Origin of the sequence: Dyella mobilis, assembly GCF_016904945.1 — a bacterium.
Taxonomy (GTDB): Bacteria; Pseudomonadota; Gammaproteobacteria; order Xanthomonadales; family Rhodanobacteraceae; genus Dyella_B; species Dyella_B mobilis.
On record NZ_JADIKF010000039.1, the window covers coordinates 564761 to 620950 of the forward strand.

Annotated in this window: 52 protein-coding genes (2 of these 52 only partly in view); 20 read left to right on the forward strand and 32 right to left on the reverse strand. The window is 62.5% G+C overall.

The window, feature by feature from the left end:
- Together minC and ISS99_RS13560 are read right to left on the reverse strand one after the other, a co-directional pair.
- Window positions 1-525, reverse strand: the 5' portion of a protein-coding gene (gene minC / locus ISS99_RS13555) for a septum site-determining protein MinC (protein ID WP_204632128.1). The gene continues 258 nt to the left of window position 1, outside the view; only the first 525 of its 783 coding nucleotides appear in the window; its start codon is at window positions 523-525; the stop codon falls past the left edge of the window.
- The gene (locus ISS99_RS13560; RefSeq protein ID WP_204632129.1) at window positions 522-1142 is read right to left on the reverse strand and encodes a GNAT family N-acetyltransferase; all 621 of its coding nucleotides are present in this window, start codon (window positions 1140-1142) and stop codon (window positions 522-524) included. The genes minC and ISS99_RS13560 overlap by 4 nt, the downstream gene beginning before the upstream one ends.
- A gap of 240 nt (window positions 1143-1382) precedes the next feature.
- On the opposite strand from ISS99_RS13560, the gene ISS99_RS13565 reads away from it, so the two are divergent.
- The 7 genes from ISS99_RS13565 (at window position 1383) to ISS99_RS13595 (ending at window position 9792) form a co-directional block, all read left to right on the forward strand.
- Window positions 1383-2627, forward strand: coding sequence for a sensor histidine kinase (locus tag ISS99_RS13565; protein WP_239537926.1), 1245 nt, complete (start codon window positions 1383-1385; stop codon window positions 2625-2627).
- A 94-nt stretch (window positions 2628-2721) separates the two neighbouring features.
- Window positions 2722-3363: a response regulator gene (locus ISS99_RS13570; protein ID WP_204632131.1), complete on the forward strand. Its 642-nt coding sequence runs from the start codon at window positions 2722-2724 to the stop codon at window positions 3361-3363.
- A gap of 226 nt (window positions 3364-3589) precedes the next feature.
- Window positions 3590-4978, forward strand: a complete 1389-nt coding sequence (locus ISS99_RS13575; RefSeq protein ID WP_204632132.1) for an SRPBCC family protein — start codon at window positions 3590-3592, stop codon at window positions 4976-4978.
- Window positions 4979-5192: 214 nt separating this feature from the next.
- A complete protein-coding gene (locus ISS99_RS13580) occupies window positions 5193-6131 on the forward strand; it encodes an ABC transporter ATP-binding protein (protein WP_204632133.1) in 939 nt (312 codons plus the stop codon).
- Window positions 6128-6862 (forward strand): ABC transporter permease subunit, encoded by a 735-nt coding sequence (locus ISS99_RS13585; protein ID WP_204632134.1) that lies wholly within the window; start codon window positions 6128-6130, stop codon window positions 6860-6862. Before ISS99_RS13580 ends, ISS99_RS13585 begins: the two co-directional genes overlap by 4 nt.
- Before the next feature lie 3 nt (window positions 6863-6865).
- A complete protein-coding gene (locus ISS99_RS13590) occupies window positions 6866-8785 on the forward strand; it encodes a GldG family protein (protein WP_204632135.1) in 1920 nt (639 codons plus the stop codon).
- A gap of 131 nt (window positions 8786-8916) precedes the next feature.
- Window positions 8917-9792: a cytochrome c oxidase assembly protein gene (locus tag ISS99_RS13595; RefSeq protein ID WP_204632136.1), complete on the forward strand. Its 876-nt coding sequence runs from the start codon at window positions 8917-8919 to the stop codon at window positions 9790-9792.
- Here ISS99_RS13595 and ISS99_RS13600 read toward each other — a convergent pair.
- From ISS99_RS13600 to ISS99_RS13610, 3 genes are read right to left on the reverse strand one after another with little or no spacing between them, the layout of a single operon-like run.
- The gene (locus ISS99_RS13600; RefSeq protein WP_275578168.1) at window positions 9789-10562 is read right to left on the reverse strand and encodes a metallophosphoesterase; all 774 of its coding nucleotides are present in this window, start codon (window positions 10560-10562) and stop codon (window positions 9789-9791) included. The two genes, ISS99_RS13595 and ISS99_RS13600, sit on opposite strands and share 4 nt — an antisense overlap.
- A 14-nt stretch (window positions 10563-10576) precedes the next feature.
- Complete coding sequence (locus tag ISS99_RS13605; protein WP_204632138.1) at window positions 10577-11032, reverse strand: copper chaperone PCu(A)C; 456 nt, start codon at window positions 11030-11032, stop codon at window positions 10577-10579.
- Window positions 11029-11646, reverse strand: coding sequence for an SCO family protein (locus ISS99_RS13610; RefSeq protein WP_204632139.1), 618 nt, complete (start codon window positions 11644-11646; stop codon window positions 11029-11031). The genes ISS99_RS13605 and ISS99_RS13610 overlap by 4 nt, the downstream gene beginning before the upstream one ends.
- A 79-nt stretch (window positions 11647-11725) precedes the next feature.
- Here ISS99_RS13610 and ISS99_RS13615 point away from each other — a divergent pair, with 79 nt between their 5' ends.
- On the forward strand, window positions 11726-12103 hold the full coding sequence (locus tag ISS99_RS13615; RefSeq protein WP_204632140.1) for a DUF423 domain-containing protein: 378 nt from the start codon (window positions 11726-11728) through the stop codon (window positions 12101-12103).
- Between the two features lie 32 nt (window positions 12104-12135).
- Here ISS99_RS13615 and ISS99_RS13620 read toward each other — a convergent pair whose 3' ends face one another.
- Both ISS99_RS13620 and ISS99_RS13625 read right to left on the reverse strand, forming a co-directional pair.
- Window positions 12136-12327: a type II toxin-antitoxin system antitoxin gene (locus tag ISS99_RS13620; RefSeq protein WP_204632141.1), complete on the reverse strand. Its 192-nt coding sequence runs from the start codon at window positions 12325-12327 to the stop codon at window positions 12136-12138.
- A 7-nt stretch (window positions 12328-12334) separates the two neighbouring features.
- Complete coding sequence (locus ISS99_RS13625; RefSeq protein WP_204632142.1) at window positions 12335-13201, reverse strand: SPFH domain-containing protein; 867 nt, start codon at window positions 13199-13201, stop codon at window positions 12335-12337.
- A 459-nt stretch (window positions 13202-13660) separates the two neighbouring features.
- On the opposite strand from ISS99_RS13625, the gene purT reads away from it, so the two are divergent.
- The gene (purT, locus tag ISS99_RS13630) at window positions 13661-14842 is read left to right on the forward strand and encodes a formate-dependent phosphoribosylglycinamide formyltransferase (RefSeq protein ID WP_204632143.1); all 1182 of its coding nucleotides are present in this window, start codon (window positions 13661-13663) and stop codon (window positions 14840-14842) included.
- A gap of 70 nt (window positions 14843-14912) precedes the next feature.
- On the forward strand, window positions 14913-16427 hold the full coding sequence (locus ISS99_RS13635) for an FMN-binding glutamate synthase family protein (protein ID WP_204632144.1): 1515 nt from the start codon (window positions 14913-14915) through the stop codon (window positions 16425-16427).
- Between the two features lie 189 nt (window positions 16428-16616).
- Here the strand turns inward: ISS99_RS13635 and ISS99_RS13640 are convergent, their stop codons facing one another.
- From ISS99_RS13640 to ISS99_RS13655, 4 genes are read right to left on the reverse strand one after another with little or no spacing between them, the layout of a single operon-like run.
- Window positions 16617-17330 carry an arginyltransferase gene (locus tag ISS99_RS13640; RefSeq protein WP_204632145.1) on the reverse strand — a complete coding sequence of 238 codons (714 nt, stop codon included), beginning with the start codon at window positions 17328-17330 and terminating at the stop codon, window positions 16617-16619.
- A gap of 43 nt (window positions 17331-17373) precedes the next feature.
- Window positions 17374-17772 carry a hypothetical protein gene (locus tag ISS99_RS13645; RefSeq protein WP_204632146.1) on the reverse strand — a complete coding sequence of 133 codons (399 nt, stop codon included), beginning with the start codon at window positions 17770-17772 and terminating at the stop codon, window positions 17374-17376.
- Between the two features lie 52 nt (window positions 17773-17824).
- On the reverse strand, window positions 17825-18694 hold the full coding sequence (gene tesB, locus ISS99_RS13650) for an acyl-CoA thioesterase II (protein WP_204632147.1): 870 nt from the start codon (window positions 18692-18694) through the stop codon (window positions 17825-17827).
- Window positions 18695-18741: 47 nt separating this feature from the next.
- The gene (locus ISS99_RS13655; RefSeq protein ID WP_204632148.1) at window positions 18742-19308 is read right to left on the reverse strand and encodes an N-acetylmuramoyl-L-alanine amidase; all 567 of its coding nucleotides are present in this window, start codon (window positions 19306-19308) and stop codon (window positions 18742-18744) included.
- A 113-nt stretch (window positions 19309-19421) separates the two neighbouring features.
- Here ISS99_RS13655 and ISS99_RS13660 point away from each other — a divergent pair, with 113 nt between their 5' ends.
- The 3 genes from ISS99_RS13660 (at window position 19422) to ISS99_RS13670 (ending at window position 22589) form a co-directional block, all read left to right on the forward strand.
- Window positions 19422-19949, forward strand: a complete 528-nt coding sequence (locus ISS99_RS13660) for an alpha/beta hydrolase (protein WP_204632149.1) — start codon at window positions 19422-19424, stop codon at window positions 19947-19949.
- Complete coding sequence (rlmKL, locus tag ISS99_RS13665; protein ID WP_204632150.1) at window positions 19946-22132, forward strand: bifunctional 23S rRNA (guanine(2069)-N(7))-methyltransferase RlmK/23S rRNA (guanine(2445)-N(2))-methyltransferase RlmL; 2187 nt, start codon at window positions 19946-19948, stop codon at window positions 22130-22132. The genes ISS99_RS13660 and rlmKL overlap by 4 nt, the downstream gene beginning before the upstream one ends.
- A 64-nt stretch (window positions 22133-22196) precedes the next feature.
- Window positions 22197-22589, forward strand: a complete 393-nt coding sequence (locus tag ISS99_RS13670; RefSeq protein ID WP_204632151.1) for a hypothetical protein — start codon at window positions 22197-22199, stop codon at window positions 22587-22589.
- Between the two features lie 77 nt (window positions 22590-22666).
- Here ISS99_RS13670 and ISS99_RS13675 read toward each other — a convergent pair whose 3' ends face one another.
- Entirely contained in the window at window positions 22667-23113 is a 447-nt protein-coding gene (locus tag ISS99_RS13675; protein WP_204632152.1) for a DUF6491 family protein, read from the reverse strand.
- Window positions 23114-23297: 184 nt separating this feature from the next.
- On the opposite strand from ISS99_RS13675, the gene egtB reads away from it, so the two are divergent.
- Window positions 23298-24554 (forward strand): ergothioneine biosynthesis protein EgtB, encoded by a 1257-nt coding sequence (gene egtB / locus ISS99_RS13680; protein ID WP_204632153.1) that lies wholly within the window; start codon window positions 23298-23300, stop codon window positions 24552-24554.
- On the forward strand, window positions 24551-25522 hold the full coding sequence (gene egtD / locus ISS99_RS13685; protein ID WP_204632154.1) for an L-histidine N(alpha)-methyltransferase: 972 nt from the start codon (window positions 24551-24553) through the stop codon (window positions 25520-25522). The genes egtB and egtD overlap by 4 nt, the downstream gene beginning before the upstream one ends.
- A gap of 74 nt (window positions 25523-25596) precedes the next feature.
- Here the strand turns inward: egtD and mfd are convergent, their stop codons facing one another.
- A complete protein-coding gene (gene mfd / locus ISS99_RS13690; protein ID WP_204632155.1) occupies window positions 25597-29046 on the reverse strand; it encodes a transcription-repair coupling factor in 3450 nt (1149 codons plus the stop codon).
- A gap of 207 nt (window positions 29047-29253) precedes the next feature.
- On the opposite strand from mfd, the gene ISS99_RS13695 reads away from it, so the two are divergent.
- Window positions 29254-29940, forward strand: a complete 687-nt coding sequence (locus ISS99_RS13695) for a class I SAM-dependent methyltransferase (RefSeq protein ID WP_204632156.1) — start codon at window positions 29254-29256, stop codon at window positions 29938-29940.
- Here the strand turns inward: ISS99_RS13695 and ISS99_RS13700 are convergent.
- From ISS99_RS13700 to ISS99_RS13720, 5 genes are all read right to left on the reverse strand, one after another.
- The gene (locus tag ISS99_RS13700) at window positions 29924-30529 is read right to left on the reverse strand and encodes a GNAT family N-acetyltransferase (RefSeq protein WP_204632157.1); all 606 of its coding nucleotides are present in this window, start codon (window positions 30527-30529) and stop codon (window positions 29924-29926) included. The genes ISS99_RS13695 and ISS99_RS13700 overlap by 17 nt on opposite strands.
- Window positions 30530-30694: 165 nt before the next feature.
- On the reverse strand, window positions 30695-31603 hold the full coding sequence (locus tag ISS99_RS13705; RefSeq protein WP_204632675.1) for a cation diffusion facilitator family transporter: 909 nt from the start codon (window positions 31601-31603) through the stop codon (window positions 30695-30697).
- A gap of 55 nt (window positions 31604-31658) precedes the next feature.
- Entirely contained in the window at window positions 31659-32174 is a 516-nt protein-coding gene (locus ISS99_RS13710; RefSeq protein WP_204632158.1) for a Slp family lipoprotein, read from the reverse strand.
- A 42-nt stretch (window positions 32175-32216) separates the two neighbouring features.
- Window positions 32217-33158, reverse strand: coding sequence for a 23S rRNA (adenine(2030)-N(6))-methyltransferase RlmJ (locus tag ISS99_RS13715; protein WP_204632159.1), 942 nt, complete (start codon window positions 33156-33158; stop codon window positions 32217-32219).
- A gap of 63 nt (window positions 33159-33221) precedes the next feature.
- Window positions 33222-33863, reverse strand: a complete 642-nt coding sequence (locus ISS99_RS13720) for an NAD(P)-dependent oxidoreductase (RefSeq protein WP_204632160.1) — start codon at window positions 33861-33863, stop codon at window positions 33222-33224.
- Window positions 33864-33974: 111 nt separating this feature from the next.
- On the opposite strand from ISS99_RS13720, the gene ISS99_RS13725 reads away from it, so the two are divergent.
- A complete protein-coding gene (locus ISS99_RS13725; RefSeq protein WP_204632161.1) occupies window positions 33975-34871 on the forward strand; it encodes a LysR family transcriptional regulator in 897 nt (298 codons plus the stop codon).
- A gap of 4 nt (window positions 34872-34875) precedes the next feature.
- On the opposite strand, the gene ISS99_RS13730 is transcribed toward ISS99_RS13725, so the two are convergent.
- Complete coding sequence (locus ISS99_RS13730; RefSeq protein WP_204632162.1) at window positions 34876-35802, reverse strand: DMT family transporter; 927 nt, start codon at window positions 35800-35802, stop codon at window positions 34876-34878.
- A gap of 125 nt (window positions 35803-35927) precedes the next feature.
- Between ISS99_RS13730 and ISS99_RS13735 the strand changes: the two genes are divergently transcribed.
- The gene (locus ISS99_RS13735; protein WP_425490464.1) at window positions 35928-37823 is read left to right on the forward strand and encodes an ABC transporter ATP-binding protein; all 1896 of its coding nucleotides are present in this window, start codon (window positions 35928-35930) and stop codon (window positions 37821-37823) included.
- Between the two features lie 7 nt (window positions 37824-37830).
- On the opposite strand, the gene ISS99_RS13740 is transcribed toward ISS99_RS13735, so the two are convergent.
- Complete coding sequence (locus ISS99_RS13740) at window positions 37831-39948, reverse strand: AsmA family protein (protein WP_204632164.1); 2118 nt, start codon at window positions 39946-39948, stop codon at window positions 37831-37833.
- Window positions 39949-40328: 380 nt separating this feature from the next.
- The gene (locus ISS99_RS13745; RefSeq protein ID WP_204632165.1) at window positions 40329-41264 is read right to left on the reverse strand and encodes a peptidylprolyl isomerase; all 936 of its coding nucleotides are present in this window, start codon (window positions 41262-41264) and stop codon (window positions 40329-40331) included.
- Window positions 41265-41657: 393 nt separating this feature from the next.
- Between ISS99_RS13745 and ISS99_RS13750 the strand changes: the two genes are divergently transcribed.
- Window positions 41658-44096 (forward strand): TonB-dependent receptor, encoded by a 2439-nt coding sequence (locus tag ISS99_RS13750; protein ID WP_204632166.1) that lies wholly within the window; start codon window positions 41658-41660, stop codon window positions 44094-44096.
- Window positions 44097-44289: 193 nt separating this feature from the next.
- Here the strand turns inward: ISS99_RS13750 and ISS99_RS13755 are convergent, their stop codons facing one another.
- Complete coding sequence (locus ISS99_RS13755; protein WP_204632167.1) at window positions 44290-44688, reverse strand: carboxypeptidase-like regulatory domain-containing protein; 399 nt, start codon at window positions 44686-44688, stop codon at window positions 44290-44292.
- Between the two features lie 394 nt (window positions 44689-45082).
- Window positions 45083-46243 carry a YXWGXW repeat-containing protein gene (locus ISS99_RS13760; RefSeq protein ID WP_204632168.1) on the reverse strand — a complete coding sequence of 387 codons (1161 nt, stop codon included), beginning with the start codon at window positions 46241-46243 and terminating at the stop codon, window positions 45083-45085.
- Window positions 46244-46799: 556 nt separating this feature from the next.
- Between ISS99_RS13760 and ISS99_RS13765 the strand changes: the two genes are divergently transcribed.
- The gene (locus tag ISS99_RS13765) at window positions 46800-50144 is read left to right on the forward strand and encodes an autotransporter outer membrane beta-barrel domain-containing protein (RefSeq protein ID WP_204632169.1); all 3345 of its coding nucleotides are present in this window, start codon (window positions 46800-46802) and stop codon (window positions 50142-50144) included.
- A gap of 65 nt (window positions 50145-50209) precedes the next feature.
- On the opposite strand, the gene ISS99_RS13770 is transcribed toward ISS99_RS13765, so the two are convergent.
- From ISS99_RS13770 to ISS99_RS13810, 9 genes are all read right to left on the reverse strand, one after another.
- Complete coding sequence (locus ISS99_RS13770; protein WP_204632170.1) at window positions 50210-50776, reverse strand: hypothetical protein; 567 nt, start codon at window positions 50774-50776, stop codon at window positions 50210-50212.
- 26 nt (window positions 50777-50802) lie between these two features.
- Window positions 50803-51144 (reverse strand): hypothetical protein, encoded by a 342-nt coding sequence (locus ISS99_RS13775; RefSeq protein ID WP_204632171.1) that lies wholly within the window; start codon window positions 51142-51144, stop codon window positions 50803-50805.
- Complete coding sequence (locus ISS99_RS13780; RefSeq protein ID WP_204632172.1) at window positions 51141-51815, reverse strand: sigma-70 family RNA polymerase sigma factor; 675 nt, start codon at window positions 51813-51815, stop codon at window positions 51141-51143. Before ISS99_RS13780 ends, ISS99_RS13775 begins: the two co-directional genes overlap by 4 nt.
- A gap of 178 nt (window positions 51816-51993) precedes the next feature.
- Window positions 51994-52866: an alpha/beta fold hydrolase gene (locus ISS99_RS13785; RefSeq protein ID WP_284343730.1), complete on the reverse strand. Its 873-nt coding sequence runs from the start codon at window positions 52864-52866 to the stop codon at window positions 51994-51996.
- Entirely contained in the window at window positions 52863-53006 is a 144-nt protein-coding gene (locus ISS99_RS13790) for a hypothetical protein (RefSeq protein WP_204632174.1), read from the reverse strand. The genes ISS99_RS13785 and ISS99_RS13790 overlap by 4 nt, the downstream gene beginning before the upstream one ends.
- Before the next feature lie 85 nt (window positions 53007-53091).
- A complete protein-coding gene (locus tag ISS99_RS13795; RefSeq protein ID WP_239537928.1) occupies window positions 53092-53958 on the reverse strand; it encodes a helix-turn-helix transcriptional regulator in 867 nt (288 codons plus the stop codon).
- Window positions 53959-54014: 56 nt separating this feature from the next.
- Window positions 54015-55007 carry a diguanylate cyclase domain-containing protein gene (locus ISS99_RS13800; protein ID WP_204632175.1) on the reverse strand — a complete coding sequence of 331 codons (993 nt, stop codon included), beginning with the start codon at window positions 55005-55007 and terminating at the stop codon, window positions 54015-54017.
- On the reverse strand, window positions 55004-55573 hold the full coding sequence (locus ISS99_RS13805) for a chemotaxis protein CheB (RefSeq protein ID WP_204632176.1): 570 nt from the start codon (window positions 55571-55573) through the stop codon (window positions 55004-55006). The genes ISS99_RS13800 and ISS99_RS13805 overlap by 4 nt, the downstream gene beginning before the upstream one ends.
- Window positions 55570-56190: the 3' portion of a CheR family methyltransferase gene (locus ISS99_RS13810; protein ID WP_204632177.1), read on the reverse strand. 225 nt of this gene lie beyond the right edge of the window; 621 of the gene's 846 nt are visible here — the last part of the coding sequence; its start codon lies beyond the right edge, outside the window; the stop codon is at window positions 55570-55572. The genes ISS99_RS13805 and ISS99_RS13810 overlap by 4 nt, the downstream gene beginning before the upstream one ends.

Here is a 56190-nt window from a genome sequence, read left to right on the forward strand (position 1 = left end):
CACCAGATCCCGATCGCGGGCATAGACCTGCTGACCCGAACGCACCGCACCTTCGTGATGCTGGGCGCCAAGCATGCTGCCTGGGGCCGGTGCAGCCAGGACAGGTTCGCGCACAGGGGCAAGGGCCGGCGCCGGTGCCGATACCGGGCCGGGCGCTGGCGGGGCAATGCTGCCGCCATCGGCAGGCTCATAGGCGGCGCGGAACTTGGCGATCAGCGGCAGCCCCATGCGTTGGGCCAATGCTTCGGTTGCGCTGGTGCCATAGGCGAGCCCCACGGGCAGCATGCCGGCGCTGCGCACGGCTTCGAGCAGTGCGTCGACCGTGCCGTCGTCAGGGAGATTGAGCAGGTGGCTCAGATCCAGCACCACCGCGGCACGCGAAAACAACTGCGGCGCAGCGCGCACGCGCCGTTCCAGTTCCTCGCACAAGGCGGCCGCATCGGGCCTTTTTATACGTACACAGGCAATACCGACCTGGCCGAAGCGCAGGTCACAAGCTTCAGTTGTATCCATCTTTGCATTCATGAGCGCCGCTCTCCGGCGAGGCGGCGCGTGGGGGAGTCGTTGTTATGGTGGGGAATGCGGCTGGCCAGCCAGGGAAGGTCGGGCAGTCCGCCGTTTTCCAGATAGGTGTCGCGTACGAACGCGTAGCTGGGCAAATCCTTGGCGAGCAGGCTCACTTGCGGTCCACGTTCGCCCATGCGCTGCTGGCCCACTTCCTGGAAGCCGTAGGTGCCGTGGAACAGCACCACGACGTCGTCCGTCGGTTCGAGGAACACCTCGCACGTAAGCAAGGGCACGCGCACCTCGGCGAAGCTGTTCACGTCGCAATAGAAGATGCGGCCCAGGCCGTGCCGGCGATAGGCATTGGCGATCACGATGCGGTCGATATAGACGAACGACGGGTAGTGTTCGTTGAACCAGCGGTAGTTGGGACTGGCGTAATCGCGGCCGTTGCGCAGGGCGATCAGGAATCCGGCGAGCTGACCGTCGATCTCGGCCACGCGAAAATAGTCGGCGTGCTCGTAGAAGTAGCGCAACTGTGCAGCGTCCAGGACGAGAATGGAGCGACCGGCGGTGTTGTTGAGCGCCAGTACGGCATCCAGGTCGTGCTCGCGCACGTCGCGGATGGCAAGGGCCATTCGTTGCTCCGCTAGATATAAGGTGTTGGTGAAGACCGACTGACGGCCCAGCTCGGCGCGCATTATGGCATGGGCCATCAGGCCGCACATCCCGTACTGCGGCATGTAAAAGCTTTGTAAAGCCGCGAGTTGTGTGCGGGCCCTGGGCCCCGAAAGCATGCGGCAGGCCGTTTGTCGATACCTGCGAGGGGTGACTTCCCGCGCATTGCAGGGTATCGATGCGGTCCTATGATGCAGGGCATGGCGATGACCAATTTCAATCACATTCGCGTTTTGCGCATCACGGGGCTGGTCGCGTACCTGTGCTGCGGCGCGCCGCTGTTCACCAACTGGGCGACCGAGCGGCTGGATCTGTTGAACCGGCCCAACTTCGCGTTGCTGCTCTGGACACTGTTTTACGTGTTGTTCGGCATCATTTACTTGTTGATCACCAACAACCTGGGGGCCCGCACGAGCATGACGGCCCGCATGAACATGGCCGTCCGGGTGTTCGGTCTGTTGCCGCTGACGGTGACGGCACTCATGGTGGGCTGGTACAGCCACAGCGGCCTTTCCGCCACGTTGCTGCTGGTCGTAGCGGTGGTGCTGCCTTGGCTGGTGCCGCTTTGGGTCGGCGTGGCGTGGCTGGTGTTCCAGACCTTGTGCCTCGCGGCGCTGTTTTCCACCTTTGCCGAATTCAAGCAGAGCCCTCTCACGCTCGGTTTGCTGCAGGCGATCCTCTATACGGCGTTCTCCATGCCGGGCTTCGTGGCATCGATGGTCGCCAGCCAGCAGGCGGAGGAGCGCGAAGTGCAGCGCCGTCTCAACTCGGAACTGCGGGCTACCCGCGCCCTGCTGGCCGAATCGACGCGCATTGCCGAACGCATGCGCATCGCGCGCGAACTGCACGATCTGATCGGGCATCACCTCACCGCGCTGAGCCTGAATCTGGAGGTGGCCAGCCACCTCAGCAATGAAGCAGCCTGCGAGCACGTGCGCAAGGCGCAGAACACCGCCCGCCTGCTCTTGGCCGACGTGCGCGAGGCGGTCAGCGAATTGCGCCAGGACGACGCCATCGACCTAACTCAGGCGCTGCAGAGCCTGGTCGACGGGGTGCCCAGTTTGCGCGTGCACGTGAGCACGCCGCCACGGTTCAGTGTGGAGGATCCGCGCCGCGCCCAGGTCTTGCTGCGCTGCGTGCAGGAAATCATCACCAATACGGCCAAGCACGCCGGCGCCCACAATCTCTGGCTGACTTTTACCTACGACGGCGAGAACTTGCTGAGCCTGAATGCGCGCGACGACGGCCGCGGTGCGGCGCAAGTGCTGCCGGGCAACGGCTTGTCGGGCATGCGCGAGCGCCTGGTTGAATTTGGCGGCGACGTATCCATGGAGAGCGGGGTGGGGCAGGGTTTTGCCTTGCACGTCCGTCTTCCATTGGGTGAACCGTCCGTGCTGGCCCATACGCCGTCACGTTTCGAGCCGCCGGCGTTGAGCTTGACGTGATGCCCTGTGAGAATGCCGGATTGCCGGTTCAGTTATCTTGGTTGGTTGTACGCATGCGGCCCATGAGGGGCCATCAAAGTTGCGAGGATTCACGATGATTTCCGTTTGTCTCGTCGACGACCAGAACCTTGTCCGCCAAGGGGTGCGTTCCCTGCTCGATCTGGCCGAAGACATCCGTGTCGTGGCCGAATGTGCCGACGGTGTGCAAGCCGTCCAGGACATTCCGCGGGTCAAGCCGGATGTGGTGCTGCTGGACCTGCGCATGCCGAACATGAGCGGTCTGGAAGTGCTGCAAGCCCTGTCGGCGCGCAATGAACTGCCGCCCACCATCATTCTCACCACCTTCGACGACGACCAGCTCGTGTTGCAAGGGTTGAAGGCCGGGGCTCGCGGCTACCTGCTCAAGGATGTGTCGCTGGAACAACTGGTGGAGGCCGTACGCACCGTGGCGGGCGGCGGGTCGCTGGTGGCGCCGATGGTCACCCAGCGCCTGCTGGCGGGGGTGGGGCGCATCCACAACCAGTTCACCAGCCTGGAGCAGCCCGACCCGCTGACCGAGCGCGAGACCGAGATCCTGCGCCTGCTGTCCGGGGGGTATAGCAATAAGGAAATTGCCAATTCTCTCAAAGTGGCCGAGGGGACCGTGAAAAACCACGTCTCGAACATTCTCTCCAAGCTCGGCGTACGCGATCGCACCCGCGCCGTCTTGAAGGCGTTGGAACTGGGGATCGTTTGATCGTCCGGGAATGTCCCTGGGACTGTCGGAAAATGCTGCGTAGCAGCGCAGCTGCGGGCCTTCCTGGCCCGTAGCGTTCCTGCGCGCGAGCAAGTACCATCGGCAGCTTAGGCGCCGGCCGAACCCCCGTCCCGATGCGGTTTCCCACGAGGGAAAGCCATCCCTGGCGGTCCGGTTCAGTCCTGCGCTTTCCACTGCAAGAAGAGACGTCTCGGAGAAACCTGGAATGACGCGTGTTCTGGAATTCATCGTTGCCCTGATCATCGTCGCCGTCGTTGGCGTCGTGGTAGGCATCACCATGCCCGGTAGCGGCCACGTTGAGCGGTCGTTGGTGGTCAGCAAAGACCTGCGCCAGGTCTATGACGTAGTGAACAATTTACGTACCTTCCCCGATTACGGCGTGCTGCGCGCTTACGATCCGAAGACCCAGTACACCCTCTCCGGCAGCGCCTATGGCCCCGGTTCGGAGCTGAGCTGGACCAGCCAGGATGAAAAAGTCGGCGACGGCAAGCTGACCATCGCCAGCGCCCAGCCCGAGTTCGACAAGATCGATCCCACGGTCAACAGTGCCGAGATCGTGTGGAACATCGACAATGCCTGGCGCGGTGGCGACAAGCATTTCACCCTGGACCTGCTGCGCCAGGGCAACACCGGGAAGCTGACCAAGATCACCTGGTCGTACGACGTGACCTACGGTTTCAATCTGTTGAACCGTTATTCCAACATGTACATCCACGGTCAGCCGGATGCGTTCGTTCAGTACAGCCTGAACAACTTGCAGAACGTGCTGGCGGGCGTACCGAACATCGACTACAGCGCGCTTGATCCGTACATCGTGCAGACCAAGCAGACGCCCGTGCTGATCGTTTCCACCTCGATGAAGCGCAAGGACGGCCTGGATGGCCTGAACCAGGCCACCGATGCTGCGATCAAGCAGATCGAGGATGCCGCCAAGAAGCTTGGCGTGCACACCAACGGCCCGCGCATCATCTTCACCACCAACTACGGTGACGAAACCTACACCTTCGACGTGGCCGAGCCGATCGATTCGGCCAGCTTGAACGTGGCGGGCCAGAGCTATCAGCTCACCGCACCGACCCCGCCGTCGCTGGCCGACCAGAATGCCCCGGCTTCCAGCAGCACGGCTGCGGCACCGGCCAATCCGGACAACGCCCAGCCGGGCAGCAAGGATCGCTACGGTCGCCTGGTCATCGACAACAACGTGCGTGCCACGCTGGCTTTCGGCGGCGCCGCGCTTGAGGCTCCGTGGAACGGCACCGCTGCCGGCGTTCCGCAGACCCGCGACATGCTGAAGGCTTACGCCCAGACGCACGGCTACAAGTTCGACGAAGTGACCAACCGTCTGTACGACATCCTCAGCCAGCCGGAAGTGAAGGATGCCGGTGGCAACGTCGCCACTTACGCCCAGTACGCGGTCTATCTGCCGATCACCGATTCTGCCGACGGCGGTACGCTGCCGCAGCAGACGCCGGAACAGCAGGCCGGTATCAAGCAGCCTGGCGTCATCAACGCCAATGGCCAGCCGGCTTCCAGCAGCACGGCACCGGCTCCGGCCAGCACCGCAGCTGCGCCCGCTGCACCCGCCGGCAAGTAATCGCCAGCAGGTTCCGCTCTTGAAAGGCCCTCCCTTCACGGGGAGGGCTTTTTGCTTTTGTGGCGGCCTGTTGCTGGAGCGAGCGAAGAGGCGCGAGAAGTGAGCGAAAAGCAGGAACTTGGGAGCGATCGGCACTCTCTCACTTCTCATTCCTCTCCACTCACTTCTTGCCGTTCTGCGGTACATTGCAGGGCAGTCTCAGTTGCGACCGCACATGATCGAAACCGACAAGCTCACCAAGCGTTACGGCCATTTGACCGCAGTGGATGCCCTGAGCATCTACGCCGAGCCTGGGCAGGTACTCGGTTTGCTGGGGCCTAACGGCGCAGGCAAGACCACCGCCATGCGCATGATTGCCGGTTTCCTGGCGCCCAGTACGGGCACTGCCCGCGTGTGCGGCTACGACGTGCGCAAGCAGCCGCTCAAAGCCAAGCGAGCGATGGGCTATCTGCCCGAAGGTGCACCGAGCTACGGCGAAATGACGGTGCGCGAATTCCTGATCTTCATCATGCGCATGCGTGGCCTGCGTTCGGAGGTCGGCCGGCGCCGTTTCGACGAAGTGGTCGGGCGGCTGCAACTGGAGGATGCGCTGAATGTCAGCGTCGACACGCTGTCCAAAGGGCTGCGTCGACGAGTCGGTCTGGCCCAGGCCATCTTGCACGATCCGCCGGTGCTGATGCTCGATGAGCCTACCGACGGCCTCGATCCCAATCAAAAACATACCGTGCGCCAATTGATCGACGCAATGGCGCGCGAGCGCACCATTCTGATTTCCACGCACCTGCTCGAAGAGGTGCATGCGCTGTGCAATCGGGTGGTGATCATCGCGGGCGGAAAACTGCGCGCCGATGCCACGCCGGCGGAGCTGGAAGCACGCTCGCGCTACCACGGTGCCGTATCGTTCAGTGCCGCGGGCAGCGGATTGTCACAGGAGATGCTGGGACGCTTGCCGCAAGTCGCCGGCATCGAGGTGGACCCGCTCGATGGCCGTGTCACGGTGTTTCCCAAGCCCGGCGCCCGGATTCTCGAAGCTGTTGAATCCTTGTTGCGCCAACAGGGGCTGGAAGTATCCGAAATTCAACTCGAGCGCGGGCGTCTGGACGAGGTATTTCGCCAGATTACGCTAGGTGCGGAAACGGGAGCACAGCCATGAGTCCCACCATGGCGGTGATGCGCCGCGAACTGCGCAGCTATTTCGTCACACCGGTGGCGTATGTGTTCCTGGTGATCTTCCTGGTGCTCGCCGGCATTCTCACGTTCTACGCCGACGACTTCTACGACCGCCGCATCGCCGACCTGCAACCGTTCTTCGTCATGCATCCATGGCTGTACCTGATCCTGGTGCCGGCGGTGTCCATGCGCACGTGGGCCGAGGAGGCCAAGTCGGGGACATTGGAATTGCTGCAGACGCTGCCGTTGACGCTGTGGCAGGCGATGCTCGGCAAATTCCTGGCCGCGTGGCTGTTTGTCGGATTGGCGCTGTTGCTGACCTTTCCCATCTGGATCACGGTCAATTACCTGGGCTCGCCGGACAACGGCATCATCATCGCCGGATACATCGGCAGTTGGTTGATGGCCGGCGCTTTCCTGGCCATTGGCGCGTGCCTGTCCACCGTAACCAGCAGCCAGGTGGTGGCCTTCATCCTGACCGCGCTGGTGTGCGTGTTGCTGATTCTCGTCGGCCAGGCCGAGGTCATGGATTTTTTCCAGGGCGTGCTTCCGCGCAAGCTGGTCAATGGCGTGGCGCACCTCTCCATGCTGCGGCACTACGAAGCCATCGCGCGGGGCGTGCTGGATGTACGCGACATCATCTATTTCGTGCTCACCATTGCGGCGTGGTTGACGGCCGGGGTGCTGGTGCTCGACATGAAGCGGAGTCATTGAGCGATGGCCCGTTTCGTTTTGCGCAGGCGAACCATTCTGGTCAGCGCGCTGGTCGCGCTGGCCGTGGCTTACTGCAGCCTCACGCTGGTAACCAGTCGCTGGCTGGCTCCCGAGCGTTTCGATCTCACCGCCGACCATCTTTACACCTTGTCGCCGGGAACCAGGCAAATCGTCGACGGTATTCATCGGCCGCTTTGGCTCACCTTGTATTTCTCCCAGCATGCGACCAAGGACATGCCGCAGCTGCGAAGCTACGAACAGCGCGTGGCCGAGATGTTGCAGGAAATGGTGGCGCGTTCGCATGGGCGCATTCGCCTGCAGATCGTCGATCCGGTGCCTTATTCCGACGACGAGGCCAGTGCCGAGGGCAACGGCCTCACCACCATCAACGGCGGTAGCAACGGCGAGCGGATCTTCTTCGGACTGGTGGGTTCCACCCGGCCGTCTGCAACGGATGTCGCCTCCGATTTCGGTGCCGATGCGCCGGAGGATAAAGGCTCCAATACCGTCGATCGCACTCTGCCGATTGCGTTCTTCGATCCGCAGCGCGAAACCTTTCTGGAATACGACATCGCCAAGCTCCTGTACCAGCTCAGCGAGCCGCAGAAGCCGCGCATCGGCCTGATCACCGACCTGCCGGTGATGGGCGACCCGGTGCGCGGCACGCCGCCATGGGCAGTCATGCGTCAATTGCAGCAGCTGTTCGACGTGGAGACTCTGGACGAAAGCAAACTGAAGACGATCGACCAGAAGATCCAGGTGCTGTTGCTGATTCATCCCAAGAACCTGTCGACGGAAGCGCAATATGCGCTCGATCAATATGTGCTTGGAGGCGGGCACCTGGTGGTGTTTGTCGATCCCTACGCGGAATCCGATCCGGTCCCGTTGTCCGAAGATTCGCTCGCAGGCACGAACAATCGCAGCTCCAATCTGCCGCGCCTGTTTGCCGACTGGGGGGTTGCCTACAGCCCGGATCAAGTCGTGCTCGATCGCGGGCGGGCCCTTCCGATCGAGTTGGCGGGTGCAAACCTGGCGCATCCGGCCATGCTTGGCCTGGGCACGCAGGAGCTCAACCGCGATGACGTGGTGACGGCGAGCCTGCAGCGCGTCAATGTTTCCAGCGCCGGACACTTCGATCTGTTGCCGGACGCCAGTACGCGGCTGATCCCGCTGATGCAGAGCAGTGCCGATGCCGAAGTCGTGCCGACTCAGCGGGTCATCGATGCAAGCAGCAATCCATCCACTTTGTTGCAGGGATATCAGCCGCAGAACCAGAACTATGTGATTGCGGCACGGCTGCGCGGGCCCTTTGTCAGCGCTTTTCCGGAATTCGCCAAAGTGCCCGGGCATCTCGCCGAGTCTCCGCCAAACAGCGAGGTCATCCTGGTGGCCGATACCGATCTGCTGACCGATCGCCTGTGGGTGGAAACGCAAAATTTCCTGGGTCAGCCTTTGCAAAATGCCTTCGCCAATAACGGCGATTTCATCAGCAATCTAGTCGACAACCTCAGTGGCTCGACGGCCCTGCTTTCCATTCGCGGCCGCTCCAGTTCGCTGCGCCCGTTCACCCGTGTCGAAGCCTTGCAGCGCGTCGCCGACCGCAAATTTCTGCAGAAGAAACAGGAGCTGCTCAACGAGTTGGCCGAGACCAAGCAGCGCCTGAACGAATTGCAGCCGGCGAAGGGGGAGCGCGACACCGCTACCAGCGCCGAGCAGAAACAGGAGATCGAGCAGTTCCTGCAACGGCAGCTGGCGATCAGCAAAGAACTGCGCGACGTGCAGCATCAGCTCAATGGCGAAATCGATGCGCTCGGGACCCGCCTGAAAGTGCTCAATATCGTCGTGCTGCCCTTGCTCATTATCGTCGCGGGGCTGCTGTATGGCTGGCGGCGCACGCGGCGCAACCGGCGCAAGCGTTCCTGAGAGCCTTGTCTGGCGCAGATCGCTGGCAGGCTCCGAGTAGTGTCAATATGCCGCAATGATGCGGCACGGGCTTGGGCAGTTCCTGATTTAAGCTGAAGTGCCTTGGCCGTTGAGGGGAGTGGGTCGCGCCGATGTTCGACGTGTTGTTGAAATGGATCGTCCCGTGGGAGTTTTCCTGGGTATTCCTGGCGAGCTTCCTGGGTGCGTGCGTACTGTATTGGCGGGGTTGCGGCAAGCTGAAAGTCAGTATGGGGCGCCGCATGGCGTTCTGGATCGGCATGGCCATTACCTACCTGAGCCTGCAAACGTATTTCGACTTCTACGCGGAGCATGAGTTTTTCATGCATCGCATCCAGCAACTGTTGCTGCACCATTTGGCGCCGATGGTGATCGTTGCGTCTTACCCAGGATCGGTGCTGCGCGCAGGTTTGCCGCTTCGCTGGCGCGTGCGCCTGCTTCGTCCTGCCGAACGCAGCTGGCCTTGGCGATTGATCAGAGCCGTACTGCTGAACCCTGCGGTGGCAACGGTTTTGTTCGTCGTGTTTATCTTGATCTGGTTGCTGCCGTCGATGCAGACCATGGCCATGCTCGATTGGCGCATCTACCGTTTCATGAACTGGTCGATGATCGTCAGCGGCTTCGTCTATTGGTGGCTGGTGCTCGATCATCGCCCGCGCCCGCCGGGCCGCATGATTCCAGGGTTGCGCGTGCTGTCGCCGGGGATCACCATGACGCCGCAAATTCTGGCTGGCGCCATCATCACCTTCTCCAAGGCCGACCTTTATCCGATCTTTGAAATCTGCGGACGCGCCTTCCAGTTCAACGTATTCACCGGACAGCTCATCGGCGGCATCATCATCTGGGTGCCGGCCGCGACAATCGAGACGATTGGTGGCTTGCTGGCCATGCGCCAATGGCTGCGCCTGTCGCGCAGCGGCCGAATCCGCCGGCAGTCGCGCGCGGCGCGACCGCTGGCCAAAACGGTCGCGGCGACTCCGCCGGGTTAACCATCCTCGGTATAGAGGTGCACCAGCTGGCGCGCCGTGTGGTGAGCTTCGGATGGATAGCCAAAGGCGTTGTTGACGTAGGTGACGCCGTCGATGGCGACGTGGCGATTGACGTGGCTGTGCCCGTAAACGTGCATGCTTGCGCCAAGCTCGCGTAGCTGTTCATCCAGCAGGGTCGTGCCGAGTATTGGATAGAGTTGCCGATGCTTTTCCGGAATGCGCTCGGGCATCACGTCGATACGAGGCAGGAAGTGCGAGAACGTGATGATTTTGCTCGCTCGTTCCAGTTCCGGGCATGAGCGCGTGGGATTGCGTTCGACGAACCAGCGCGTCACGGCTGCATCGTCCCAGCCCTCCGGCCAGCGGCAGGCGCGATAATCGGTCCATGCGTTCTTGAGGTAATCGCCGGGGATGCCAAAGGAATAATCGTACCAACCCAGCAAGGGCACGATGGCCAGGCCGCCATGGCGAAACGGAGTCAGGTGAATTCCCCGCGACGATGCGATGTCGCGCACGGCATGGAATTTCTCGAACGAGTCGCCCAATCCTTCGCGATGTACCCACAGGTCGTGATTGCCGGGAACATAGAGCACCACGGCGAAGCGCCGTTTCAATGCTTCCAGTCCATCGGTCAACAAGGAAAGCCTGTCCGAAATGTCACCGGCCAGTATCAGTGCATCTCCTTGATAGTCCTGCAGCGACAACTGCTCCACCCACGCGCGGTTGGGAGCGTAATCCAGGTGCAAGTCGGAAACCGCGAAGATGCGCATCGAGATAGGAAAGGCTAGTTCGGATCGGCCGTATTGGCTGGGCGCACCGCGAATTGCACGGGAAGGTGGCTGCGGTCGGCGAAGTCCAACGTGATTTCCACCTTGTCGCCGGGCTTGAGTACGCGATCGGGTTGCTCGAGCATCAGGTGATAGCCGGCCGGCGCAAGCATCGCTTTGCCTGTGGCGGAGATCGCCAGCTGGTTCACCGCGTGCATGCCGTTCATGCCGCCACTTTCCACGTCGCTTTCGTGCAGCATCACCGAAGCGTAGACGGCGCTATGTGCGGAGACGAGCGTTGCGGCGGATGAACCTGCATTTTGCAAGGTGACGTAGCCGGCAGCAGGGAGCTTTGCCGGCAACAGGCGGATCCATGCATGACTGGCGGTAACGTGATCGGCCTGGGCGGCATGAACCGCCCCCGCGGGAATGAGCCCGATCGCGAACGATGCAAGCAAGGATTGCCACTTCATGGTGCATGTCCCGGGCTCAGCAACAAATGCAGATCATGTACCAGCTTGTCTTGCGGATCGGTGGGCGTGGCCAACAGCCGCGCCTTGCCGGTATTGTCAAAGACATAGATGCCGGAACTGTGGCTGACATCGTAGCTGCCGTCTGCCTTGCCCGGTTCGCGCGTGAATGCGGCGCGATAACGCTTGGTCAAGGCTTCGATATCCGATGGGGAACCGGTCAGGCCGACGGCGCGGGGATCGAATGCAGCCACGTAATCGTGCAGGACGGCAGGCGTATCGCGAGTTGGGTCGACACTGACGAACAGGATGCGCACTCCGTCCGCCAGCGGCCCCAGTTTTTGCAACACCACGTGCAATTGCGCGAGTGTCAGCGGGCAGACGTCGGGGCAATGGGTGTAGCCGAAATAGAGCAGGGCGACCTTGCCGCGGTAGTCTGCGGCGGTAACAGTTTTGCCTTGATCGTCGGTCAGGCGGAAGGACAGGTCCGGCATGTGGCCGGAAATATCCGTCAACTGCCAAGGCGTCGATTCGCTTTGGTGGCAGGCGCTCAGCCAGCTGCTGGCCACGATCAGCATCGACAGGGCGGCCAGGCGGGCCAGATGCGACAGCTTCATGCAAAAATCCCGAGGTGAACCCGTGCAGCATACGCCACGCGCTACCCGAAGCGCGCCTTCGTCAAAGGAAACGATCTCTATGCGACAAATTGCCCGCACACGCGATGGCTTGCTGGTCGGCCTGGGAGGCGCCAGTGCCGTACTGCTAGGCGCTTTCGGTGCGCACGCCTTGCGCAACGTATTGGATGCCGCACACCGCGAGTTGTGGCATACGGCCGTGCAGTATCACTTCTGGCACGCGCTTGCGCTTGCACTTGCGGTGGGCTTTGGGCAAGGCCGGGCCGGGCGCATGGCAAAGTGGACGTTTGCACTCGGTGTGGTTTTGTTTTGCGGCAGCCTCTACGGCCTTGCACTTGGCGCGCCACGCTGGCTCGGTGCGGTAACGCCCTTGGGCGGCGTGGCATTTATCGTGGGCTGGGTGGCGCTTGGCCTGGCGTTGCGATCGCGTAGCGGTTGATATCTGCCACGTTCCGTGACACGTGGCGGATATCAGATGTCTTCGTCGTCAGTGATCGGCTTGGGCTTGCCGGGTTTCAGCCGCCCGTTTTTGTGTAGCGCCTCGCGCAGGACATATTCGATTTGCGCGTTGACGCTCCGCAAATCGTCGTCGGCCCAGCGCTGCATGGCCTCCAGCACGGTTGCGCTGATGCGCAGCGGATAGGCTTTTTTTTCGGCCGCCACGTCGGAGTCAGCTATACAGCGTGCCGGTATTGAGTACCGGCTGCGTGCCGCGTTCGCCGCACAACACCACCAGCAGGTTGCTGACCATGGCCGCCTTGCGTTCTTCGTCCAACTCGATCACGCCCTGTGTGCGCAGTTTGTCCAGCGCCATGCCCACCATGCCCACGGCGCCTTCGACGATTCGCTCGCGCGCGGCCACGATGGCGCTGGCTTGCTGGCGTTGCAGCATGGCCTGGGCGATCTCTTGTGCATAGGCCAGGTGGCTGATGCGGGCTTCGGTCACCTGCACGCCGGCCTTGCCCAGGCGCGCCTGGATTTCATTGCGCAGGTGATCGTTGATTTCTTCGCCGTGGCTGCGCAACGACGGCTTGGCGTCGTCGTGCGCATCGTAAGGATAGCTTTGGGCCATCTGGCGCAACGCCGACTCGCTCTGGATGTGCACGAAATTTTCGTAATCGTCGACGCAGAACACTGCTTCGGCGGTATCCATCACTTGCCACACGATAACGGCGGCAATCTCGATGGGATTGCCGTCGCTGTCGTTGACTTTCAGCTTGCCGCTTTCGAAGTTGCGCACGCGCAGCGAGACGCGGCGACGGCTATAGAACGGATTGGTCCAGCGCAGGCCCTCGTGGCGGATCGTGCCGGCGTATTTGCCGAACAATTGCAGAACCAGCCCTTCGTTCGGCGCAACCTGGAAGAACCCCTTGGCCAGCCAGGCGGTAAATACGTGGATGAGCACGCCCCCCGCCGCCACGAAGAATGTTCCGGTGGCGGCACCCATCAGCTCGCCAACCAGGCCCAGCAGCGTGAGCAGCAGGCAGACGAGGATGAATGGAATACCGGCGATTGAAAATCCAGTGCGTTCGTTCATGACGGAATCCTCCCGAGGTGCGCGAATTAGATATCAAAGTGATATCTAATTCAAGTGCCCGGGCGGGCGGGAGTGGGGCGGCGATTCCGGGCGGCTCCACGTTCCACGTGTGGCGAGGGCGAGGGGGTGATCAGCCCCGCCGCGGATCATCGCGATTGACGACGGCTATTCGTTTGACCCCAGCCTCCTCTGCCGACGAGTCGGTGAACCGGGCGGCTTGCCACGATCGATTTCTACATTGCCATCCGGACCGTTTGCGCGTCGAGCCAGGCACGGCAACTGCCCACGCGGCATCGCGCGCAAAGCACAGCACCAGCAATAGCGGAGCGATTCATCTGCACCCGAATCTCTCCATCGGCGAGCTGGCGACAGGGTTGGCGAATACCTGCTTGGACTGTCGCCAATCTGCGGCGCGGCAACTTCCAGGCGTTAGAATGACGCTTTTGTTGGAGACAAATAATGAGGCCGTTCGGCACGCCGCATTCCGACCACGCCCTGAAAGTTCTGTTGCTTGGAGCGGGCGAACTCGGCAAGGAAGTCGCGATCGAATTGCAGCGCTATGCCGTCGAAGTAGTGGCCGTGGACCGCTATGGCGACGCGCCTGCCATGCAGGTCGCACATCGCAGTCACGTCATCGACATGCTGGATGGCGCTGCGCTGCGAGCCTTGATCGAACGGGAAAACCCCGACCTTGTCGTGCCGGAAATCGAAGCCATCCATACCCCGACGCTGATGGAGCTGGAACAGTCCGGGGTACGCGTCATTCCTACCGCGCGGGCTGCCTGGCTGACCATGGACCGGGAGGGCATTCGCCGGCTCGCCGCCGAAGAGCTCGGCTTGCCTACCTCGCCTTACCGCTTCTGCGATAGCGAGCAGGATTATCGGGAGGCGGTAGCCGCCATCGGCTATCCCTTCGTGATCAAGCCGGTGATGAGTTCGTCCGGCAAGGGACAGAGCGTCGTGCGCGATGCCTCGGGCCTGGAGGCGGCATGGGAATACGCCCAGTCGGGCGGGCGTGCTGGCAAGGGGCGGGTGATTGTCGAAGGCTTCGTGCCGTTCGATTACGAGATCACGCTGCTCACCGTCAGGCACAAAGACGGCACCGCTTTTTGCGCGCCGATCGGGCATCGCCAGGAAGATGGCGATTACCGCGAATCCTGGCAACCGCAGCCGATGAGTACCGCGGCGCTGGCAGAAGCGCAGCGACAGGCCGAGGCGATTACCCGGGCACTGGGTGGCTGGGGCGTGTTTGGCGTGGAGTTTTTCGTGAAGGGCGACGGGGTGATTTTTTCCGAAGTCAGCCCGCGTCCGCACGATACCGGACTGGTGACTTTGATTTCGCAGGAGCTATCGGAGTTTGCCTTGCACGTTCGCGCCATTCTGGGTTTGCCGATTCCGGTGATTCATCAGAACGGCCCGTCGGCATCGTGTGCCGTATTGGTGGAAGGCGAAGGACGGGCACCGCGCTATCACGGCATTGCCGATGCGCTGGCCGAACCGGATACGCAACTGCGCATCTTCGGCAAGCCGGAAGTGAAAGGGCGCCGTCGCATGGCGGTAACCTTGGCGCGCGATACGGATATCGAGGCGGCAAAGGCCAAGGCGATTCGCGCCGCCAACGCCATTCGCACGGAAATATAAGATCGACTGACGTCAACCCGCCTCCTTACCCTGACAGGATCAGGGGGCAACGCGCAAACGGAGAGAAAGGATGGAATCGACGGGCTTTTCGCACTGGCTGGTGGTGTTGGTGGAAACCTTCGCCCTGTTGTTCGTGATGCTGTTGGCGATCGCCATCCTGGTCGTCCTGGTCATGTGGGTGGTGGATCGCAACCAGACGCACAACTCGGTGCTGCGCAATTTCCCGGTGATCGGGCATTTCCGCTACTGGTTTCTGCACCTGGGCGAATTCTTTCGCCAGTACTTGTATTCCAGCGACCGTGAAGAACTGCCATTCAACCGTGCGCAACGGATGTGGGTCTATCGCGCGGCGAAGAACTCGGAAAACACCAACGCCTTTGGCTCCACCCGCGATCTGCGCGGCGAGGGTGTGCCGTTCTTCGTCAATGCGGCGTTTCCTTCGCTGGGCGACCATCACGTCACGCCCAAGCCGGTGCGCATCGGTCCGTATGCGCGCGAGCCGTACGATCACGCCGCGTTCTTCAATATTTCCGCGATGAGTTTCGGTGCGCTGTCGGCACCGGCGGTGCGGGCACTGTCGATCGGCGCAGCCAAGGCCGGCATCTGGATGGACACGGGAGAGGGCGGCTTGGCGCCGTATCACCTCGAAGGCGGTTGCGACATCGTGTTCGAAATCGGTACCGCCAAATACGGGGTGCGCACCCCGGACGGCAAGCTGGACGACGACAAATTGCTGGCGATCTGCGCGCACAAGCAGGTAAAGATGGTGAGCATCAAGCTCGGCCAAGGCGCCAAGCCGGGCATGGGCGGCTTGTTGCCCGCCGCCAAGGTAACGCCGGAGATTGCCGAGATCCGCGGCATTCCGGTGGGGCAGGATTCGCAAAGCCCGAACCGTCACCTGGATATCGCCAACGTATCGCAGCTGATGGATGCCATTGCGCACATCCGTCGCCTCACGGGAAAGCCGACCGGATTCAAGGCCGTGTTCGGCGACCTGCAGTGGATCGAGCAGCTGTGCGACGAAGTCGACAAGCGCGGTATCGAAAGCGCGCCGGATTTCATCATTGTCGACGGTTCGGAAGGCGGCACCGGTGCGGCGCCGCAAACGCTGATGGAAGGTGTCGGCCTGCCTTTGCACGAAGCACTGCCTGCACTGGTCAATACGCTGATCGAAAAGGGCATGCGCGATCGGATCAAAGTGATCTGTTCGGGTAAGCGCATTACCGCTTATGACGTGGCGTGGGCTTTGTCCATGGGCGCTGATTTCGTCAATTCCGCACGCGGTTTCATGTTGGCGCTAGGCTGCATCCAGTCATTGCAGTGCAATCGCAATACCTGCCCAACCGGCATCACCACGCAAAATCCGCGCTTGCAACGCGGCCTGGTGGTAACCGACAAGAGCGAACGAGTGGCGCATTACGCCAAGAACGTGATGCACGAAGTAGGCATCATTGCGCACAGCTGCGGCGTGGACGATCCGCGCGAACTCGATCGCACGCATTGTCGCGTGGTGGGCGACGACGGCATTTCGGTGCCGTTGATCAAGCTGTTTCCGTATCCGTCGGCGACTGAGCAGAAAGCGTGACTTTTTGGCGGTTTTTCCAAGTCCTGGCGAGCTTGGATGCCGTGAGCCGTTGACGGCTTTGGGCAGACCGGCGACTCCGTGGGGTGATCCGGAGTCGCCGTTGCTTTTGATCCCGAACAGAAGCCCTGCCGTCACCGAAGGCGTCGGCCGCACGGGCTTTGCCACCTCTGGACTGATCGCGTTTCAACCTCAATGATTGCCGGGCAGATTCACCCAGCCGTCGATCGTGCGTATCTGCAGCGGCTTGAAACGCCGCTTGTAGTCCATCTTCGGGTGGTCTTCGATCCAGAAACCCAGATAGACCCACGGAATGCCGCGCCGCCGTGCCAGTTCCACTTGCTGCAGGATGGCGAAGGTACCCAGGCTGCGATCTTTTTCATCGGGGTCGTAAAACGTATAGACCGCCGAAATGCCGGTCGCGCAGATATCGGTGACGGCCACCGCCAGCAGCCGGTCGCCCCGGTGCAGTTCCAGGAATACGGTCGGACTCCACGGTGCGGTGAGAAAGCGCCGGAAGTCGCTGGCCTCGGCATCGTCCATGCCGCCGCCGGGATGACGGGTGCGCAGGTAGCGCGAATAAAGCGCGTGGCGCTCGCTGTTGTAGCCGGCCATGCGTTCGCTGATGGTCAAGTCCGCGTTGCGTTTCAGGCAACGGCGCTGCGCTCGGTCCGGTTTGAAGTTCGCCACGTCGATGCGGCAGGGCGTGCAGGCGTGGCAACTGGGGCAATGCGGGAAATACAGATGGCCGCCCGCGCGACGGAAGCCGTGATCCAGCGCCGCGCCATACAAACGGTCCAACTGCGGGGCGGCCGGGTCGATCACCAGGTTCTGTGCCGTGCGCCCGGCAAAGTAGCCGCAGGCGTGCGGCAGGGTTTGGAACAGGCGGACGTGATCGGAGCGCATGGGATGATTCTATGACCGCCGCGGGTCGCCGTGGCAAGCGCTTTTAAACGATGTGCAGGTAATGCAGCGCCAGCACCATGAATACGCCCAGGATGGCCAGCAGCACGATCCGTCTTACCCGGGCCACGGTGTGCGTGCGGCGGGTGTAGACGGACTGGGCAGGGTTGCGCATGGCCGCCAGTTCCTCGCCGTGGCGCACCATCGGTTCGATACCGAGCTGGCGCAATAATTCGCGCCCCCTGGTGTAATCGTCTGCGTGGCTGATCCAGACCTGCGGCCAGCCGTCGCGATTCTCGTTGCGCTGCGAATAGCTGAAACGCTGGTAGCTGGGGCGGTTCCAGTTGGACCGGTTGGTAATCGTGGTCTCGACCCCGTTTTCGGCCATGTAGGCCGCGACGCGATCGATGTTTTCCTGACGGGGTGAGGTATAGAGCAAGCGCATGACGCAAGTTTAGCAGGCGGCAGCGGGGTCGCCTGCCAGGTAGCGGGGCGGTTTAGCCTTCTGCGCGCAGCCGGATCAGGCCTTCCTGCGCGGTCGAGGCAACCAGCTGGCCGTCACGGCTGAAAATCTGTCCGCGTGCCAGCCCTCGTGCACCCTGGGCAGTGGGGCTGTCGAACGAATAAAGCAGCCACTCGTCGACCCGGAATGGGCGATGGAACCACAGCGCGTGGTCCAGGCTTGCCATCTGGATATTGTGGGTGAGATAGGAAATGCCGTGCGGCAGGGTGGCCGTGCCGATCAGATGGAAGTCTGAGGCGTAGGCCAGCAGGGCGCGGTGCAATACGTCCGAATCGCCCACCGGCGCGGTAATGCGAAACCAGATGTGCTGGATCGGCGGGCGCTTGGGTGGATGGATCTCGTCGCGCGGCCAGACCTGGCGGAACTCGAACGGGCCGTCGGTGCCCAGCCAGCGTTGCAACTTGACCGGCAGGCGGGCCAGTTCTTCCCGCGGTACCCGATGCATCGGCTCCAGGTCTTCCGGCGCGGGCACTTCCGGCATGGAGGACTGGTGCTCCACGCCCTTTTCGGGAACCTGGAACGAAATGGCGCCGTTGAGGATCGGCTGGCCGTGCTGGATCGCCACCACCCGGCGGGCGGAGAACGAACCGCCGTCGCGGGCCCGCTCGACGTTGTAGACGATGGGGGCGTCGATATCGCCGGCGCGCAGGAAATAGGCGTGCAGCGAATGCGCCTCGCGCGAAGGGTCCACCGTCTGCTGGGCCGCCGACAGCGCCTGCCCCAATACCTGCCCGCCAAAAACGAAACGCGTGCCGATGTCCCGGCTCTGGCCGCGGAAGAGGTTGTCTTCCAGCCTTTCGAGCTGCAGCAGCTCGACCAGTTCTTTGACGTGCGCGTCACGCATGCGGCCAACCCCTGAACGTAATGAAGGGGAATTATAGCGGGCGGCGCTCAGTGCTCCGCGTCGATCCGCTTCAGCCCGCTTCCGGCCATCACCTCGGCCCATGGAAACATCGGGCCGGGATCGAGCTTGCGCCTTACCTCCCCGGTCGGGTCGTCGCTGGCGGGAACGAGGGCCGTATCCAGGTCTTCGTGACCGGCGATCTGGTGCAGGTGGGGGAATTCCATGCGCAGTTGCGCCAGCAGGGTGCGCAGCGATGCCATCTGCTTGGCCGTGTAGGGCTGGGTCATGGTCTGCCGACGCGAGTCGAACCAGAGCGGATAACGCCCTTCGTTGACCAGTTCGATGCCGATCGACTGCGGGTTGTAGCCGCGTACGTGGTGGGCTACGCGGGTGCCCGGCACGTAGCGGTAAACCGATCCGTCCCGGTCGATGTAATAGTGCCCGCTGTTGCCCGTGCCGCTGTCGTACAGCACTTTCTCCCCGTACTCGCGCGTGGTGGCCAGGTCGGGCAGTTCAGTGCAATGGATCACTACCAGTGTCACGGCATCGACGGGGCGTTCGGGCAGCTTGGTGACGTAAGGCAGGGGTTGGTCGTGGATGGTCAGCATCGACATGCAGCCAGTGTTGCACAACTGCAATCCGTGCACGTTCCTGGCGGCAGTATGAGCCTGTCCCTACGTCAACAGGGCTATCATTCGCGATCTGTTGCAGGCCTTCGGAGACGCTCATGCCCGGACACGTCATACTTTCTCACGGCTCGGATGCCGGTCCGGATGCCACCAAGGTCAGCGCGCTGGCGAAAATCGCCGAGTCCTTGGGCTGGACCACCGAGCGCCCCGATTACCGCGCCGACGACGCGCAGGGTCATGCCGGCTCGGTGGAGCCGCGCATTGCGCGGCTGCATGCGCGGATTGTCGCCAGCAACGTGCCGCCGGTCCTGGTCGGGTCGAGCATGGGGGCCTTTGTCTCCGCCCTGGCCTCGTTGGAACAACCGGTTGCCGGGCTGTTCCTGATGGCCACGCCGCCCCTGATTCCCGACTGCGACCTGGCGCTGGACATACGGGAGGACGTACCGGCGCTGCTGATCCACGGCTGGCAGGACGACATCTGTCCGCTGGACGAGGTATACGAATTCGCCCGCCGCCGCTCCCTGCCGCTGCTGGTGCTCGACGACGATCATCGCCTTGGCGCACACCTGGATGAACTCGGCCGGCAATTCGGCTTTTTCCTGGAACAACTGGCGAAGCACGCTTGAAACCATTCTTTGCAACCTGCCCCAAAGGGCTCGAATACCTGCTGCGTGACGAACTGATCGCCCTGGGCGGCAGCGAGGTGCACGAGGCACTGGCCGGCGTGCGTTTTTCGGGCACCCTGGAAACGGCCTATCGCGCCTGTCTGTGGTCGCGCCTGGCCAGCCGCATCCTGCTGCCGATTGCCGAATTCGAAGCTGCATCGGATGACGCCCTCTATGCTGGCGTGCAGACCATCGACTGGTCGCAGCACCTGGCCCCGCACGCGACCTTGGCGGTGGATGCCAACACGGCGCAGAGCAAAATGGCGCACAGCCAGTTCCTGGCGCAACGCGTGAAGGACGCGGTGGTCGACCAGTTCCGGCAACGCGGCCAGGATCGTCCTGGCGTGGATACCGAAGAGCCCGATGTGCGCATCAACCTGCGTCTGCGGCGCGATCGCGCCACGGTGTCGATCGATCTGGCCGGCGCTCCCCTGCATCGCCGCGGTTGGCGGGAACAGCAAGGCGAGGCGCCGCTCAAAGAAAACCTCGCAGCAGCGATGTTGCTGCGCGCGGGTTGGCCGGCGATCTACGAGCAGGGCGGGGCGTTGCTCGATCCGATGTGCGGCTCGGGCACGTTGTTGATCGAGGGGGCCTTGATGGTGGCCGACGTGGCGCCGGGCCTGCGTCGCTCCTACTACGGTTTTCTGGGTTGGAAGCAACACGACATCGCTTTGTGGCGCGGTTTGCTCGAGGACGCGCGCCAGCGTGCCGAAGCCGGTCTGCCGGCCTTGCGCGCCTGTTTCTTCGGTTCCGATGCCGACCCCCGCATGGTGCAGACAGCCAAGCGCAATGCGCAGGAAGCGGGCGTCGCCGGCTTCTTTACCCTGGACCGCCACGATGCACTGCACGTGGCGCCGCCTCCTGGCGTGGCGCGTGGCCTGGTGATTACCAATCCGCCTTATGGCGAGCGGCTGGGCGAGCGCGAAAGCATGCCCAAGCTTTATCGCATGCTGGGGGAAATGCTGCGCGAACGTTTCATTGGCTGGCGTGCGGCGATTCTTGCCGGTGACGCGGAGCTTGGGCGCGCGACCACGCTGCGTCCCGAAAAAAAGTACGCGCTTTACAACGGTGCGCTGGAAACCGTGCTGCTGGTATGCGAGCTGCATCCGCGCGACGACACCCCGCGCGAAAAGCCGCCGCTATCGCCCGGCGCGCAGATGCTCAAGAACCGCCTGGAGAAAAACGTCCACCACCTGCGCAGGCGTCTGGAGCGCGAGGGCATTCGCGCCTGGCGCGCTTACGACCAGGATCTGCCTGAATACGCCGCTGCGGTTGACGTCTATGCCGACACCACCGGCGCCGCGCACCTGCACATCCAGGAATATCGCGCGCCGGCCAGCGTCCCTGCTGATGTGGCGCGCACGCGCGTGCGTGAAATTGCACGCGTTGCCGGCGAGGTGTTCGACGCGCCGCGCGTCCGCATCGCGCTGAAAACGCGCGAGCGCGGCAAGGGCGGTTCCAAGTACGGCCAGTTCGATCAGCGCGGCGAATTCATCGAGGTGGAAGAGGGCGGCTTGAAGTTCCTGGTCAATCTTTATGATTACCTGGACACCGGGCTGTTCCTCGACCACCGCCTGGTGCGCGCCAAGTTGCGCGAGCTTGCGGCCGGGCGGCGTTTTCTCAATCTGTTCGCCTATACCGCAACGGCCAGCGTTTATGCGGCGGCCGGCGGTGCGCGCGATACCACCAGCGTCGACCTGTCCGGCACGTACCTGGAATGGGCTTCGCGCAATCTCGCCCTGAACGGGTTCTCCGGTGCGAAGCATCGCCTGGTGCAATCGGATGCCGGCAGCTTCCTGCGGCAGTCGCACGATCGCTATGGTTTGATTTACGTCGATCCGCCGACGTTTTCCAATTCCAAACGCGCCGACGATTTCGACGTGCAGCGCGACCACGTCAAGTTGCTGCTGGCTTGCGCCGAGCGTCTCACCGCCGACGGGATCATCGTGTTTTCCAATAACTTCCGCCGCTTCGAGCTGGACCGTGCGGCCTTGGAAGAACGGTTCAACATCGAGAACTGGGGGGCTGGCAGCATTCCCTTCGATTTCTCGCGCCGGGCGAATATCCACGATTGCTGGCTGTTGCGTTCAAAGACGGCTGAGGGCCAGGTAAATCCCTGGGAAAACGCCCACATAAAAAAATGAAACCCTTCAGTACAGATTAAGCGCGCCGGACAGACCATAGCTCCCATCTTGACGGAGGTGTGTCATGTTCAAACGTAGTGTCGGCAAGTTCGTTGCGATCGGCCTGGCTCTTGCCACGGCTGCGGCTTTGCCGGTCGGTGCATCGGCCCATGGTTGGGGCGGTGGCTGGCACGGTGGTGGTTACTACCATGGTGGTGGTTACTACCATGGCGGTTGCTGCTACCGCGGCGGTTACTGGAGCGGTGGTCGCTGGATCGCAGGTGCCATCGTGGGTGGTGCCGTAGCGGGTCTGGTTGCGGGCGCGGTAGCCGGTCCGCCGGTGTATTACGCACCGCCGCCGACCGTGGTCTACACCCCGGGTACGGTGGTCTATCAGACCGTGCCGCCGCCGGTGGTGACCACAACGGTGGTAACGTCCGATCCGTACCAGACGCGCTACATCGGTCCGGGGTACTAAGCGGATAGAAGCCGTTCAACAAAGAAGAGCCCGGTGCAAACCGGGCTCTTTTGTTTTGTCTTGCTTGCCGCGGAAGTTCAGGGCGATTTGCTTTGCTGCTGCGTGCGGGTACTGCTGTATTTGGCTTTGCTGCGAAGACCGTTGAACGTGTTCTGGTCGATCAGGCTGAGCGATTGAATCGCGCAAGGCGGCTGATTGTGCGCAGTGACCATTTCGCCGACCGAGCCGCAGATGCGATCCGGGTTGGTGGCGAGATCCGCCTTGCTGCCGATGAACCTGAAACCGCGGTTGCCAATACCCAGGTTCTGGCAACTGGCCTGCAGCTTCACCAGATAGCGCTGGTAGGGGCCGGCTTGCACGATGATCGTCTTATCGTCCAGGACGTGCCATTCGTTGATTCGGCTGACACGCAGGCAGTCGTTGTTGGGTAGCGGGGTATATGCGGGTGCACTCGACTGCGCCCACGCGGCAGCTCCGTTTGCTGCGAAAGCAAAAAACAGCACGAACGAAATGACCGGTTTCATAGACGTCACCTCCAGGCTGTATTGATGCGCTGCGGCGATGGAAATATCGCGACAGCCATATTCCCGCCATGCATGTATCACATAATATGAACGATGCTTGCGGCATGGTGAGGACTATGATGGTCTGCTCGGTCGTGCTCCACAAGATGTATCGTAATAGCCCCGCCCGTCCCGCATCGGTGTCATGAGTGCCTCGACCTTTGCCGTTGGCGCAGAAGACCGCTTAGCGCGCTTCGTGCGTATACGCAGACAGACCTGGGCGCTTTGTGCCGGCTTGAGCGCGGAAGACCTGTTGGTGCAGTCGATGCCCGATGCCAGCCCCGGCAAATGGCATCTGGCGCATACGACGTGGTTTTTTGAAACGTTCGTGCTCGGGCACGATCCTTCTTATCGTTCGCCCAATCCCGAGTGGCATTACCTTTTCAACTCCTACTACGAATCGGCCGGGCCGATTCATGCGCGACCGCGCCGCGGCCTGCTTTCGCGCCCTACGCTCGAAGAGATTTGCGATTACCGGGCGCGTATCGATGACGCGGTCGCAGCGCGTATCGCCAGCGGCATTGACGAAGCGCTTGTCGCAAGAATCGAACTTGGCTTGCAGCACGAGCAACAGCATCAAGAGTTGCTGCTCACCGATCTGAAGCACGCCTTCTGGTGTCATCCCTTGCACCCGGCTTATCGCGAGGCTTTACCGGTTCAAGTCAGCGATGCACCGATGCCGATGCGATTCCTTGCGGGAAGGGAAGGGGCGCAGGAGATAGGGCATGCAGATAGCGACGGCTTTGCCTACGACAACGAAACACCGCGCCATCGAACGTGGCTGGCCGCGCACGCGCTGGCCAATCGTCCCGTGACCAACGGCGAATACCTGGCTTTCGTCCGCGATGGCGGTTATCGGGAGGCAGGCCTGTGGCTTTCCGACGGTTGGGCCATCGTGCAGCGTGAAGGCTGGCAGCGACCGTTGTACTGGCAAGAAGACCTGGCCAGCGAATTCACCCTGGCCGGGATGCGCGACATCGATCCGCACGTACCGGTATGCCACATCAGCTATTTCGAAGCCGATGCTTTCGCACGGTGGGCAGGCGCCCGTCTGCCCACCGAAGCCGAGTGGGAAAATGCGGCCGCGAGCAAACCTGTCGCGGGCCATTTTCAGGAAAGCCATCGCTTCCATCCAATCGCCGCTCCACACCACGACGGGTGGCTGCAAATGTACGGCGACATCTGGGAATGGACCGCATCGCCTTACGTGAGCTATCCGGGTTTCAAACCCTTGCCGGGCACGCTCGGTGAATACAACGGCAAGTTCATGAACGGGCAATGGGTGTTGCGCGGCGGCTCCTGCGCAACGCCGCACGACCACATTCGCGCCAGCTACCGCAATTTTTTTCCGCCCCATGCCCGCTGGCAGTTCGCGGGCATCCGATTGGGACAGGACAGATGAATGTTCAAGCCTATGCCGTACGTGACGAACAACGGCCACCCGACAACCTCTTGCTGCAAGTGGTGCAACGCGGCCTGCGTTCGCAGCCCAAACGATTGCCGTCCTGGTTGTTTTACGACGAGCAGGGTTCGGCCCTGTTCGAGCAAATCTGCGAGCAACCCGAGTATTACCTGACACGCGCCGAAATCGAATTGCTGCGCGTGCATGCCGCCGACATTGCCGAAGTGCTCGGTCCCGACGTACGGCTGGTCGAGTATGGCAGTGGGCATGCCATCAAAACGCGCCTGTTGCTCGAGCATCTCGCCACGCCGGTGGCCTGGGTGCCGATAGAGCTTTCTTCCGAGGCTCTTCGCCTGGGCATGCAGCGCGTGGCTCAGCAAATACCGGAGCTACCCATCCAGCCCTTGTCGATGGATTTCACTCGTCCGCTGCGGCTGCCCGTGCCGCCGCGTGCGCCGCGGCGTACCGTGCTGTATTTTCCGGGTTCAACCATCGGCAATTTCGAAGATCGCGAAGCCGCGCAGTTGTTGCGCAAGATGCGCAACGAAATGGGCGACAACGGCGGTATCTTGGTGGGCGCAGACCTCAAAAAGGACAGGTCGACGATCGAGGCAGCCTACAACGACAAAGCGGGTGTCACGGCGGCATTTACGCTCAACGTGCTGGCGCGCCTGAATCGCGAGCTCGGCTGCAATTTCGAGTTGGGTGCGTTTCGTCACCGCGCCCATTACAACGCCATGGCCGGCCGCATCGAAACACACATCCTGAGCAATCGCGAACAGCGCGTGCGAGTGGGGCGCTTGCAGGTGTTGTTCCGCGAAGAAGAGGCGATGCTGGTGGAGTACAGCTGCAAGTATTCGCTGGAAGACTTTGCGGCGCTTGCCGCAACGGCGGGATTGAGCGTGCAACACGTCTGGCTGGACCCGGCCGGCACATTCAGCCTGCAATACCTGACGCGCACTCTCTGATTTTTCGCCATCCAATGGCCACTTTGTAGGTTGGGTTACCTCGGATCAAGTCCGGGGCAACCCAACCTTCGGCGTCATGCTGTCTTGCGTGCTCCCAACTTGGTCAGCACTTCTTCCGCAGCGCGGATGCGCTCGCTGGCTCCCGGCAGTTCCAGGTTGACCTTCAGCTTGTCCTGGCCGTCCAGCTTGTACACGCGCGGATAATTCTGGATCAGGCGGATGATCGCCATCGGTTCGACATCCGGTTTGTCGCGGAAGGTGACGCGTCCGCCGTTTGCGCCGAAATCCAGTTTGCGAATGCCCAGCGGCGTAGCCATCAGCTTGAGGCTGGCGATGGCGAAAAGCTGCTTGACGGCATCGGGCAGCAGGCCGAAGCGGTCGATCATTTCCACCTGCAGTTCGCGCAAGGACGCTTCGTCGCGTGCGCTGGCGATGCGCTTGTACAACGTCAGGCGTGCATGCACGTCGGGCAGGTAATCGTCGGGAATGAGCGCCGGAAGATGCAGCTCCACTTCGGTTTCGTGTTCGCTGCTCAGGTCGAAGTCGGGCACCTTGCCGGATTTCAGCGCACGCACGGCGCGTTCCAGCAATTCCGTATACAGGCCAAAGCCGATTTCCTGGATCTGGCCGGACTGCTCGTCGCCGAGCAACTCGCCGGCGCCGCGAATCTCCAGGTCGTGCGTGGCCAGCGTAAAGCCGGCACCCAATTCCTCCAGGGAAGCCAGCGCTTCCAGGCGCTTTTCCGCATCGGCAGTGATGCTCTTGCGGTCCGGCACGATCAGATAGGCATAGGCGCGGTGGTGCGAGCGCCCCACGCGGCCGCGCAATTGATGCAATTGCGCCAAGCCGAAGCGATCGGCGCGATCGATGATGATCGTATTGGCGGTAGGAATGTCGATGCCGGTTTCAATGATGGTGGTGCACACCAGCACGTTGAAGCGCTGGCGATGGAAATCCGCCATGACTCGTTCCAGATCGCGTTCCGGCATCTGGCCGTGGGCGATGCCGACGCGCGCGTCAGGAACCAGTTCCTGCACTTCCCGTGCCGTGCGTTCGATGCTTTCGACTTCGTTGTGCAGGAAGTACACCTGGCCGCCGCGCTGCAATTCGCGTTGGAACGCTTCGCGGATCAGTGCCGGTTCCCAGGAGGAAATGAAGGTACGCACCGCCATGCGATGCTGGGGCGGCGTGGCGATCAGGGAGAGGTCGCGCAGGCCGCTCATGGCCATGTTGAGGGTGCGTGGAATCGGCGTGGCGGTCATGGTCAGCAGGTCGACCTCCGCCCGCAGTTTTTTCAATTGCTCCTTCTGGCGCACGCCAAAACGCTGTTCTTCGTCGACGATCACCAGCCCCAGTTGCTTGAACTTGATATCCGGCTGCAGCAGCTTGTGCGTACCCACGATGACGTCGATCTGGCCGTCGGCCAATCGCTTCAACGCCTCGTTGACTTCCTTGGTGGAGCGGAAGCGCGACAAGACGTCCACGCGTACCGGCCAGTCGGCAAAGCGGTCGGCAAAGTTGCGGTAATGCTGCTGCGCGAGCAGGGTGGTGGGCACGAGGACCGCGACCTGCTTGCCGGCGGTAGCGGCAGCGAATGCCGCGCGCAGTGCGACCTCGGTTTTGCCGAAACCCACGTCGCCGCAGATCACGCGGTCCATGGCGCGTGGCGCCGCCAGATCGTTGAGCACCGCGTCGATGGCGTACAACTGGTCCGGCGTTTCCTCGAACGGAAAGCTGGTGCCGAATTCTTCCACCAGCTGGCGATCGATCGGCAGCGATTCGCCGCCGCGCGCCTCGCGCTGCGCATAGATCGCCAGCAGTTCGGCGGCCACGTCGCGGACTTTCTCCGCGGCCCTCTTGCGCGCGCGTTCCCAGGCATCGCCGCCCAGCGAGTGCAGCGGGGCCAATTCCGGTGCGGTACCGGAGTAGCGGCTGACCAGCCCAAGCTGCGCCACCGGCACGTAAAGCTTGTCGCCCTTGGCGTATTCGATGGTGAGGAATTCGCCGGCCATGCCGCCCAGTTCCATCGATACCAGGCCCTGGTAACGGCCTACGCCGTGATCGACGTGCACGATCGGCGAGCCGATGGAAAGCTCGGTGAGGTCGCGGATGATGGCATCCGGATCGCGCGCCGCACCGCGCCGGCGCTTGCGCTCGGTGCGCACCCGCTCGCCGAACAGCTCGCGCTCGGTGAGGACGGTAATGGCCGGATGAGTCAGCGCAAAACCTTGCTCCAGCGGCGCGATGGTGATGGCTTGCCGATGGGAGTCCGCCAGGAAGGCTTGCCAGCTGTCGACGTTTTGCGGGCGCAATCCGGTCGTGGCGAGCTGTTCCAGCAATGCTTCGCGGCGACCCGCCGAATCCGCTGCAATCAATACCCGTCCCGGGTAATGCTCGATGAAGTGGCGCAGCGAAGTGCCAGGTTCTTCGCCCTTGCGGTTGAGCGGAAGCTCCGGCGCAGGCTGCGTACCGGCAGCGACGGCATGTTCGTGCCCGCTGTCGACCACTTCCACGCGCAAGCGTTTGTTGAGCTGCTCGCGCAGGCGCTCGGGCGACAGATACAGCTCCGCCGGTGGCAGCACGGGACGTTCGATGTCGTGTGCGCGCTGGTCGTAGCGTTCGGCCGTCTGCGTCCAGAATTGCTCGGTGGCTTCGGCAGTGCCTTCGCCCAGTACGAACAGCGCATTGTCGGCGAGGTAGTCGAACAGCGTGGCAGTGTGTTCGAAGAACAGCGGCAAGTAGTATTCGATGCCGCCGGGCGTCACGCCTTCCTTCATGTCCTGGTACAGCGGGCAACGCCGAACGTCGATCGGAAAGCGCTCGCGCAAGCGGTTGCGGAAGGCTTTGGCGGCATCGTCCGTCACCGGAAATTCGCGCGCCGGCAGCAGTTCCACTTTTTCAACCTGCTGTTGCGAGCGCTGGGTTTCCGGATCGAAACTGCGGATCGAATCCACCTCGTCGTCGAACAATTCGATGCGATAGGGCTCGCGCGTACCCATCGGGAAGATGTCGATCAGCGCGCCGCGTACGGCGAAATCGCCCGGTTCGGCGACCTGCGGCACGTGGCGGTAGCCGGAGGACTCCAGTCGCCGCTGTTCGGTGGCCAGGTCGAGTTTCTGGCCCTTGCGCAACACCAGCCCGGCGCCTGCGATGTGCGAGCGCGGCGCGATCCGCTGCATCAAGGTGGCGACCGACACGACCAGCACGCCGCGCGTTACCGCCGGCAACTGGTACAGCGCGGCAACGCGCTGCGACACGATATCCGGATGCGGGCTGAAAACGTCGTAGGGCAGGGTTTCCCAGTCGGGGAAATGCAGTACCGGCAGCGTGCCTGCAAAGATCCGCAGCTCGTCTTCCAGCGCATGGGCACGCTGGGTGTCGCGGGTTACCGCGACCAGCAGGCCTTTGTGCGATTCGGCGGCGCCGGCAACCAGCAGCGCCCGCGCCGAACCGTGTGGCGGGGTCCAGAAGCGGCGTTGCTTGGGGCTGGTGGGAAGGGGCGGGTGACTGATCGGGTTGGGCATGGGAGACGTTGCGTGGAGGACGCAGCCCAGATGCCGCGCCGAACGAGCGCACAAGTGTAGCGCGTCGACCGCGACCGCCCCATCAACGGCGCGTCATGGATTTCTGTGTTAGCCGTCAGTCAACGGCTGACGCGGATTCAGCCGATCCCGACTGTTCCGCTCGCGCCGCCTCGTGCGAAGGTTCGGTTTTGCCCACGTGGAGTCGCCATGCCCTCGCCAATATCGCCCAATACCCAGGCCGGAGCCGCCGTCTATTCGCCGTTCGCACTGAAAGTCTATGACTGGTGGGTGCTGGGTGTTTCCAATCGCTGGGCATGGCAATGTTCCACCGACAAGGTGCTATTGCCGTTCTATCGCCGGCACGTGGGAAGCCGCCATCTCGACGTTGGCGTAGGCACCGGCTTTTACCTCGCGCATGCAGGCTTTGGCGATGATCAACGGATCGCCTTGCTGGATTTGAACGAAAACAGCCTGCGTGCCGCATCCAGCCGCCTTGGGCAGTCCGGAACCGAGGTGTTCGTGCAGGACGTCATGCAGCCGCTGACTGCGCTGTCAGGCAAGCGCTACGATTCGATCGCGCTGTTTTATCTGCTGCATTGCTTGCCCGGCGACATGCCCGGCAAGGCTTGCGTGTTCGCCCATCTCAAGTCGCATCTTGCGCAGGACGGCGTGTTGTACGGCGCGACCATCCTGGGTGACAGCGCCGGGCACAACGTCATGGGGCGCAAGCTGATGACTGTCTACAACGAGAAAGGCATTTTCGGGAATCGAAACGATACCTACGAGGCCTTGCATCACGCCCTGCATCAACACTTCGAACAGGTCGAAGTCAGCCTGCATGGCAAAGTGGCGTGTTTTTCCGCGCGGTTGCCGCGGCTTACAGCTTCAGGCTGATCTGAGCCGTGCCGGCTTCGCCGGGCATCATCTTGGCGACAAAGCCCAGCTCCTTGCACAACTGGAGCATCGGGCGGTTCTCCATCAGCACATAGCCCCATAGTTCGGTCAGGCCGCGCCGACGGCTTTCATCGACCAATTGCTGCATCAGCAATGCGCCAAGGCCGATGCGCGTCCACTCGCGTTCCACCAACACCGAGAACTCGGCGCTGTTGGCGGCTTCGTCGACGAAGATCCGCCCCACGCCGCGCAGTTCGGCAGGCGTCATCGTTTCGTCCATCAAGACGTAAGCCGCCTCCAGTTCCGGATCGATGCGGCACAAGCGTTGGGCCATCGACAAAGGCAGTTCCGACATCGCATGCATGAAGCGGCGGCGCACGTCCTGCGGCGACAATCGCTTGAAGCAGCGCTGCACGGCGGTTATGTCGCCCGACTCGATACTGCGCATGACCAGTTCGCGGCCGTCGGCGGTGTGCACCACCTTGCCGTTGGGCGAAGTGACGAGGCGTGGACTGGCAAAACGCTCATTGCTGCGCGGCGGCAGCTGGGCGTGTCGGGAATGGGATCCGAAGTCGCGGGCAGGGGTCATAAGCATGACCATACTATAGCGTATTGTTTGCACTGCAACATGAATGCTTGCAGCGATTCAGGGGACTACTATCCTCCCAAATCGGCCCGTTGTTAAGGAATGCAGGAATGCTGCCCGGTCTGCTTGAAACGTATCATGCTGCAGTGCGACAGGTTTCCGGGGCGCTCAATCGGCGATATCGGGTTCGAAGAAACTCCAACGCACGTCGGTGAATTGGGCTTTCATGGCCGCTTCGACGGTATTGATGGCCTCGATCAGGCTGTTGCTGTCGGGGGTGGGCGACATGCGGGCCTTGATAGCCACCATCACGTCCGGGCCCATCTGCAACGTAATCAGGTTGTAGACCTCGGCCACCTCCGCACGGGCGTTGAGGAAGGCCATCAGCTCGGCGCGACGGCGCGGCTCTACCCCCTGGCCGATCAGCAAAGCTTTGACTTCGATCGCCAGTGCGGCTGCCACGATGACCAGCAACACGCCAATGGCGACGGTGCCCAGGGCGTCGAACAATAGATTGCCGGTCAGCATGGTGCCGCCGATCGCCAACGCGGCCAGGCAAAGGCCGAGCAAGGCGGCGAGATCCTCGCCGAAGATCACCAGCAGTTCGCTCGAACGCGTCTCGCGAAACCACCTCCACAGGCTTTGTTCGCCGCGCGCCCGATTGACCTCGTGCAGGCAGCCGCGCATCGAGATGCTTTCGGCCACGATGCCGAACGCCAGCACGCCCAGCGCCAGCCACGGCCACTTCAACGGTTCAGGCTGGGTGATCTTGTGCGCCCCTTCGTAGATGGAGAACAACCCGCCCACCGCAAACAGCAGTACCGCCACCACGAACGACCAGAAATACAAGGCGCGGCCCCAGCCGAGCGGATATTCGTCGGAGGGTGGCCGCTTCGCCTGTCGCATGCCCAGCAACAGCAGGCCCTGATTGCCGCAATCGGCCAGCGAGTGCACGGCCTCGGCGAGCATCGCGCCCGAGCCGGTAAGGATGGCAGCGACCAGCTTGGCGGCGAAGATCGCAAAGTTCGCGCCCAGTGCCAGCAGGATTGCCTTGAGCGAGTTGGCGTGGCCGGACATGCTGCTTTCCTTGTCGCGGATGCGCGGCGGCGCGATTCCGCTCACGTTGCGACGATCAGCGGATGCCGACGCCCACACCTACGCCGAAGTGAATATCCGGATGTCCGGCGCGCATTTCCGCTGCCGTCCAGCGATGCGACTGCGCCACCTTCACCAAGGGATACACGTAGGCGGCCTGGTCCACATTCGCGCTGCGCGTGCCGGCGAGCGCGCCGCTGACCGTTACCAGGCTTCCCCCGGGATAGTTGAATGGCTCGACATAGCCCGGATAGACAGCGATGAAGCGTCCTGCGGCGGCCGTGCTGGTCAGCGGACGCTGCGATGAGTCCAGCGGATAAGCCAGGATTTCGATTTCCGTGTGATCGGGGAAATTATGCACCTCGACCACGCTCCCGCCCCAGATCACTTCGCCGCTCGCATAGTGCTCGGGCGATTGCGCCACCTGCATGGGAGATGCGGCCAGGGTCCCCGGCGTGGCCTTGTAGATCGGCGCCGGCGCGCAGGCGGCCAGGGCCAAGGCGGCCAGCGGGATGAACCAGCACAGCTTGCGCAAGACGGTGCGACGGATCATGGCGAGGTCCCTGCGGAACGGATCGTTACGTGAAGCCTGAGCTTAGCGGGCCCGTTTCGGTGGCGGTAGACGGCGATTGGGAGAGGGTGCCCGTGCAGAGGCAGGCGTATCGCCCTCCTGCACCAGCCAGTCCAGCCGCCACTCTGCCGCGTGCTCCTGCGACAACAGGCGGGCCATGGCTTGCAAGGGTTCGCGCAGGACCTGGTCCAGATTCCACGGCGCGTTGAGAATGGCCATGCCCGAACCATTCAAGCGCAGCGGCGAATCGTCCGGACGCACCAGCAATTCGGCGCGCAGCACGCGGCGCGCGCCGCAGTGCTGCAACCAACGCAGGAAAGGCTGCACCTGGCTGCGCAACTTGATCGGATACCAGATGGCATACGTGCCGGTGGGCCAGCGCTGCAAAGCTTCCTTCAAGGCCGCTTCGATCAGGCGATATTCCGCTTCCTGTGCTTCATAGGGCGGATCGATCAGCACCAGGCCGCGCTTTTCCTTGGGCGGCAGCAGCGCCTTCAGGGCTTCGTAACCGTTGCGATGGTGTACGTGTACGCGCCCGTCGTGATGAAACAGCCCGCGCAACGAGGCGGCTTCTTCCGGGTGCAGTTCGCACAGATAGGCGTTGTCTTGCTCGCGCATGGCGCGTGCCGCCTGCAACGGCGAGCCGGGGTAGAGCTTCAGGCCGCGCTCGTTGCCTGGCAGCGAAAGAACGGTATCGAGCCAGTGGCGCAACAGCGGCGGCAGCGCGTGATCGGCGGAAGCCGCGTTTTGCAAATCGGGAAACAGCAGGCGCGCAATGCCGTCGCGGTATTCGCCGGTCTTGCCGGCTTCGGCGCTATCGAGCGCGTAGCAGCCGCTGCCGGCGTGCGTGTCGATCAGCGCGAACGGCGTTTCTTTCGCCTTCAGCGCCTGGAGCAGCGCGAACAGCACGCTGTGCTTGAGTACATCGGCAAAATTGCCTGCGTGATAGGCGTGGCGATAATTCATGGTGTTCGCGGCAGGCTGGACTGCGACAAGTATAAAGCCCAGCCTGCCGGACAGCCGTATGGATCAATACGCGACGGTGATGCGCTGGCGCAGAGCGTCGTGCTTGTCCAGGCGATCGAGCAGGGCGATCGCATAATCGGCCACGCTGATGTGGCTCTTGCCATGGCCATCGGTGAGCAACTGGTCGCCGCCGACGCGGTAGCGGCCGGTGCGTTCGCTGTCTTCGATCATCGCGGCCGGGCTGATATAGGTCCAGTCGATATCGGCCTTGCTGGTACGGAATACCTCCAGCGCACGCGCCTGGGCTTGCGCCTCGGACTTCCAGGCGGCGGGGAAGTTCGGATCGTCGATCACCTTCACCCCCGGTGCCGTTTCCAGGCTGCCGGCGCCGCCCACCCACAACAGGCGTTTCACGCCGGCGCCGGGCAGGGTCTCCAGCAGGGTTTTCGCCGCGTCGGGAAGCGTTTCTTCGTGGCCGTTGCGACGCGCGGACACAGCGGCTATCACGGCATTCGCGCCCTTTGCGGCGGCCAGCCAGCTCGCCGGCTGGGCCAGGTCGCCCACCACCACGTGCAGCCGTTCGTGCTGCTGGGCGAGCCGGCTGGCTTCGCGCACAACCGCCGTAACGTCATGGCCGCGGGCCAGTGCTTCATCCAGGATGGCGTGGCCGATGTGGCCGGTGGCGCCGAACAGAACCAGTTTCATCGCGTGTCTCCAGGGAGGGATGGAATGGGTGAAGCATGCGCGCCTGCATTGATCGGATAAATGGATCAATGAGGAATTGACTGTCAATTATTTATTGACAATCATGTGTGCATGCGGCGCGACGTCAATCTCAATCGCCTGGCGATCTTCGTGGCCCTGGTGCGCGCGGGTTCGTTTACGGCCGCCGCCGAGCACCTGGGCATGACCAAGGCAATGGTCAGCCAGCATTTGCTCAAGCTGGAGCGCGAACTGGGTGCCACCTTGATCGTGCGCAGCACGCGCCGCATGGCGCTCACCGAGGCCGGCACGCTTTTTCATGCCGATTGCGTGCAACTGCTGGAACAGGCGCAGGCGGCCATCGAGCGGATGGGCGATCGCCGCCACGTACCCACCGGTACCTTGCGGCTCACGACCTCTACCGACTACGGCATGTCCGTAGTGGCGCCAGCGCTTGCCGATTTCCATCGCCTGCATCCGCAACTGCAGGTGGATCTGGTGATCAACGACCAGATCAGCGATCTGATCGCAGAACGCTTCGACCTGGCCATTCGCATTGGCTGGCTGCGCGACTCCAGCCTGCGTGCCGCCCGCCTTGGCGGCTTCAGGCAGATGGTGATGGCAACCCCCGCCTATCTAGCCGAACGCGGCGTACCGCGCCGGCCGGAGGAACTGGCCGTGCATCCGTGGATAGCCATGTCGGCCTTAATGTCGCCGCTGCGCTGGACTTTCACGAGTAGCAGCGGCGCGCGGCGCACCGTGCGCATGACTCAGGCCATGCAGGCCAACAACGCGGCAGCGGTTCGCGCGCTGGTGCTGCACGGCGCCGGTGTGTCGGTGCTGCCCGATTACCTCGTGCAGGATGACATCGAGGCCGGCCACCTGCAGGTATTGCTGGCGCAATACCGCTTGCCCGAAGGCGGCATCCACGCGGTGTATCCCGACCCGCAGCCGCCGGCGAAAGTGCGGGCATTCATCGACTTCATGCGCGACCGGCTGGCCATGCGCTAAGCGATCAGTCCAGGCCGTGATTCTCGGCCGTACCCAGCAATTCCGGCTGGATCGCCGTGGCGTCGTTCCGGTGCAGCAAAGGATGTGCGAATACCGCAGCGAGAATCACCGCCACGCCAAGGTAGAACCACGTATCGAGCTGACGCTGCTCGCCCAGCAACAGCATGGCGAGCACGATCGCGTAGACCGGTTCCAGGTTGGTGATCATCTGCGTGGCGAACGCGCTGATGTGGCGCAATGCCACCAGTGCCAAGGTAAACGGCAGCAGGGTGCAACCGAAGGCGAGCACGAGCAGCAGCAGGCCATCGTGGAGATCGGGCACGGGGTAGGCCGGCCCGGTATGCGGCAACAGCGGCGCCAGCAAGGTAAGAAAGATGGCGCCCGTGCCCAGCTCGATGCAGGTGACGGTGAGCGGGTCGGCATGTTCCACGAAACGCTTGTTGAGCGAGCCGAACAGCGCTACGAACAGCGCCGACACCACGCCTACCGCAATGCCCACCCGCATGTGCGCTGGCACGCCGCCGGCCACCATCGCCACGCCCGGCACCACCGCAATGGCGATCAGCAGTTCGCGCGGGTCGAAGCGCCGGCGCGCCACCCACGGTTCGATAAAGGCAAGAAACGCCGGCCCCAGCGCAATGCAGGTGGCGCCTACGGAGGCATTGGCAAGCTTGATGGCCGCGTAGAAAGTGAGCCAGTGCAGGGATACCAGCACGCCGATGCCGGCATACGCCAGGCGCAGCCGCATGCTCATCGCGCGCAAGCCGCGCCACACGCGCGGCATCAGCAGCAAGGCGCCGGCCACCAGCAGCATGCGCCACCACACCAGCCCCAGCGCGGTCAGGGTGATCAGCTTGCCGAGGATGGCGGTAAACCCCCACAGCAGCACGCAAAAGTGGATTTGCAGGCGGGCCTTGTTGACGGACTGCATAGCGCTAAGAGCATCGGGAAAGGGCGATCATTCTAGCCGGCTCTTGGAAACCGGCGGCGCCGCACCGACCTACAACCTGCTGCGCGAAGACGCGAGGTACCGTTCCTCGCCCACAGGGAGCGCCCATGCCACGTCAGTACAACGCAGGCGAAAGATCGCGGCGGCGGCCCATGGACACGCCGTCCAAGCCTTTGAACTTGCGTCAACGCATGGCCGCCTTGCGCAACGTGCCGCCGTTCCTGCGCGACATCTGGCGCACCAGCCCCGTGCTTGCCGTGGCCAGTGTGGCGCTGCGGCTGGTGCGCGCGGTATTGCCGGTCGCGACCTTGTACGTGGGCAAGCTCATCATCGATGAAGTCACTCACCTGTTGCACCTTGGCGGGGCGCCTGCCGATCTCTCCTCGTGGCTGGGCAACGGCGCGTTCCATCACTTGTGGATGCTGCTGGCGCTGGAGTTTGCCCTGGCGGTGAGTTCGGACCTGCTGGGCCGCGTCGTCTCTGCGTGCGATTCCCTGCTCTCCGATCTGTATACCAACGAGGCCAGCGTCAAGCTGATGGAGCACGCCGCCTCGCTGGACCTGGAGGATTTCGAAGACGCGGACCTGCAGGATCGCCTCGACCGCGCACGCCGCGCGCTGGCAGGGCGCAGCATGCTGCTTTCGCAACTGCTGGGGCAGGCGCAGGATGTCGTCACGATCGTCAGCTTCGCGGTGGGTTTACTGATTTATGCACCATGGCTGATCGTGTTGTTGCTGGTCGCCGTGGTGCCGGCCTTTGTCGGCGAGATGCATTTCAATGCGCAGAGCTACGCGGTGAATTTCCAGTGGACGCCGGAGCGGCGCGAGCTGGATTACCTGCGCATGGTCGGCGCCAGCGCGCAGACCGCGAAAGAGGTGAAGAGCTTCGGCTTGAACCGCTTTCTGATCGACCGTTTCGCGCAATTGTCGCAATCGATCTATCGCGCCAACCGGCGGGTGGCGCTGCGCCGTGCCAGCTGGGGCGGACTGTTCACCACGGTGGGTACCATCGGCTACTACGCCGCCTACGCCATCATTGCGTTCCGCACCGTGCGCGGCGATTTCACCATCGGCGATCTCACCTTCCTGGCCGGCTCGTTCCGGCGTTTGCGCAACTTGCTGGAGAGTTTGCTGACCGGCTTTTCGCAGGTTGCCAGCCAAGCCTTGTATCTGGACGACCTGTTTTCTTTCTTGCGCATCCGGCCCGAAATCCTCTCGCCGCAGCAACCGCGTCCGTTCCCGCATCCGATCCGGCAGGGACTGACCTTCGAGAACGTGGGATTCCGCTATCCGGATGCGGAGCGCTGGGCGGTACGGCATCTCGATTTCACCCTGCGCGCCGGCGAAGTGTTGGCCCTGGTCGGCGAAAACGGCGCAGGCAAGACCACCCTGGTGAAACTGTTGTCGCGTCTCTACGACCCCGACGAGGGACGCATCCTCTTAGACGGACACCCCCTGGCCGAATACGATCTGGCCGAACTGCGCGCGAACATCGGCGTGATCTTCCAGGATTACGTGCGCTATTACTTCACAGCCTCCGACAACATTGCCGTAGGCCGCATCGAGCAGCGCGACGATGATGTACGCATCAGCGAAGCCGCACGGCGCAGCATCGCCGATGCGGTGATTGCGCGCTTGCCCAAGGGCTACGAGCAGATGCTGGGCAAGCTGTTCAAGGAAGGGGTGGACCTGTCGGGCGGCGAATGGCAGAAGATCGCGATCGCGCGCGCCTACATGCGCGATGCGCAGATGCTGGTGCTGGACGAGCCTACCGCCGCGCTGGATGCGCGTTCGGAATTCGAGGTGTTCCAGCGCTTCAAGGAACTTTCGCAGGGGCGCAGCGCAGTAATCATCTCGCACCGCTTTTCCACCGTGCGCATGGCCGACCGGATCATCGTGATGCAACGCGGCCAGATCAGCGAGATCGGCAGCCACAAAGAGCTGCTGGCCGCAGGCGGGCACTACGCGGAACTGTTCGAGCTGCAGGCAGCCGGCTATCGCTGAGCGAACCTCACGGCTTCTTGCCGGCGACCGGCGGCTTTTCGTGGCGCAGATCGGTCAACACCTCCTGGCAGGTGTTGGTCTGGTTGTCGTGGCTTGGCGCGATCAGGGCCAGCAGCGCAGCGGGCGGCGCCAGCACGCCCAAGGCCACGGCGCCGCCGCCGCGCAACAGCAACGGACCGGCGTGCACGCCCACGTCGGGATTCTTCATCGTGCCTTTCACGTAGAGCGGCGAGCGCAGCGAAAAGATGCGCATGCCCTTGGTGTGCGGGGTGACGTTCAAGTCCAGGTGCTCGTTAGCGAAGTTGATCGTGCCGTCCACGTTGATCGTCGCGTCGCTGGTGTCGAGCACGAACAGGCGGCTGGTGAACAGGCCGTTGGTGCCGGCCAGGTCGACGGCGGCGCAATTGATCTTCACCGTCTTGTCGCCGAACAGCTTGCCGATGACGACGTTGGCGACATTCAATCCCGCCGTTTCCAGCAGCGTCTTGCTGATCGCGCCGTCGTTCATCAGCAACTTCAGCTCGCCATTGGCATCGCCCAGCATGGCGGAGACGGAATTGCCGCGCGTATTGAGCGTGGCGTCGCCGTTGATTTCGCCAAAGCTGGTGCTCATCGGTTGAAACGTCGGGAACAGTTGCTTGAGTTGCAGGTGACGGGCGCGAAGATCCGCCTCGGTGCGCATGGGCATGGCGCCGCCGTCGACCCGGATGCGGCTGTCGATCGTTCCGCCGGCGGCACTCAAGTGCAGCGGATCGAGCTGTAGCAAGCCGTTATTCAGCACCAGGTGCGTGCTGAGCGCATCGATTGGCACGGATGTGGGGTGCACGATGTGCGCCGCGCTGAAGGTGACATCGGCATCCAAGGTGCGCAAGCGATCGGTGCGGAAGGGTTCCACCGGCAATACCTTGTCCGCAGGTTGCCTGGTCGTATCGCCGCTCTGCGCCTTCTGCGCCTGGCTGCCGGCGCCGATCAGCGGCGCCAGGTCGGCGAAGCGCAATTGCTGCGAATGCAGATCGCCGCTCAGCTTGGGACGGTCGCCGCCGGTGCTGACCTGCAAATTGCCGCCCAGGTCGCTGCCGCCGACGCGGCCGCGGAAATCGCGATAGCTGAAATGGCTGCCGTGCAGATGCAGTTCGGCGGAAAGATGCCCTTCCGTTGCATAAGGCGGCGTTTCAGGCAGGGCAATGCCGATGATCGGATACAGCTTGGCCATGCTGGTGCCGGCAAACCACACGCGCAGGTTCAGTGCGCCCAGGTGCACCGGGTCGGTCAAGGTGCCCACCAACGCAATCTTGCTGTCTCCCACGTGCATGCGTGCTTGTACCGGGAACGGCTGGTCGGCCTGCTGCAACGCCAGCACGGCGCCGGTCTTGCCGGTGCCGGTCACCGGCGTGCCCTGGTAATGACCTTTCGCCGTCCATGCAAACTGGTAGCTGGTCCGGCTGGCGCTGCTCGAAGTATCCGGCTGGGTCTTGTCCGAGTTCACGCTCTTGCCGACATCGTGGCCCACGTCGGCGCGCGCGTCCGTCGTAGCCTGCGCGACGAGCTGGTCGTACGGAATGGCCTGCTGCAACGGCGTGATGGTAACCGCGAGGTCGAGGCGGCTCTTGGCATCATCCAGCGCGATCTGCCCCTGGTCGAAGCCGATCGCTCCGAGTTCCACCTGCCAGGCTGACGGTGTCGAGCTTTGCGGCAAGGTGAAGATCCAGTTCGCTTGTCCCTGCTTGTCGCGTTCCAGATCGATTTGCGGGCCGACCAACTGGATCGACGGCACATAGACGTGATGCACCAACAGCGGCAGCGGAGAGATGCGGATTTGCAACGCATCCAGCTGCGCGAATTGCGGCTGCTTGGTCCACGCCGGATTCGCGATGCTGATGTTGCGCGCGGTAAAGGTTGGCCAGGGCACCCAGCCGCGCCATCCTGATTGGCCCGGTTCGCGCTGCCACGCCGCCGTCAGGTCGCCCTGGATCGCAAACGGGCGACCGATCGCGGTACTGACCTGGTTGTCGATGGTGGGCTTGAGCCGGTTCCAGTCGAAGAATGCGACCAGCAACACCAGCGCGGCCACCAGCACCAGCACGACACCCACGATCCAGGCCAGAATTTTGTAGCTGCGTCTCATGACTTGCTCCATCGGCCCACCTTCACCTAACTATGATGCAGGCGAAGAATGTGTGTAATCGGCCCAGGACGCTTAGCGATGATTCATGCAGGTTAGGGCCTGTTAACACTATTTTCGTGGCCCGTGCCGGGAGCTGTTAGCGCGCCAGCCAAGGAAGCGCGAGGGAGTGTACGTCCGTACACGACCGAGTGATGACGCCGGGTGGCGGGCAAACAGACCCGGCCCTAAGGGTTGCCGTTGAGTGGCCGCCATGCGGCAGCGCGCGGCCCAGGCTTGGCGGCCAGCCAAGTCAGTGCCACGCACTACCACCTGACGGCCACTCAACGACAACGCGGGCTACGAAAATAGTGTTAGCAGGCCCTAGCCGGTGCTGACCGGGATCACGGCTTGATGCTCATGCTGCGTACCGGAATATCGATGCTGCACAGGTCGATCTTGCCGGCCGGCACGGTATAGAACGCATCGTGGCGGTTGCGCTTGGCCTCGATGATGGCGGCGAAGGTCGGGCTGTCGGTGCGCAGAACCTGAATGCTTTCGCGCTGGGCAGGGGGGATGTCCGCGGCCAGTCGCACCGAGATGATCGGCGTGCGCTGCGCCGCTGCGGTGTAGAAACCCAAGGCACCCGTACCGCGCGGCAGTCCGGAGAGATAGGGCATGCCTTCGATGACTCTTCCGGCAATCGCCAGGTTGCGGTCGAGGCCGCGTGGCGCCTGCCCGATCACGGCATACAGCGAGTTGCCGTTGCCGCTGTCCGGTGCGATGTCGCGCGCCACGCCGACCATGCCGTAGCAATGTGTCAGCCACTCGCGTCCGCTGGACGGGTCGCGCGCCGCCGGAAAACCTTCGCTGAAACCTACTTGCGGCGCATACACGTCGCCGTCGGGAAGTGCTGTCCACGGCAGCTTGGGATCAATCGCGCGGGTGTACTCGGGCGGCAGTTTGGCCTTCGCGCTGCCGAGCGGCTTGATCTTGCTTTTGTCCGCGTCGTCATCGTCGTTGGGATCGCCCCATTGCGTGACGAAATTGTCCTGCACGCGAATGATCGCCAGCCCGTCGAAATAGTGCTCGCGTACCAGGGTGCGGATGTTCTGCGCATGCAGCGGCGTGAAGTCCGGTGCCAGCTCGATCACCACGCGTCCCTGCGGCAGCTGCATGTACAGCAGATTTGCGGGATCGGGCGTACGCCATTCCTCGGCCTTGGATTTGGCGATCAGTTCCTTCGCGGTGGGTGTCGACTTGGCCGTATCGGCGGCGGCAGGCAGCGACAACAGGCTGATCGCGATGGCCAAGGCGGCCGGAAGGTGACGCACGAGCATGGGCTTCCCCTGTCGACAGAATCGGATACGCAAGGTAGCAGACGCCGCCCACGCGTGATCAAGCGCCATGAGCCTCGTGGCAGTTCTTTCGCGTGCGCTTGCCTGGCGAGGAAAGAGCACGTGTCTGGTTGCAGCGAAGGCGAGTCCCAAATCGCGCAAACGGCTTTCAGTCGGAAGCAGCACGAAAGCGCAATCGCAAAAACGTACGAAAAGTGTAATATTTTGCGTATATCTTACGTCAGCCTTACGCCGATGGCGGCGTGAAACCCAATCAGCTTTCTATCTAACTGCTTGAAAAACAGCGGATTGGGTGAGCTTTGGCGGTCGAATCTGTGGAAGGCCAGATAAGTCGGCAAATAACGAAATTTTTATATTTTGCAGGGACACCAAGCAATGAAGCAAACCCATCTTTCTCTGGCGATCGCCTTGGCCTGTTGCATGGCCTCCGGGCAGACGTTGGCGCAAACAGCCGTTCAAGGCGTGAATGGCCAAAGCGAACAGGCGACCCAGCGCGTCGATGCATCCAGCACTTCCAACACCACCACCGCCAACGACACGCGCCGCGTGCAAAACCTGAGTTCGGTGCAGGTTACCGCGCAATCGCTTTCGCTCGGCGGCGGCTTGATGTCGGTGCAGACGGCACCGAAGGCCGTGTCCACGATCACGCGCGAAGCGATCGAGCAGGCCGCGCCGGGCAGCAATTTCACGCAGATGATCGACACCATTCCCGGCGTCAACGCCGCCACCGACGATCCCACCGGCCTGGCCAACGGCCACTACAGCATGCGTGGCTATGATTCCTCGGACATCGGCATGACGGTGAACGGTGCGCCGATCACCGATACCGGCAGCTATTCGGTGTATGCCACCGAGTACGGCGACTCGGAAAACATGGGCGACATCACCGTGCTGCAAGGCATACCGGATATCGACATGCCCGATTCCGGCGCGAGCGGCGGCCACATCGGCTGGGCGACCATCAATCCTTCGCATCAGGCGGGCGTGGACGTCACGCAGACCTTCGGCAGCCGGGATTACCGCCGCAGCTTCGTCCGCCTCAACACCGGCGATACCGGGCCGGTGCGTTCGTGGTTGTCGTTCTCCGACAATAGCGCGGACAAATGGCGTGGCCGCGGCGACATGAAGGTCACCAAGGTCGACGGCAAATCGTTGTGGACGATCAACGACGGCAACACCGTCAGCGCATCGCTGCAATACAGCCGCATCCACAACTACGGCTATGAGACCGTCTCGCGCCAGCAGGTGCAGCAGAATGGCTATTTCACCGACTACAACACCCGTTGGATTCCCACCGGCGGCCTCACCGGCAATGCGCTGAAAAGCGCGATCAGCAACGACACGTATTACTACGGCCTGCGCACCAATCCGTTCAAGAGCTACATGTTCAGCATGGATGGCGAGTTCACGCTCAGCGACAACCTGCATCTGGCCGTGATTCCGTATTACTGGTACGGCGATGGTGGCGGCGGTGGCGCGGGTACCGTGACTGAAAGTCCGTCCGGCCAGAACCGCTACGGTTATACGAACCAGGACATCAACGGCGACGGCAAGGTCGTGAACAACGCGCAGGGCGTGGTGTATTCGTATAACGCGGCTACCACGTACCGTCCCGGCGTCATCTTTACCTTCAATCAGGATTTCGGCTTGGACAACAGCCTGGAATATGGCGTGTGGTACGAGCGTTCGCGCAAGACCCAGGTCAGTTCCTACGGCAAGGTGGATGGCCTTACCGGTGATCCGCTCGATTTCTGGGCGAACGCCGATTTCGTGCAGTATCCCAGCGGCAATCCGATGCTGTATTACCGCGAATACACCAACACCGAGATCCGAAAGGGATTTGCCACCGACAATTGGACGCCGAACGACCAGTGGACCTTCACTGCGGGGCTGAGCTACCTGTGGGCCAATCGTTCCGGGTTCGTGTACGACTATCCGGGTTCCACCTCCGGCTCGCTATCCAAGCAGCAGAGCACCACCACCATCGACAACAGCTGGCACCAGTTCCTGCCGGCAGCGGGGGTGAAATTCCAGCTCGACGAAAAGAATCAGTTCTTTCTCGGCAGCGGCAAGACCTTCCGCGTGCCCAGCAATACGGTGGCCCTGCTCAACGCGTTGGCCGGGCAGGATATGAAAGCGCCGGAAACGTCGTGGAACACGGATCTCGGCTATCGCTATTTCGGCGACACGATTTCCGCCAGCGCGGATATCTACAACAGCAACTACAACAACAAGCAGGAAAGCGCGTACGACGAGGCAACCAACCAGACGTATTACAGCGCGCTGCGCCGCATGCACATGCGTGGCTTCAATGGCGAGGCAAGCTACAAGTTCGCGCCGAACTGGACGGCGTATGCGTCTTACACCTACACCCAGGCAAAAGTGGTTGGGCCGATCGATGCCGGCGGCAATGGCATTTACCCCACCGATGGCAAGATGATGCCCGATACGCCCCAAAACATGGGCAACCTGAGCCTCAGCTACAAAGGCGAACATGCCTGGGCAACGTTGCGCGCAAGGGTCGCCGGTTCGCTGTACAGCGATTACCTCAATACCGACGGCGTCGGCGGGTTCACCACGTTCAGCTTCAATGCCGGCTATGACTTCGGCGATCTGGGATGGCTGAAGAAGACCTTCGTCAAGCTCAATATCAGCAATCTCACCGACAAGCGGGCCTTCAACTACGTCAGCTCGGCGCCGCCGCTGGCGCAGGCCGGCGCCAAGCAGTATCCGGGCCTGTATGGCGGTACGCCGTACTTCGGCTTGTTGGCGCCGCGTACCTACGTGGTGACGTTCGGAGCTTCCATTTTCTGATGCGCCGATGGCGTTTCGCTGCGCCGGCGCTTGGAAGGGCGCCGGTTTTTTTTCGTGAAGGCATCGGTGTGCGTGCCGGGTGCTTTGCGCATCCTCGGCGACCTTACGCCTGATTGAATGAAAAACCGCCGCAGCAGGCTGGCTGCTGCGGCCGCATTGCGCGTTTAGCAAAGATGCTGTGTGCAGCAGAATCTCAGCGATTGTCGGCGGCTGCGCATTGGTCGTTAGGGCAACCAAAGTCGACTTCGGCACCGCGTCCGACTACCAGCGAGACATTGGATTGCTTGTCGACCGTTTTGCCGTCTTTTTCGAGAGTGACGATGTAATCGCCCGCGGGCAGCGGATCGATCGTATAGCGGCCCTTGGCATTTGCCTTGGCATGACGATGAAGTCCTGTCGCACCGTTTTGTGCAACGACGGTCTCGCCGGCGGGTGCCTGGCCGAAGATGTGAGACGTAGTCGATTGCGCGCCTGCGGTGGTGGGCAAGGAGGCCGCGATGATGCCAAGGACAGCTGTCGCAGCGCTGCCGCAAATCAAGGAGCGCAGGCCGCGGTTGCGATGATGGGTCGTGAAATACTGAGTGATGTTCATGGAACTCCCTGTTCTATCAGTGATATTTCAGACGAATTGCACGGCAAGCTAAACGGCCGAAAGTCGGCCGCAAGTAGGTGCAATAGTGGTGTTTTGCAGGAGCGCCGGTTTGGGCTTCCTTCCATCGGCTGCTCACACTTTTACTCTCCCTGTACGTTGGGCGCAGACGTCCAAGCGTGTTTTGGCCCGTCCCCTCGGGCATGAAGGAGCACCTGGCGGGCGCTCCACGGCAATCTGTACGCCATCTGCAGGCAGGCGTCAAATGCCCCAGGCCTGTCTTACGCGAGCCTAACGTTTAGCGCTTGCGGCAGGCGATCGAGAAGCCTGGCGCTTCTCATTCATAAAAAGAGCCGGAACGGCAAATTTGCCGTTCCAGCTACGTGGTGCTTTCGCATCAACCGCCGTTGTCGCGATGATCGTCGCGCTTCGGAGGCTGGCCTCGCTCCGCGGGATGTGCCGGCGGTGCAGCGTGCGCTGGCGCGGCACGCGGCGGAGGCGCCGCAGGGTGTTCCATCTGCGGGGCGGCAGAGCGGTAGGGCTGCTGGGCCGGTGGCGCGCGCATGGGCTGCATGGGTTGTTCTCGCGGTTCGGGGCGCGCCGGTTCCGGGCGCGGTTCGGCACGCGGTTGTGGCGCGTATTGCATCGGCCGTTCGTTCTCGCTGCCTGGGCGCGGTGCAGCATTCGGATGCGGTGCATAACCGGCCGAAGGCAATGCACGATTCTCAGGTTGCGGACGGTTGGGCAGATTGGCCGGGTGCTGCTCGGCGGCGGCCGGCACCGGCCTGCCTGCGCCGCGCGCGGCCATCACGCCCGGCCCGCTGAAAGCAGCCGGTTTGGAGGTGGCGGCAATCGACGGATTGCCGTGATTGACCGACGCACGCAGTGATTGGTTCTGCGCCGCCATCGCCACGTGTTGCTGTTGCGCGGCAACCGGTGGTGTGTGCTGCTGGTGCGCAAAAGCCGCTTCTTCCGGCGTCGGCCGTGCGACAACGCCGCCATTGCCGCCGTTGTAGCTCACGTGATTGATGGTCACGTTATTCACCACCGTCTGGTTGTACACGTTCGTTACGTGTACGCCGCCGAACGAGTTGACGGAACGGTTGTAGTAGAACCCGCCCGGCCCCCAGCGACCGCCGGCATAGCCTTCACCGCTATAGCCGTATCCGTAATTGATGCCGCCGTAGAAACCGACGTGCGTGCCCCAGTAGCCTTCGTGGAACAGGTACACGCCGTCGCTCCAGCCCCAATAGCCGGGTGTCCAGAGCGCGCCGACGAACGGCGCCATCACCCACGTGCCAGGCACCCAGTAGTAACCGCCGTCGCCCCACGCCCAGTAACCAGGCGTCCAGATGTAACCGACATCAGGCATTGGCGGCTGCACGTAGACCGGTAGAGGCGGTGGAGCGAGAGTGATGGAGATACCGATGCCGATGGCGTCGGCCTGGGATGGGGTGGGCCACAAGGCGAGCGTTGCGCCGCCGAATACGCCGGCCACACCCAAGGCCAGGGCGCAGCAGCGCGTCAACGTATTGCGCGTATGAGCATGTCGTTTCATGACGTTCCTCGCTGACGGGTCGTACGTCTGGACGCTAACGCACTTCATGCAACGGGAAGCTGAGCGGCATGCATGCACGATGAGAAAATGTTTTGCCGCACCGGTTGGTTACACACCTTCTGAACATCCAAGCGGCTGTCTTCGTTGATGTATTGGCGAAACTAAATCCGCGATGACCACCGATCAAACGACAATGGTCCCTGTCGCAAGACTTACGTTTGGACGTCTCTCGCACATCCCATGCGCGCGCCGCGATTCGTTTGCCGGCAATCGTCGTGCGTGGAGGTAGGTGTTTCCATTTTGTGAACGTCATACGTCATAAGACGTCGACGGGCGACGTGCGCGATGAATGAATCCCGATGCCGCTACTGGGAAACGGCATTCAGGAGACTCGACCACTGGCTGATCTGGATTCGATCCGGATCGCGCCGGCACGCGCGCACTTGGCAACGTCAACGACTGGGCCGACGACTTCGGCATGGAACGGAGGCTTCTGGGGGCCTCCGGCAACACGTTTCGTTCAGTGGCAAGACGCCACAGGGGAGAGGTAAGCAAAATGAGTCGTATCTCGTGCGCACGTTCCGTATTGGCATTGGCTTGTATCCTGGCGCTCACGCAAGGCGCCCATGCGCAGACGCAGTCACAACCCACCACCATTCCGCTGGATGTGATCAACGAATCCGGCGGTGGCCAGAGCGCCGACCGACTCGGCATCTACATCGGCGTCAACGGCGCCGCACCTGAAGAATACATATTCGATACGGGCTCCACGGCCTTCAACATCGACGTGGGTTCGGGCAATGCAGGGCAGCCGTGGTTTCCGATCGTGCCGGGCGTTGCGATCACGCCTACCGTGCCGGCGCTCAATCTTTACGGCAATGGCACGTACGGCAATCTCGGCGCGAATACCACCGTCGCCAGCATCCAGTTTTACAACTCGTCGTCCAATGCGGTGGCCGCCAGCTTTGCGAACGGACAGGGGGTTCCGGTGCTGATCAACCAGGGTGCCGTCGCCACCGCCGGCAGCCTGGGCGGCGACCAGGCTGGCGCACAAGTGGGTTATTACCTGCCCACTTACGGTTACAGTTTTACCTTTGCCGAAATCGCGAAGTACAACCTCAATACGCAAGGCGAAGTGCCCATCTACCTGGATGCCACCTGGCAGCAGAATCTCAACCAGGGCATTGGTCCTGAAGATGGAGGCACCTTCAAGCTGTTCGGCATTTTTGGCGCCGGCGAATTCGGCAGCAACAGCGTTCTCGGCAACCTCACCACCAGCGGCTATATCGTTGCCGCCAACGCCGAGCTGGGCGGCCCGCAGAACTGCAGCGCGTGCGGTCACGTCATTTTGAATCTCACGCCGGCCTTGCGCGCACAATTCCTGAGCCTGGTGCCTTGGAACGGCGGGTCGCAAAGCACGTTCCCGTTGTCCGGCGCCCCGGTGTCGGCGAACCAGTTCGACCTGGCTTTTGCCTATACGCTCAATGGCGGCAAATACAGCGCCACCCTGCAAACGTTGCTCGATTCGGGCACGCCTTCGATCTATCTCAACGATGCCGGCTTGCTGGCGAGTGAGACAGCCGCCGGCCACGTCGATCAATACGGCAATGAAGTACCCGGTGTAACGCTTACCATGACCGGCAGCGCACCCGGTGCGCAACCGACGTCGATCATCACGGGCAACGACAGCGCCGGCGACGTCAGCAATGTCGTTACGCCGGGCAATACGGTTTTTCCGAATGGCCAGCAGAGCAATCCCGATACCAGTCCCGGCCAGGCGCTCTACGGGATTTCGTTCTTCCTCAACAACTCGGTGATGTACGACCTGCAGAATCAGCTGACCGGATACTCGCCGTTCTTCGTTTCGATCAACCCGATCTCTACCTCGGGCAACGGCTACACGATCTCTGCCGCGACGCCGCCGCAGGGCATCGCCGGAGTCATTTCCGGCAGCGGTCCGTTGATCGTGGCATCGGGTGGCATGGCGCAGCTCACCGGTGCGAATACTTACACCGGCGCAACCACCATTGCGCAGGGCGGCTGGCTGGGTATCGCCGGTGCCGGCACGATCGCCGATTCGTCCAGTGTGCAGGCCAACGGTACGTTGGATATTTCGCGCTCGTCGGGCCCCGCGCTGATTCAATCGCTTTCCGGTGCGGGCAATGTGGCATTGGGCGGCAACACGCTCGAACTGACCAACGCCTCCGGTACGTTTGCAGGCGTGCTGGCCGATGGTGGATTGGTCGGCGGCACCGGCGGCAGCCTGGTGATTGCTCAGGGTGTGGAAACCCTCACCGGTAACAACACCTTCACCGGCAGTACCGGCATCAGCCCTAACGCTGCGTTGGTACTCAACGGATCGCTCGCGGGCAGCGTGCTCGATGCCGGTGCGCTGGCAGGCAATGGCACTATCGGCGGCGGTGCGGTGGTGACGGGAACCATCGCGCCGGGCAATGGAGCGGGTACTTATCAGACGCTGACCGTAGCGGGCAATTACCTGCAGAACGCGGGCGCCGCGTATCTGGCTCAAATCAATCTGCAGCAGCCCAGCGTATCCAGCCAGATCGTGGTGGATGGCAAAGCGACGCTGGCAGCCGGTGCGACGATCGGCATCCTGCCCACGGCGGGGCAGTTGTTCACCAAGGGAGCCCGCTACACCTTGCTCACCGCGGACCAGGGGCTGACGGGTACGTATACGCTCGCAGGCAACGCGTCATTGAGCGCGGTGCTGGCGATCACGCCTACCTACGATGCGGATCACTTCTACCTCGACGTGACCCAGCAGCAATCGCTGGCCAGCGTGGGACTGACTCGCAACCAGGTGGCCACGCTCGCCGCGATCCAGGGACTGGCTGCATCCAGCGTACCGTTCACTACCGTTGCCAATCTGCAGAGCGACGCGCAGATCCGTGCCGCAGCCGACCAGCTGTCGGGTGAGATCCACGCCACGGCGCAGAATGTTTTCCTGGAGGACAGCCGCTTCGTGCGCGATGCCGTGACCGCACGCCTTCGGCAGGCCGGGCCGGATGGCCAGAATCTCGATGAAACCTCCGGCCAGACCGCAAAGACCCAGGCGAACGGCGTGGCGTGGTGGGGACAATTCATCGGTTCGTGGGGACACCACGACAGCAACGGCAACGATGCTTCGATGGCGCACACACTGGGCGGTTTCCTGGTTGGCGCCGATCTGGCCGCTGGCGCAAGCAGTCGCGTCGGTGTGGTGACCGGCTACACGCAGACCTCGGTCGACGTCAATCAGCGTGCTTCCAATGCAACCAGCAACGATGTGCACGTGGGCGTCTACGCCGGCACGCAGCTGGACGCCTGGCAACTGAGCGCGGGCGCAGCGTATACGCAGCATTCGCTGACTACCAACCGCTCGATCTTCCTGCCCGGCGAAGACGGCCACCTGCGCGACAACGGCGATGCCGGCGTGGCGCAGGTCTTCGGTGAAGCGGATTACCGCTACCAGTTCAGGGCCTTCGTGCTGGAACCGTTTGCACAGGGTGCCTACGTGCACTTGAACACCGACGGCTCGCAAGAGCAGGGCGGCGCCATGGCACTGCTGGCTGGCGGTGGTCGTGACGCGGTGACTTACGCCACCCTGGGTACCCACGCAACGACGCATTTCGCGTTCAACGGCGACGACTTCAGTGCGCACGCAAGCATTGGTTGGCGTCATGCCTTCGGCAACGTGCAGCCGAATGCAACGATGGCCTTCGCCAACGGAGAACCGTTTACGGTCGAAGGGTTGCCGATTGCGCGCAATGCCCTGGCAGTGGATGCGGGAATGGATCTGCACGTAAACCGGCGCACCACCATCAGTCTGTCGTATGACGGGCAGATTGCCTCGCGTGCCGTGGACAGCGGATTCAAGGGCGGCTTCACCTGGCAGTTCTGATCCTGGTGCGTTGAGCATTGGCGCTTTCGGCCCACGCTGGCCGAAAGCGCCAAATCAAAGTGATGTCAGGGCGAAAAGCTCATGTTCGCCGGTTGCGTCGGCAGCGACGGCGGTGCGCTGCCGGTGAGGGGGACGTCCTTGCCCACCGCCTCCAGCTTGAAATCGTCGGCAAGCACTTCGCCCTGGCCGTGCAGCAAAAAGCCGAAGGCGATATCCAGCGAATCGGACGGAACGTCCAGCACGATGCTGTAGCTGCGCCAATCGGTGTTGCCGCGCGGTCCGCGATCTTCCATGTTGTCGAAGCCGGCGATGCGCCGGTTGGCGCCGTCGATGCGCATCCACAAGCCGGCCCAATCGGCGTTCTCAGTTTTCAGGTGGCCGGTAAGGCGAATGCGCTGGTTGCGATAGCCGTCGGCGTTGATGGTCTGCATCAGCGTACCGAAGCCTTTGCCGGGCCGGGTGGAACGGATATAGGCATTCACGTCGCCAGAGTGGAGATTGCCTGGCTGAGTGCCGACCTCGTAATGGTCGGGCGTTGAGCCGGTCACGGACCAACCCCGCGGTGGGGTGCCGTGAGCGCAGCCGGCGATCCAAAGGCTGAGCAGGGCCAGGGGCATGAAACCCTTTTTCATACGGTAGTCCTTGGTAGGCGGTTGATTCAGTCGTTGGGTGCGGTATGAGCGGTCAGGTATTGCGCGACCGGCGACGATACGTGCTCGACATCCATCTGCATCAGATAGATCGACGTGCTGTCCGTGTAGGCGGCGCTTCGCGGAAGGTGCGCGGCAGAGGGCGACGGGTCGATGGCATGCCAATGCGTGCCGACCAGCAATACGAGTGCCGCGGCGGCGGCCAGGCCGACGGGCCACGTGAATCTGCCGCGGCGTTTGCTTGCGCGTTCCGCCGCGTCCAGGATGCGCGCGTCGATCGATGAAGAGGAACGCTCGCGCGCAGCCTGGCGGTAGAGGTCAACCAGTTCGTCCTTCAAATGATCCGTCATCGCCACGTCTCCAGGGCTTCGCGCAAGCGACGCTGCGCATAGCGCAGGCGGCTCTTCGCCGTCTCGCGCGTGACACCGGTGACGGCGGCGATGTCGTCCAGGCTCAGGTCGCCTTCCGCACGCAGCAAGAAGGCTTCGCGCTGCGGCAGCGGCAATTGCTGCACGGCTTCCAACAATGCATGGCGCAGACGCTCGTTGTGCGCGTGGTATTCGGGCGTTTCGTGGACCGCCAAAGCGTGCTGCTCGGCCGGGGTGATTTCATCCTCGCTGACCGATTCGCGCGAGTCGGGCGCATGCCGGCCCAGGCTGCGCCAGCGGTCGGCGGCGCGACGGTGTGCGATGGAAAACAGCCAGGCTGCAAATGAGGACGTGGGACGATAGTTGTCCCGACTGCGGATGACAGCCAGCCACACTTCCTGAAAGACTTCCTCGGCTTCGCTGCTGCGTGTGGCGAGGCGCAGGGTGTAACGGTGCAGGCGGTCGCGGTAGCGCGTATAGAGCACCTGGAAAGCGGTGGCGTCGCCTTGCTGATAGCGCGCCATGCAGGCCTCATCGGTGATGGCGGCCGATACCGGTGCGCGATCCTGCCAGGAGAGCTGGGCCTGCACCAGTTGCTTGGCGCGTGCGCATGCCTGGATCCAACCGCCAGGCATGGTTTGGAGGTAGATCATGAATCCCGTTCCTTTGGGGTGATGCTTCATGATCGCTGGAAATGAGCAAACGGGGTTAGGGCCTGCTAGCACTATTTTCGTGGCCCGCGCCGGCTACGAAAATAGTGCTGACAGGCCCTAAGTCCGTTGAATGTCCGGCCCGGCGGCGAGCCCGGGCCGGATCGCTGTCCCCGCGCTTTCAGGCAGGTGCGTTGGCGGACCAGTGTGCTTCGAGTTCCCGGTTGAATTCATCGGGGCGTTCTTCCGGGAAAAAAATCCGTGCCGCGTCGAACTCGATGCGTTTCTGGGTGCCGGGTATGGCGTCGGCCAGCCAGTGCGACCATTTCACGTCGAAGTAGATGTCGTCCGTGGCCCAGGCAATCAGCGTGGGTGCTTGCACGCGCTTGAGCCGGTCCTCGATTTCGATCGTATGCCGGTTGTCGAACGCATTGATGAAGCGTTCGATATCGTGCAGACGCTCGGGCGAACGCAGGAACGGGCGCAGGTACGTTTCGATGGTGTCGTCGCTGACCGCCTCGGGATGTTCGTAGGCGGGGCCGAGCGCCTGCGGCGAGCGATAGATCGCCTTGTCGGCGAGCATCGCCTGCAACGTGCCGGAAAGACCGCCCGCTGCAACCATCGAGACAAACGGCTTGAAGGGCTCGGGCGGCCAGTTGTCGTGCGTGTCGCAATTGGTAAGCACGAGGGTACGGATGCGTTGCGGATACAGCGCCGCGAAAATCTGGCAGATGCCGCCGCCGCTGTCGTTGCCGACCAGGTCCACTTTGTCCACCCCCAGCGCATCCAGGAATTGAGCGAGTGCGTGCGCGTTGGCGGTCACCGATACGTCCTGCTCCGCCGCCACTTCAGTATCGCCATGAGCCAGCAGGTCGACCGCGATGCAGCGCCGCACCTCGCCCAGGCGCGTCAATTGATGGCGCCAGAGATAGCTGTTCAGCAACACGCCGTGCACAAATAGCGCCACCGGGCCTTTGCCGTATTCGACGTAGCTGATGCGCCCCGATGGCGTGTCCAGTTTGTGTTGGCGCGAGAAGAAGTCCTTGCCGTTCACGATGATTTCTCCTGGCTGGCTTCGCGCAATTTCTGTGCGCATTCCTCGCAGCACACTTCCACGGTGCGATTGCCGATCTTCACCTGGATGGCGTTCTGGTCGAGTGGGTAGTCGCAGGCGGCACAGGTTTTCTGGTTCATGGCTTGATCTCCTTGGTAACCCTTCGATGGGGTGCGTCAAGGAGACCACCGCGGCCGGGTGGGCGCTGTCGAAATCTTTAGCGGTTTAGGAGGGCAGCAACGATTGCCTGAATGCCGCGGGCGACCGTCCATAGGTCTGCCGGAAGGCCGACGTGAAATGGCTGTGGCTGGAAAAGCCGAGATCCGTGGCGAGAGCCGCCAGATCCTGGTAATCCCCGATCAGATCGAGCGCACGGGCCAAGCGCAAGCGCAGGTGATAGCGGTAGAGCGGAATGCCTTCGACTTGCTGGAACACCTGGGTGAGATACACCGCCGAGCCGCCGATCTCGGCGGCGATTTCCGACAATGTCCAGCGCCGGGACAGATCGCTGGTCAACAGCAGTTTCACCCGGTCGGCAAGACGCCGCCGCGCATGGCTGGCGCCGGATTCGTGCGACGTGCGCGGCCCCAGGCTGCGGCAGACCAGCGTCAGCAGCAGGCCTTCCGCTTCCAGCGGCTCGATCGCATCGTTTTGCAGACTGTGGCGAAGCAGCGCCACCAGGGTCTGTGCGCGCGGATCGATGCGCAGGGATTGCCGCCGGAACGCCAGTTTTTCGCCTTGAAGCAACAGCGAAGCGGGTGCCAGTTCGCGTACCAGGGTTTCGGGAAGTCGCAACGAAAGGCTGGCATCGCCGCCGCTTACCGGATGACTGACCTGATAGCCCTGGCCGGCGTTGAAGAACAGCACGTGATTGGCGTCGGCGACCACTTCGTCGCTCCCCACGTGGCGCAAATAGGCGCCGCGATAAGGAAACACCAGATGGGTCGCCGAGGTGCACTCCTCGTCGCTGCGGCGCCGGCACTGCCCGGCGCAGTGCACGTCGTGCAACGCAACCGTGTTCGTATCCAGCAAGGATTGGATCTGGAATTCCGGCATGGCGTCTATGATGCGCCCGGTGGCCGGCGCACTCAACAACGAGCCCGCCCAGACCGCCTTGCGTGGCGGGGGCTGGGCTTCTGGCTTACCCTTCAGTTCGCAAGCACACAACCGTTCTTGCCATTTTCCTTGGCCTGATAGAGCGCGCGGTCGGCGGCCTGGATCAGCGCTTCGTCGGATTCCAATGAGTCATCTGACAGCGCAATGCCGATGCTGGCGCTGACGTTTGCGGTGAACGCACCGCGAGTTCCGTTGAGCTGATAGGGCTTGGCCAGCACCGCGCAAAGGTCCTGGCAGCGCTGCAGCACGGTATCGACGTTGCCGACGTCGTTGAAAATCAGTGCAAATTCGTCGCCGCCCAGCCTTGCCACAGTGTCGTTGGCGCGAACGTGGTGATTGAGGCGCGCGGAGATCGCCTGCAGCAAGGCGTCGCCGGCCGGATGCCCGAACGTATCGTTCACCGCCTTGAAGCCGTCGATATCCACCAGCGCCAACGCGAAGCGCACTTCATCGCGGGTCGAATGCATGGAGGCAAGCAAGCGGTCGTGGAACAGTACGCGATTGGGCAGGCTGGTGAGCATGTCGTGAGTGGCCTGGTGGCGAACCGTGGCTTCGATGCGCTGGCGCTCGGCGATCTCCACTTGCAATTGCTGGTTGCGGGCGGAGAGTTCCTCCAGCGTTTGCTGCAATTGCATGCGCGCCGTGTGCAGCTCGAGGAATACGCGCACCTTCGACTGCAGGATCACGTCGTTGATCGGTTTGGAGATGTAATCCACCGCGCCGGAACGATAACCTTTCAGCCGGTTGAGGTCGTCCGCGTAGGCAGCGGTGACGAAAATCACCGGCGTATCGCGCAACTGTTCGGCTTCGCCGAGCAGGGCGGCCACTTCGAAGCCGTCCATGTCGGGCATGTTCACGTCCAGCAGGATCAGCGCAAATTGCTGGTCCAGGCACTGTGAAAGCGCTTCGTTGCCGCTGCTGGCCTCGACCAGTTCGGCGCCGCAATCGGCGAGCAGGTGACGCATCGCGACCAGGTTGGCGCGGGTATCGTCGACCACCAGGATTTTGGGAGGTTGATGATTCATGGGAGACACAATCGATTGATCAATGGGGCTATATCGGAAAGATCGACGCAGTAGTCCGCACCGGCGACGTTAAGCGCCGCTTGCGGCATGGTCGGCATTTCCGCGCTGGACGGCGATTGGACGATGGCAGTGCCCCCCAGTTCCCGAATCCTTTGCAGGCCGGAGGCGCCATCGGCATTTCCCCCTGTAAGTACGACACCTATGAGGTTCTCGTGCCATACCTCTGCTGCCGTACGGAACATCACGTCGATGGATGGGCGCGCGTAGTTCACGCGCGGGTCGACCGACAAGGCAAAGTGTTCGTCCTCTTCCACCAGCAAATGGTAGCCGCTTGGAGCGAGATGGACAGTGCCGCGTTGGGCAGGATGGCGTTCGAGTGCTTCGATCACCGGCAACAGTGAAACGCGTCCCAATATTTCGCACAACAGGTCCACGGTATCCGAGCTGCTGTGGCAACAGGCCAGCACGACCTGCTCCAGCCTGGCGTCAAGTCCGCCGACCAGCACCTTGAGCGCGTCTACGCCGCCCGCGGAACAGCCGATCGCAATGGCTTGCGGTCTGTTCACGTTAAATTGCGCTCCGGATGATTGTTCAGTCGATAGATGCGCAGGCGCTCGTCGAACGGCGTAAAACTGGTCGACGCGGAAGCGAAGTCCAGGCTTTCGCGCAAACCAAGGCACAGAAAGCCGCTGCGTACCAGGCTGTCGCGGAACAGCGACAGCACGCGGTCCTGCAAGGTGTTGGAAAAATAGATCATCACGTTGCGGCACAGAATCAGGTGCGCCTCGCAGAACACGCTGTCTGCTACCAGGTTGTGCTGGGCAAAGGTGACGTTGCGGCGCAGCCGCTTGTCGAGTTTCAGCAAGTTGTAGCGGGCGCTGTAGTAGTCGGCTAACGACTGGGTGCCGCCGGAAGCCTGGTAATTGCGTGACCACTGTTGCGCTTCGCGCGAGGGATAGATGCCTTCCTCGGCTTGTTGCAGGGCGCGCTCGCTGAGATCGGTGGCGAAAATCTGCGTGCGATCGTAAAGGCCCGCCTCTTCCAGCAGGATCGCCAGCGAATACACCTCCTGTCCGTGCGCGCAGCCGGCCTGCCAGATATTGATCTGGGGGTAGGAGGCGAGCAGTGGCATCACCTGTTCGCGCAAGCCGCGGAACATGTCCGGGTCGCGGAACATGTCCGA

Bases quoted from the DNA above. Each gene is read 5' to 3' on its own strand.
- ISS99_RS13560 (WP_204632129.1), bottom strand. From the start codon at position 1,142: ATGGCCCTTGCCATCCGCGACGTGCGCGAGCACGACCTGGATGCCGTA.
- ISS99_RS13565 (WP_239537926.1), top strand. From the start codon at position 1,383: ATGGCGATGACCAATTTCAATCACATTCGCGTTTTGCGCATCACGGGG.
- ISS99_RS13570 (WP_204632131.1), top strand. From the start codon at position 2,722: ATGATTTCCGTTTGTCTCGTCGACGACCAGAACCTTGTCCGCCAAGGG.
- ISS99_RS13575 (WP_204632132.1), top strand. From the start codon at position 3,590: ATGACGCGTGTTCTGGAATTCATCGTTGCCCTGATCATCGTCGCCGTC.
- ISS99_RS13580 (WP_204632133.1), top strand. From the start codon at position 5,193: ATGATCGAAACCGACAAGCTCACCAAGCGTTACGGCCATTTGACCGCA.
- ISS99_RS13585 (WP_204632134.1), top strand. From the start codon at position 6,128: ATGAGTCCCACCATGGCGGTGATGCGCCGCGAACTGCGCAGCTATTTC.
- ISS99_RS13590 (WP_204632135.1), top strand. From the start codon at position 6,866: ATGGCCCGTTTCGTTTTGCGCAGGCGAACCATTCTGGTCAGCGCGCTG.
- ISS99_RS13595 (WP_204632136.1), top strand. From the start codon at position 8,917: ATGTTCGACGTGTTGTTGAAATGGATCGTCCCGTGGGAGTTTTCCTGG.
- ISS99_RS13600 (WP_275578168.1), bottom strand. From the start codon at position 10,562: ATGCGCATCTTCGCGGTTTCCGACTTGCACCTGGATTACGCTCCCAAC.
- ISS99_RS13605 (WP_204632138.1), bottom strand. From the start codon at position 11,032: ATGAAGTGGCAATCCTTGCTTGCATCGTTCGCGATCGGGCTCATTCCC.
- ISS99_RS13610 (WP_204632139.1), bottom strand. From the start codon at position 11,646: ATGAAGCTGTCGCATCTGGCCCGCCTGGCCGCCCTGTCGATGCTGATC.
- ISS99_RS13615 (WP_204632140.1), top strand. From the start codon at position 11,726: ATGCGACAAATTGCCCGCACACGCGATGGCTTGCTGGTCGGCCTGGGA.
- ISS99_RS13625 (WP_204632142.1), bottom strand. From the start codon at position 13,201: ATGAACGAACGCACTGGATTTTCAATCGCCGGTATTCCATTCATCCTC.
- purT (WP_204632143.1), top strand. From the start codon at position 13,661: ATGAGGCCGTTCGGCACGCCGCATTCCGACCACGCCCTGAAAGTTCTG.
- ISS99_RS13635 (WP_204632144.1), top strand. From the start codon at position 14,913: ATGGAATCGACGGGCTTTTCGCACTGGCTGGTGGTGTTGGTGGAAACC.
- ISS99_RS13640 (WP_204632145.1), bottom strand. From the start codon at position 17,330: ATGCGCTCCGATCACGTCCGCCTGTTCCAAACCCTGCCGCACGCCTGC.
- ISS99_RS13645 (WP_204632146.1), bottom strand. From the start codon at position 17,772: ATGCGCTTGCTCTATACCTCACCCCGTCAGGAAAACATCGATCGCGTC.
- tesB (WP_204632147.1), bottom strand. From the start codon at position 18,694: ATGCGTGACGCGCACGTCAAAGAACTGGTCGAGCTGCTGCAGCTCGAA.
- ISS99_RS13655 (WP_204632148.1), bottom strand. From the start codon at position 19,308: ATGTCGATGCTGACCATCCACGACCAACCCCTGCCTTACGTCACCAAG.
- ISS99_RS13660 (WP_204632149.1), top strand. From the start codon at position 19,422: ATGCCCGGACACGTCATACTTTCTCACGGCTCGGATGCCGGTCCGGAT.
- ISS99_RS13670 (WP_204632151.1), top strand. From the start codon at position 22,197: ATGTTCAAACGTAGTGTCGGCAAGTTCGTTGCGATCGGCCTGGCTCTT.
- ISS99_RS13675 (WP_204632152.1), bottom strand. From the start codon at position 23,113: ATGAAACCGGTCATTTCGTTCGTGCTGTTTTTTGCTTTCGCAGCAAAC.
- egtB (WP_204632153.1), top strand. From the start codon at position 23,298: ATGAGTGCCTCGACCTTTGCCGTTGGCGCAGAAGACCGCTTAGCGCGC.
- egtD (WP_204632154.1), top strand. From the start codon at position 24,551: ATGAATGTTCAAGCCTATGCCGTACGTGACGAACAACGGCCACCCGAC.
- mfd (WP_204632155.1), bottom strand. From the start codon at position 29,046: ATGCCCAACCCGATCAGTCACCCGCCCCTTCCCACCAGCCCCAAGCAA.
- ISS99_RS13695 (WP_204632156.1), top strand. From the start codon at position 29,254: ATGCCCTCGCCAATATCGCCCAATACCCAGGCCGGAGCCGCCGTCTAT.
- ISS99_RS13700 (WP_204632157.1), bottom strand. From the start codon at position 30,529: ATGACCCCTGCCCGCGACTTCGGATCCCATTCCCGACACGCCCAGCTG.
- ISS99_RS13705 (WP_204632675.1), bottom strand. From the start codon at position 31,603: ATGTCCGGCCACGCCAACTCGCTCAAGGCAATCCTGCTGGCACTGGGC.
- ISS99_RS13710 (WP_204632158.1), bottom strand. From the start codon at position 32,174: ATGATCCGTCGCACCGTCTTGCGCAAGCTGTGCTGGTTCATCCCGCTG.
- ISS99_RS13715 (WP_204632159.1), bottom strand. From the start codon at position 33,158: ATGAATTATCGCCACGCCTATCACGCAGGCAATTTTGCCGATGTACTC.
- ISS99_RS13720 (WP_204632160.1), bottom strand. From the start codon at position 33,863: ATGAAACTGGTTCTGTTCGGCGCCACCGGCCACATCGGCCACGCCATC.
- ISS99_RS13725 (WP_204632161.1), top strand. From the start codon at position 33,975: ATGCGGCGCGACGTCAATCTCAATCGCCTGGCGATCTTCGTGGCCCTG.
- ISS99_RS13730 (WP_204632162.1), bottom strand. From the start codon at position 35,802: ATGCAGTCCGTCAACAAGGCCCGCCTGCAAATCCACTTTTGCGTGCTG.
- ISS99_RS13735 (WP_425490464.1), top strand. From the start codon at position 35,928: ATGCCACGTCAGTACAACGCAGGCGAAAGATCGCGGCGGCGGCCCATG.
- ISS99_RS13740 (WP_204632164.1), bottom strand. From the start codon at position 39,948: ATGAGACGCAGCTACAAAATTCTGGCCTGGATCGTGGGTGTCGTGCTG.
- ISS99_RS13745 (WP_204632165.1), bottom strand. From the start codon at position 41,264: ATGCTCGTGCGTCACCTTCCGGCCGCCTTGGCCATCGCGATCAGCCTG.
- ISS99_RS13750 (WP_204632166.1), top strand. From the start codon at position 41,658: ATGAAGCAAACCCATCTTTCTCTGGCGATCGCCTTGGCCTGTTGCATG.
- ISS99_RS13755 (WP_204632167.1), bottom strand. From the start codon at position 44,688: ATGAACATCACTCAGTATTTCACGACCCATCATCGCAACCGCGGCCTG.
- ISS99_RS13760 (WP_204632168.1), bottom strand. From the start codon at position 46,243: ATGAAACGACATGCTCATACGCGCAATACGTTGACGCGCTGCTGCGCC.
- ISS99_RS13765 (WP_204632169.1), top strand. From the start codon at position 46,800: ATGAGTCGTATCTCGTGCGCACGTTCCGTATTGGCATTGGCTTGTATC.
- ISS99_RS13770 (WP_204632170.1), bottom strand. From the start codon at position 50,776: ATGAAAAAGGGTTTCATGCCCCTGGCCCTGCTCAGCCTTTGGATCGCC.
- ISS99_RS13775 (WP_204632171.1), bottom strand. From the start codon at position 51,144: ATGACGGATCATTTGAAGGACGAACTGGTTGACCTCTACCGCCAGGCT.
- ISS99_RS13780 (WP_204632172.1), bottom strand. From the start codon at position 51,815: ATGATCTACCTCCAAACCATGCCTGGCGGTTGGATCCAGGCATGCGCA.
- ISS99_RS13790 (WP_204632174.1), bottom strand. From the start codon at position 53,006: ATGAACCAGAAAACCTGTGCCGCCTGCGACTACCCACTCGACCAGAAC.
- ISS99_RS13800 (WP_204632175.1), bottom strand. From the start codon at position 55,007: ATGAATCATCAACCTCCCAAAATCCTGGTGGTCGACGATACCCGCGCC.